The following is a 57,671-nucleotide window of genomic DNA, read 5'->3' as shown; positions in this document are numbered from 1 at the left end:
GTGGCTTGTCTATATTGGGCTCTGGGGTTCGTGCGGGGATCGGGCTACTCATCGGTATGGCCTCCTTTGTGCTTTGTTGTATCGGGGACAATCGGCACGGCCGATTGATTCCCGCCCGGCGGGCGGCACATCCATCTGAACTTTCCGCCGGCCACCGGGCTCGGACCTTATGTGGCCGGCTCAGGAAGAGCCCGCCTGCAGCACTGACAATCAAGCACAAGAGCGTCCATGGGGCGTAAGGGGAGATGCTCGATGACGGCTGAAATACCCGGATTACCATTGTCCCAGGCACTGTTGCTGCCCAGGATCGCCATTGAAGACACGATGCCGGTGATTGATGCCGGCGCATTCGCGGTCAAGGCCGTGCAAGGGCAATCCATCCACGTTACCAGCAAGGTGTTCGCCGACGGCCATGACCAGTTGGCCGTGTTGATTCGCTGGCGGTCGCTGAGTGAAGACAACTGGCATCGCGAGGTCATGGCAGACAAGGGCAACAACACCTGGGAAGGCACTTTCGACGTCACCCTGCAGGGCCCGCACCAATATTGCATCGAGGCGTGGATCGACCATTTCGCCAGTTTCTGCTACGAACTGGGCAAGAAACACACCGCCGGGGTTCCCGTCAGCCTGGAGCTGCAGGAAGGTCGCCAGCAGGTCTTGCAAGCCGCTGAACGCAGTGAAGGTGAGCTGCAGGAGCACTTGCAGCAATTGCATCAACAATTGTCCGGGCTGCTGGAAACCGAGCAGGTCGCGTTGTTTCTGCACGAACACAGTGCACAGCTGATGGCCGAGGCCGATTTACGCCCCTACCTGAGTATCAGCCCGGTGTATCCACTGGATGTGGAACGGCCACAGGCGCTGTTTGCCAGTTGGTACGAGCTGTTTCCGCGCTCGATCACCGACGATGCGGCGCGCCACGGCACCTTCAATGACGTGCATGGGCGCCTGGCGATGATCCATGACATGGGCTTTGACGTGCTGTACTTCCCGCCGATCCACCCCATCGGCCGTAGTCACCGCAAGGGCAAGAACAACTCACTGACCGCCGGCCCCGAGGATCCCGGCAGCCCGTATGCCATCGGCAGCGAGGAGGGCGGCCATGACGCCATCCATTCGCAGCTGGGCACCCGCGAGGATTTCCGCCGCCTGGTAGCCGCCGCCGCCGAGCACGGCCTGGAGATCGCCCTGGACTTTGCCATCCAATGTTCCCAGGACCACCCCTGGCTCAAGCAGCATCCCGGCTGGTTCAACTGGCGCCCGGACGGCACGATCAAATATGCGGAAAACCCGCCGAAGAAATACCAGGACATCGTCAACGTCGACTTCTATGCCACCGATGCGATCCCCAGCCTGTGGCTGGAGTTGCGCGATGTCGTGCTGGGCTGGGTCGAGGAGGGGGTCAAGACCTTCCGCGTCGACAACCCTCACACCAAGCCGCTGCCGTTCTGGCAATGGTTGATCAGCGATGTACGGGCCCAGCACCCCGAAGTGATCTTCCTCGCCGAGGCCTTCACCACCCCGGCGATGATGGCGCGGCTGGGCAAGGTCGGTTATTCCCAGAGCTACACCTATTTCACCTGGCGCAACACCAAGGCCGAATTGAGTGAGTACTTCACCCAGTTGAACCAGTCGCCCTGGCGTGAATGCTACCGGCCGAACTTTTTCGTCAACACCCCGGACATCAACCCGGGCTTTCTGCATGAGTCCGGGCGCCCCGGCTTTTTGATCCGTGCCGCGCTGGCCACCATGGGCTCGGGCCTATGGGGCATGTACTCGGGTTTTGAGCTGTGTGAAAGCGCGCCGGTGCCGGGCAAGGAAGAGTACCTGGACTCGGAAAAGTACGAGATCCGCCCCCGGGACTTCAGTGCCCCCGGCAACATCATTGCCGAGATTGCCCAACTCAACCGCATCCGCCGGCAAAACCCGGCACTGCAGACACACTTGGGCCTGACGCTCTACAACGCGTTCAACGACCACATCCTGTACTTCGGCAAGCGCAGCGAGGATGGCAGCAACTTCATCCTGGTCGCCGTCAACCTCGACCCGTTCAACGCCCAGGAGGCGCATTTCGAGCTGCCGTTGTGGGAGATGGGCCTGCCGGACGACGCCCAAGTGCAGGGCGAAGACCTGATGAACGGCCATCGCTGGACCTGGTACGGCAAGATCCAATGGATGCGCATCGAGCCCCATATGCCATTTGGCATCTGGCGCGTAACCCAGTCTTGAGTCGGATGCAGATCAACTGTGGGAGCGGGCAAGCCCGCACACATTGATCCAGTCCAGTCTGTAAGTTTTCTTGAATTTTCCAGGAGTTTCCAATGGCGAAGAAACCCAAGGCTGCCACCTTTATCAAAGACCCGCTCTGGTACAAGGACGCGGTGATTTACCAGGTTCACGTCAAATCCTATTTCGACTCCAATAACGACGGCATCGGGGATTTCCCCGGGCTGATCGCCAAACTCGACTACATCGCCGACCTGGGCGTGAACACCATCTGGCTGCTGCCGTTCTACCCTTCGCCACGCCGTGACGACGGCTATGACATTGCCGAATACCGTGGTGTGCACAGCGACTACGGGACCATGGCCGACGCCAAGCGTTTTATCGCCGAGGCGCACAAGCGCGGGCTGCGGGTGATTACGGAGCTGGTGATCAACCACACCTCGGACCAGCATCCGTGGTTCCAGCGCGCGCGCAAGGCCAAGCCTGGCTCCAGTGCCCGGGACTTCTACGTGTGGTCCGATGACGACCAGAAATACGACGGCACCCGCATCATTTTCCTCGACACCGAAAAGTCCAACTGGACCTGGGACCCGGTCGCCGGCCAGTACTTCTGGCACCGCTTCTATTCCCACCAGCCGGACCTCAACTTCGACAACCCGCAAGTCATGAAGGCCGTGCTGTCGGTGATGCGCTACTGGCTGGACATGGGCATCGACGGCCTTCGCCTGGACGCGATTCCTTACCTGATCGAGCGCGACGGCACCAACAACGAAAACCTTCCCGAAACCCACGATGTGCTCAAGCAGATCCGTGCCGAAATCGACGCCAACTACCCCGACCGCATGCTGCTGGCCGAAGCCAACCAATGGCCGGAAGATACCCAGCTGTACTTTGGCGACCAGAAGGGCGACGACGGCGACGAATGCCATATGGCCTTCCATTTCCCGCTGATGCCGCGTATGTACATGGCCCTGGCCCAGGAAGATCGCTTCCCGATCACCGATATTCTGCGCCAGACCCCGGAAATTCCCGCGAACTGCCAATGGGCGATTTTCCTGCGCAACCATGATGAGCTGACCCTGGAAATGGTCACCGACAAGGAGCGCGATTACCTGTGGAACTACTACGCCGCCGATCGCCGCGCGCGCATCAACCTGGGGATTCGCCGACGCCTGGCGCCCTTGATGGAGCGCGACCGCCGCCGCATCGAGCTGCTCAACAGCCTGTTGCTGTCCATGCCTGGCACACCGACCCTGTATTACGGTGATGAAATTGGCATGGGCGACAATATCTACCTGGGCGACCGCGACGGCGTACGCACGCCGATGCAATGGTCCATCGACCGTAACGGTGGTTTTTCCCGCGCCGACCCGGCCAGCCTGGTACTGCCGCCGATCATGGACCCGCTCTACGGCTACCAGTCGGTCAACGTCGAAACCCAGGCCCAGGACCCCCATTCCCTCCTGAACTGGACGCGGCGCATGCTGGCGATCCGCAAGCAGTCCAAGGCGTTCGGGCGCGGCACCCTGAAAATGCTCTCGCCGAGCAACCGCCGGATCCTCGCTTACACCCGCGAGTACACCGGCGTCGACGGCAAACAGGAAATCATCCTGTGTGTGGCCAACGTGTCGCGTACCGCCCAGGCGGCGGAGTTGGACCTGTCGGCCTTTGCCGGCATGGTTCCGGTGGAAATGCTCGGCGGCAATGCCTTCCCGCCCATCGGTCAGCTGAATTTCCTGCTGACCCTGGCACCCTACGGCTTCTATTGGTTTGTGTTGGCCGCGGAAAACCAGATGCCCAGCTGGCATGTGGAGCCGGCCCAGAGTCTGCCGGACTTCACCACCCTGGTCTTGAAAAAACGCCTCGAAGAATTGCTCGAAGCGCCGTGCCGCACCACTCTGGAGCAGACTTCACTGCCCAGCTGGCTGGCCAATCGGCGTTGGTTCGCCAATAAGGACTCAACCATCGACCGCGTGCATATCGCCTATGGCGTGCGCTTTGGCGATGCCCAGCATCCGGTGCTGCTCAGTGAGATTGAAGTGACCAGCGGCGGGCAGACCAGCCGTTATCAGTTGCCCTTCGGCCTGCTGGGCGAAGATCAGTTCAGCAGCGCCTTGCCGCAGCAACTGGCCCTGGCACGGGTACGCCGGGTGCGCCAGGTGGGCCTGATCACCGATGCGTTCAGCCTCGACAGCTTCATCCGCGCGGTGATCGAGGGCCTGCGCGCCGAGACCGTGCTTACCAGCAGCGATGGGGAGATCCGTTTCGAGCCGACCCCACAATTGCCCGACTTGCCCCTGGGCGACCAGTTGCAAGTGCGCTACCTGGCGGCCGAGCAGTCCAACAGTTCGGTGGTGGTCGGCGAAAGCCTGGTGCTGAAGTTGATCCGCAAGGTCAGCACCGGGATTCATCCGGAACTGGAAATGGGCGCCTACCTGACCGCCGCCGGCTACGCGCATATCTCGCCGTTGCTGGGTTCGGTGATCCGCCGCGATGCCGAAGGCCAGGACAACCTGCTGATGATTGCCCAGGGCTATCTCAGCAACCAGGGCGATGCCTGGGGCTGGACCCAGAACAACCTGGAACGGGCGATTCGCGATGAATTGGCCGAAGCGATTTCCGAACAGGAACAACACTACAACGCCCTCGGCGAACTGGCGGATTTCGCCGGGCTGCTCGGGCAACGGCTGGGGGAAATGCACAACGTGCTGGCCGCGCCAACCACCAACCCGGACTTCCAGCCCGAAGTCACTACCGTCAAGGACAGCCAGGGCTGGGCCAAGCAGGTGGGCGCGCAGATCGAGCGTGCATTGCAACTGCTCAAACAGCATCAAAACCAATTGAACCCCGCCGACCAGGGGTTGGTCACTCAACTGCTGGCACAGAAAAAGGCGATTGCCAGCCATGTGCAGGCCTTGGCAAAAGCCACGATGGGCGGCTTGCGCATCCGGGTCCATGGGGATTTGCACCTGGGCCAGGTCCTGGTGGTCAAGGGCGATGCCTATCTGATCGACTTCGAGGGCGAGCCCGCGCGGCCGTTGCACGAGCGCCGAGGCAAGCACAGCCCGTACAAGGACGTCAGCGGCGTACTGCGTTCGTTCGACTACGCCGCCGCCATGGCCCTGAATGTGCAAGGGCAAGGGCTGGATCACTCGGCCGATACCGATGCCTCGCGCCAACGCGTGGTAGATCGCTACCTGACTGAAGCGCGCCAGGCATTTATCCAGGCGTATCAACAGGCTACGTCTACACTGGCGCATGACTGGCAGGATGCCAAAGGAGCAGAAGCGGCTCTCGCATTGTTCAGCCTGGAGAAGGCGGCGTATGAAGTGGCCTACGAGGCAGAGAACCGCCCGACCTGGCTGGCAGTGCCATTGCGCGGATTGCACGGGTTGCTGGACGGGCGTTAAAGGCGTACGTCAAAACAAAGCAGATCGAATGTAGGAGTTGTCGAGCTGTCGCCAGGCTACGATGGCGGCGTTAGCTGACACTGCGCCAGCGCTGGCAAGCCAGCTCCCACATTTGATCCTTAGTGTCACAAGCGGTGGGAGAAATCATGAGCTTTACACATAAAGAACCGCTGCAATCGAAATTCGCGGTCATGCCGGCACCCAAGGATATTGAAGCCCTGGTGCGCGCCGAACATCCGGATCCGTTTGCGCTCCTCGGCCCCCACGACGATGAGCAGGGCGGCCAGGTTATCCGCGCATTCCTGCCTGAGGCCTTGAGTGTTGAGGTGCTGGCCCGTGACAGCGGCGACGGGCTTGGCAGCCTGGATGCCACCCCGGTTCCCGGCTTGTTTATCGGGCATTTCTCTACACGCCAAAGCTACCTGCTGAAGATCCAGTGGGCCGGCGGCGAGCAAATCACCGAAGACCCCTACAGCTTCGGCCAGTTGCTCGGGGAAATGGACCTGTACCTGTTTGCCGAAGGCAATCACCGCGAGTTGAGCAATTGCCTGGGCGCCCAAGTGACGAGCGTCGATGGTATCCAGGGCGTGCGCTTTGCCGTGTGGGCGCCGAATGCCCGGCGGGTCTCGGTGGTGGGCGACTTCAATATCTGGGACGGGCGCCGCCACCCGATGCGCCTGCGGCATCCCGCCGGGGTCTGGGAAATCTTTATCCCGCGCCTGCAACCGGGCGCGGCCTACAAATACGAAATTCTCGGCGCCACCGGGATCCTGCCGCTCAAGGCCGATCCCATGGCCCTGGCCACCCAGTTACCGCCCGACACGGCGTCGAAGGTCGCCGCGCCATTGCAAGTGGCGTGGTCGGACGAAGCCTGGATGCAGACCCGGGGCGAACGCCAGGCGCCGAGTGCGCCCCTGTCAATCTACGAACTGCACGTCGGTTCCTGGCAATGCGAGCTGGACGAGTTGGGCGAAGTGTCGCGCCAATACGGCTGGCGCGAGTTGGGGGAGCGGCTGATTCCCTATGTGCAGCAACTGGGTTTCACCCATATCGAACTTATGCCGATCATGGAGCATCCGTTCGGTGGTTCCTGGGGTTACCAGCCGTTGTCGCAATTTGCACCCAGCGCACGCTTTGGTTCGCCCGACGAGTTTGGCGCGTTCGTCAACGCCTGCCATCAGGCGGATATCGGCATCATTCTCGACTGGGTGCCGGCGCATTTTCCTACCGATACCCATGGCCTGGCCCAGTTCGACGGCACCGCGCTGTACGAATACGGCAACCCGCTGGAAGGCTTTCATCAGGACTGGGACACGCTGATCTACAACCTGGGGCGTACCGAGGTCCATGGTTTTATGCTGGCGTCGGCATTGCACTGGCTCAAGCACTTCCATATTGATGGCCTGCGGGTGGATGCGGTGGCGTCGATGCTGTATCGCGACTACTCACGCAAGGCCGGGGAGTGGGTGCCTAACCGCCACGGAGGGCGCGAGAACCTCGAAGCCATTGAGTTCCTGCGCCACCTCAACGATGTAGTGGCCCTGGAAGCTCCCGGCGCCCTGGTAATCGCCGAGGAATCCACCGCCTGGCCTGGCGTCAGCCAGCCGACCCAGCAGGGCGGCCTGGGGTTCAACTACAAGTGGAACATGGGCTGGATGCACGATTCGCTGCATTACATCCAGCAGGACCCGGTGTACCGCGCCCATCATCACAATGAGCTGAGTTTCGGCCTGGTGTATGCCTGGTCCGAGCGTTTTGTGCTGCCGATCTCCCATGATGAGGTGGTGCATGGCAAACACTCGCTGATCGACAAAATGCCCGGCGACAGGTGGCAAAAATTCGCCAACCTGCGGGCCTACCTGAGCTTTATGTGGATGCATCCGGGCAAGAAGCTGCTGTTTATGGGCTGCGAGTTTGGTCAATGGCGTGAGTGGAACCACGACCAGCAACTGGATTGGTACCTGCTGCAGTACCCGGAACACCGGGGTGTGCAGAAACTGGTGGGCGACCTCAATCGCCTGTACCGCGAAGAGCCGGCCCTGCACGAGCAAGACGACGCACCGCAAGGCTTCCAGTGGTTGATTGGCGACGATGCAATCAACAGCGTCTATGCCTGGCTGCGCTGGAGCAAGGACGGCAAGCCGGTGCTGGTGGTGGCCAACTTCACCCCTGTGCCCCGCGAGGCGTACAAGGTGGGGGTACCGTTTGCCGGCAGTTGGAAGGAGGTGATCAATAGCGATGCCGACACCTATTCCGGTTCCAACTACGGCAACGGCGGTGAAGTGTTCACCCTCGCCGAGCCGCACCATGGGCAGCCGGTGTCGCTGGCGTTGAATCTGCCGCCACTGGGGGTACTGATTCTGCGCCAGGAGTAAAGGCGCGCCGCATGGCCATCGTGGCTTGACCACGATGGCCTGACCAACGCTGTTACCAAACCGTCTGGAACATTTTCTTACGTGTGCGCCACACAAGGATGTCAGCGATCAGGCGCAGTTTCCCAGTCCCCCTTCGTTTCGTCGCTGTGCCTGTGTATCACTGCCAGAGACGAACCATCATGACGCCTGTCCACCTCAACACACGATTTGCGCCTGCTGCTCCCACCTTGTCACGCTCCGACACGCCACCACCCAGCGAAGGCAGTGCCGGCCTGACGCTGGTGCAACCGCCTGCGCTAGCGACTCCCTCACACCAGGTGCACGTGCGGGGAAAGCTCGGTGATCTGGACGAAATACTGCGGGTGCTGCACGCGCTGCAAACCCCGAATGCCGTCGTCAATAAAAGCTTGTTTCTCAACAAAGACTCGCCGCTGATACCCGCCAATGGCTCGACCCAACCGGGGACCAATCGGCTGGATAACATGCTCGCGTTTTACGGGATAGTGCCCTCCAACCCCAAGACACCGGAGCAGGTGCAAGCGGCGATTGACGCTGCGCAAGATGCGCGTAGCGAAATCAGCCTGGGCCTGGATGATCCGTCCAGTGACATGGATGGCTTGCTGGACAAGCGCAATGAGCCCGCTATCCAGGCCTGGGTTGCCGAGCAAGAGGCCAAGTACAGAAAACCATTGCTCAGCCAGCTGACCGAAGACCTCCCACCCCAGGCCCTGAAAAAAGCCCAGGGCACGCCGGCCGCCGTGCTGGAGCTGATACTCAAATCGCCCAAGGCCAATGAACGGGTTCAGCAGTTGTTAAAAACCCTGGGCGGGGCCGAATTCCCCCTCGATGGCGTCATAACGCCCGAAGTCAAGGTCAAGCTGTTGCTCAAGGCCCTGGCCTTGAGCCTGGACCCGCTGCAGACGCGCAAACCCGGGCAGGTTGCCGGCTTTAATCTGGCCTCGAGTGACCAGTGGGGCCAAAGCTACCCGTCGATAAAGTCCGCGTTCAGGAAACACCTGGTCGATTCAAGGCAGCTTTCCGGGGATCAGGCCCATCTGGCGGCCTATATTCTGCAACCCCTGTTCCCGCCCGACTTTGCCGTGCGTGATACGCCAGCGGATCTACCTTACCGAGGGTCGGCGGTGTGGGTGAACTTCCAGCAAGGCGTCAGTCTGGCTGAAACGATCGCGCCGGGCTCGTCGCGGCGCATGGGCTTTCAACAACTGGTCGATCTGCCTGGCAAGCTCAGCGAGCAAGCTACAACGGACGGTGAGTGGGCGCTCATAACCTCGACCCGTACCCCGGCGGTTCTGGCGTGGGCGGTGACGCAAGGGGTGCTCCCACAGAAGGAAAGCTATTCGCAGGAAGATATAAATAAGGCAGCCACTGCACTGGACGCCCATATCGATAGCGTGGTCGCGGCAACCCAACAGATGGCGGCCGATGTGCCGATGCGCAAAGACTATTTCGAACGGATGCAGAAGGGCACTTCCCGGACCGAGGTGCTGAGCCTGATCAGTCCTGTTTTTGCTCTGTACAGGCACATGAGTGGTGAGAAAATCACCCCCTCGGACGTCAACTATCAATACCCTGTTTATGATGAAGGCCAGTTCCAGGGGGCGTTTGACAAATACCTGGCCGATACCAAGGTCGCCTACGGAACGCTTGTCCGCAGCCAGTTGACCCAGTTGCCGCTAAAGGACCGCGAGGCGATTGAACGGGGTGACGTAACGCTGTATGCCCTGCGGACAAAACCCGGCAGCCCCAATGAAACCGCCGAGGAGAAAAAGGCCGCTGTCACACGCCCGGCGTTTATTCTCAAAGCCAAATACAAGGGCGAGACAAGCTACTACGAAGTGAATCCGGTCAAGGGTATCGCCCGGCGGCGCGACGACTTGAAGCCGATCCTGGAGTCCTACAACCCCACCGATAAACGCTATGGCAAGGATTTCATTTCAATTGACCATTCCGCTGAGGGTGAGCCTTCTGAAGAGCTGGTAGTCCGCCACACCCGCCCCGACAGCAGGGCCGAGTTCAAGCAACAGTGGACGGATTACAAGGCCGGCAAAGGCCCCAAACCCAAGAGCTTTTCCATCGTGGTACCGCAACAGCTCGCGCACTTTTCAGCGGCGAGCAATCCATCGACAGGTGCGGTGCCGCACACCCTGGCGTCCGAACGCTCAGTGGAGATCGCCAAGGCCATTACCACGGATCTGTTTTATGTCGATGAAACCACGCTCAAGCAGTGGGCGGAGTCGGACCCGGCCCGGGAAAGCGCGGCCCATAAAAACGACGACGCCTTTTGGGATCGGGTCAAAGGCGTCGGTCAGATGGTTGTTCCGTTCTGGAGTGGCATCGAAAACCTGGTCAAAGGCAATACCAAGGAGGGCATCAAGGATCTGGTGGTCGACGGCCTGCTGACCTTCGCCGGGCCGGCGGGCAAGTTTGCCGCGGGCTCGGTGCGCCTCCTGTCCACGGCCGGCAAGATTGGCGTAAGGGCACTGCTGCCAAAATTTCTGCCCCTGGTGAAGAAGTTCGCGGTTTCCGTGGCGCACAATCTCAACCCGCTTGACCCGGTGATGCCCGCGATCAATGGCTTGGGGGGCAGGCTCATGAAGTCTGGGCGCGCGGGCCTGAGCAATCTTCAGGCCGGTATTGCCAAGGTCAAGCAATCCGGCTTCCTTAAACTGCCCGGCAGAGGCCGCTACGACATTACCCCGAAGATCCCCCTGACCCCCAGGCCCGTCGCGCAGGGCCTGACCTTGCGGGTCCCCGAAGGCCTCTCCAGTGACCAGGTCCGAGTCCTGCATCGGCACACGTACAGCGACCTGGTTATCGGTGATGATGTCTATCGCTATAACCCGAAAAAGCCCGACAGCCTGATCAAACTGGGCGGCCCGGAGGATACCGAGCCGCTTGAAGGTTTGGTGATGAGCTGTGGCGGCGGGGGCCGGCGATCCAAGCGGGACCTGAATGACCTGTGCTACACCAAACAGATCGAGCCAGGAGGCACGCCGGTCTTTCAGGACGCACAAGCACTCGAGCATCGCCGACTGATCCCGCGGGCCGGCCCAGGAAAAGGGCCGCGCACGGTCATCCATGAGCACCGTCGTTACCGCGTCAATGAGGCGGGCAACCAGGAGCTGCTACCGATGGCGAGTGTAGGACCTGTGACCTACAAACCTCGCACGACCGGCAGCGTGGTCAACGAAGCGGATTTTGGCTATGACGATTTTGGTGTGCCCCGGGCGATCAACCAGGAAACGGTGGTGGTCAAGATGGATGCGATCAGCGACCTGAGTAATGACCAGCGTGTCATCAGGGGGGTCAAGGTCAACCATAATGGCCACCAGTACGTGGTGGTCGAGGCTGATACTGGCGTGCACTATTACGCTGAGCTGACAGGCAACGGGCAACTGGATTTTCACCGGATGACCCGCAGTGATGCGCTGGATGTCGAATTCATCAAGTTCTACGACCAATACAAGGATATCTACGGTTTCGCGGCGCAGGGGCTCCCGAACAATCAGTTGGTGGTACTGCCCAGCCTGGAGACGCTGATCAAGAAAATCGTCGCCGACGAGCCTATGTCACCTGCCGAAATCAACCACCTTGCCAGCGTACTGCAGGGTCTGTCCCCCGAGAAACAACGCGAAGTCCTGATGGCGGTGTACGCATCGGGAAACAACCCCGGACATGTGGTAGTGGCGGCCAAACCGATCCGCCTGGCGCCGATCAACAAGCCTGCTGACTTCGCCCAGTTGCCGGCTGAACAACAGAACCGCGTGTATGCAGAAGGTGCGAGAAAAGCGGTAGACGAGCAGTTTCAGGCCACGGGCATTCGCTCAGCCAATCAACAGGTGCCCGGGCTTGCCGGTGAGGCCACGCGCAACGCCACGGCCACAGAAGTGGTGGGTTGGCTGTACACCCGCACGGGGGCGCCCAATTATTCCGAAATGGTCCTGAAGACCGGCGCCGGCAATTGTGACCAGATGGCCAAGGTCGCCGTTGATACGATCAATGCCAGTGGCGGCAATGCCCGTATCGCGCAAGTCAAAGGACATACCTTCGCGGTCGTCGGCGGGCCCCCGGGCCAGCCCCGCAGTAAAGGGTTTGTGGGGCCGGAGTGGGATCAGGCATGGGTCGTCGACCCCTGGGCCGGTATCACCTGCCGGGCGGCAGACTACCCGGCCCAGTTCAAGGCGCGGATGCAGGAGTGGAGCCAGTCTGGCAGACGCATCCTGATCAGCGATGGAGGAACGCCGCCGCGCTCGGTGTGGAGCGACCCCATGGACCCACGCTGGATAAGCGCCACCGTCGATGGTGAAGCCCAGGTGTTCCAATAATCCGTTGCGCTAAAACTCCATCCTGAGGCCCAGGGTGCCCTTGCGCCCATCCAGTGCATTGCTGTCGAGGTTGCGCGCATAACCCACCTCGCCATACACGCTGACACTGCTGGAAACCTGCAGCGTGGCGCCGGCACTCAGGTCCAGGGTGGTGGATTTCTGCTCGGTATCAATGTCCGTGGCGTCATTGAATCGCACACGATGGGTCCCGGATGCACCGTGCCAGAGGTTGGTGCGGATATAGGGCTGGACTGGCATCGCGGCCAGGGTATAGCTGCCGCGCAATCGGGCCCCGAGCCGGGTGGTGATGGCGGTGTCCGCGGAAAACTCGACCTTGGACACCCCATCATTCTGGCTATCGAGCCTGGTTTTATTGGCGATCAGTTGCACCTGCGGCTCCAACACCCAGTGTTGCCCGACCTGCAGCGGTATGCCGGCTTCTACCGAGCCCAGCACATCGTGACCTTTGGTCTTGAGCTTGAGCCCCCGATCGGATTCGCTGCTGCCATTGAGGCGGGTGCCCATCAGCACCACATCGACGTACCAGCCATACGGGTCGAGCAACGTCCAATACAGGCCCAGGCTGTCGCCGCGTAATGTGGTGTTGCCAGCATCCAGGTGCTGCCATCCGCGGTTGAACCCATCGACATTACCCCTCAGGCGGCTATGCCCGACGAAGAAGCCCAGCCGCTGGGTCTGGCCATTGCCAGTGGTCCAGGCATGGACATCGCTGCCCACCTGGAAGCCGCTGACCGAACCGTCCAACCGTGGGTTGACCGTGCCGGCGTAGGTCTGGCGGCTACTGCTGCCGTAAACCCGGCCCCAGCCTGCCGGGAATGAGCCGGTGGCGGTCTGGCGACTCTGATCGCCCATGCGTTCGTGGTAGGTCCCGAGCATGGCCCGGACGGTCTGCTGCGCCGCCGGAAACAGCGTCGAATACACCGGTACCTCGGGGCGGTAGATCGGGATCGGCGGTTCACCGGGCACCGGCGTTGGCAAGTCAACCGGCGTGCCTTCGCCAGGCACCGGCAACGGCACCGGGGGCTGCTCCGGCTCGGGCAGGGGAGGCGCGACAATGGCTGAGCGCAGGTACCACTGTTGTTCGGAGCCGGCACTGACACCGCCCTTGAACAGGAAGTACTCAAAGGCCCCGGCGGACACCGAACCGCCTGCCAGGCTGAAGGCCCGGTCGCTGCCCGTCGCACCGTTGCGCGCTTCGACCACCTGGATGCCGTTGCTCAAGGTCTCGGCGCCGGCCCCGCCCAGATTGCTGACGTTGAGGGTCGTGGTGCCCAGTAGAGAGCCCTGGTTCACCACCAGTTTGTCACTGGCGGCACCATCGCCGGCCAACACACTTTGCAGCGCCATCTGCCCGTTGTTGCCGGTGTAGGTGCCATTTACCGTCAGGCTGTCGGTGGCGCCGGTACTGCCGGTTGTCATGTCGATCAGGCCGCTGTTGTTGAGGCTTGCCAACTGGCCGGCCGTGAATGGGCTGATGGCCCCCTGGCTGACCAGCAGCACACTGCTGCCGTCGATATTCAAGCTGCCGGTACCGCTGCCGCTATCCCCCAGTTTGAAATCCTGCGCCAAGGTAAAGCGCGAGCCGTTGTCCAGGTTGACCGTTTCCCAGTTGACGTAGCGTTCTGCGGTGGCTGCCTGGGTGTTATCGAAGACCAGGGTGTCGGTGCCCACGCCGCCATCGACCAGGGGCGTGGAAGAGAGCAGGGCCTGTGTCAGGTTTTGCAGCAATGCCCTGTCGTTATCCGCGCCCATATTGACCGCTGAATTGATCGTGCCTGCCCCGATCCAGTTGAACTGATCGTTGCCGAAGCTCATCAGCACCTGCCCATTGACCACGCCGCCGGTCAGGGTGAACAGGTCGTCGCCACCGCTGACACTGACGTTGCCGCCGATATACCCCCCGGAAACAGCGATGGTGTCCAAGCCAAAGCCAGTCACCAGGTTGCCGTTGATCCGCCCGCCGAGCAGGGTGTAGAAGTTGTTGTCGAGCTTCATATCCACCCGGCCGATGGTGCCGGCGGATTGGGTGGCCACGTCGCCATCCTCGAATGCCCCGACGATCTCGCCACCGCTCATATAGAACGTATCGCGGCCATCGCCCTGGGCCACGCTGGCCACGCGCCCGCCGCTTTGCGCATAGTTGTCGATGCCGTTGCCCTGATTGATCGCGCCCACGGTGCCGCCGCTGATCTGCACCGTGTCGGCACCATCGCCCTGGGTCACTGCACCCACCACCGCATTGAGGTCCGCGCGGAAAATATTCGCGCCATTGCCCATGTTCAAGGCGCCCATGCTGCCTGACTGGGTTTCCACCTGATCATGGCCGTCGCCAAACGTGACAGTGCCGGTGATCGCGCCATTACCACCGCTGGGAAGACTGAGGGTGTTATTGCCATTGAGGTCGGTAAAACCGGGTGCTGTGCCACTGTCGCAGAGGGTGGTGTCGTCACCCGCAGTGATCACCGGGGTACAGGCCGCATAGGTAGCTGGCGGGAAGGTCCCCATCAGGGCCGCGCTGGTTAGCCAGGCGCCCAGGTACCGCCGCACATATCGCCGTGTGCTCATGATCTATCCTCGCTCGATGGAAGATGACGTCCCGCCGCCCCCAAGGGCAGGCACGGTCCGGACCATGACAACGCAAAAAAGCACGATAACGATAAGGGACAACCGGTTTCCTGTTTCGTAAAACATCGCCAATGCAAGGGGTTGGCATGGCTATCTCGACTGCACCTGAACCTGTGCAGTGCTGGTTCCACGTTAGCAACCGCCGGGAAGGGCCGCCACTGTCAGAATTAACAGGTATAGACCTGTGTCACAGGAACACGATCTCATAGGGCTCACGCATACGCTCCAGCAACACCGGTGGCAGCATGGGCGCCAGGCCGATCAGCGGGTCGCCGAGCAACTGACTGGCGTAGGCGTGGGCGGCATGGCGTTTGCGCGCCACGCTCCAGGTGTCGAGGCGCACCTTGCGCGCGCACTGCCAGGGCATGCGCCCGGCTTCGCGGGCGGGCCAGTGCCAGGCCCAGATCGGCAACTCCAGCAGGCGCGCGCCCGTCAGCGCACAGGCGATGGCGGTGGCACGACCAACCGCATCGTGGTCGTCATTGCCATCATTGCGCCAAGTGGTAAACACCACATCGCCGGGTTGCAGGTAACGCGCAATAAACTGGCTCAAGGGCTGTTCGTGGGCGGCCAGGGCGTTGTCGCAAAAGCCACCACGGATCCATTTCAGGCTGTGCAAGGGCAAGCCCAGGCGGCGCAGGGCCTCGACACTTTCCTGGGGCCGGAACACGCTCAGGCGTTGCGCCGACCATTGGTTGGAGCCCGGATGGCTGGCACTGCCGTCGGTGATCGAGATCAACTTCAGAGGGTAGTCCAGGGCACTGAACAGCTGCAGCAAACCGCCGCAGGCCAGCACTTCGTCCCCAGGATGCGGAGCAACTACCACCACGCGTGAGCCTGGGGGCACCAGCAGAGAAGGGCTGATGGTCGGGATTTGCGCCAGCTGAGGCGCACTGTTCCAGATTTGCGCCGGCACGCGGCGCCCGTCGTGCAGGGGGGCGGGTTTGATCAATGTCACGTCCTTGTCCGTTTGATGCAGGTCGTATCCCGTTGACGGGTAGACTCTCCTTTTTGTCGCGCAGGCGCCAGGCCCGTACGGCACGCTGGCGTTCCGAATCCTGGATTGCCATACCTGAGTATTGTTCATTGGCGGGGATTCGTCGCGCTCCGGCCGGGTAAAATCGTATTTATTTCAGGAAGGCTGCATCAGCCCCTTCAAATAGTCGCCAAATCCGCCTTGCGCACGGCACTCCAGGCGCGCACTGGTAATGACCTGGGGCGCGTGGCTCCAGGCAATGGTTGCGCCGCAACGCTCCAACTGGCGTACCAGTTGCACATCTTCATGACAGGGCAGGGGCTCGAACCCGCCAGCCCGCACATAGGCGCCAGCGCTGACCCCCAGATTGGCCCCATGGATGTGCCGATGCCCGTCACAGGCCTGGTAGGCCTGGTGATAGCGGATCTGCGCCGCCTGGTCGAAACCATCGCTCCAGGCGTCCACCGTGACGGTGCCGCACACCGCATCCACGCCCAGCGCCAGTTGCGCCACCAGCCAATCGGTGGCAACACGACTGTCGGCATCGGTACAGGAGATCCAGCGGGCGCCATTGTTAAGCAGGTGCCGAGCGCCCATGCCCCGCACCTGGCCGACATTGCGCGCCTCGACGCTCAGGCTGTGTACGCCGAACGTCTCGGCAATGGCCGCACTGCGGTCGGTACAACTGTCGAGCACCACCAGTATCTGCACTTCTTCACCGAGCAACCCGGGATGGCTGGCGGCGATCAACGCGGCCTTCAGACATTCAGGCAGCAGCGCCTCTTCGTTATGCACCGGGATCAGAATGCCGATCATCGCAAGCCCTCGAGATGGGCGACCGAGGCGCTTTCGCGAGACCACAGGTCGAGTAGGAAATCACTGTCAGCCACCTGCGCCAGGCGGGACATACCCAGGCGTTGGTGCAACACCTGGTGGACCTGTTCCGCAGTTTGCGGGCAACCGTCGATAGCCGGGCGCCAGTGACAGGCCAGGACCTGGCCATCGTCGGTCAGCGCGGCCAGGATCTGCTCGACGAGCAGGCACAGGTCGTCATGGTCGAGGTAATAGCACCACTCGCTCAGCACGATCAGTTCGAACCTGCCGCCCGGCCATTGGGCAGGCAAGCGACGTTGCTCGACCTGGGCATGGGCGAACCCTTGCAGGCGCGCTTGCGCCAGGCTCACTGCGGCAGCGGCGGTGTCGCAGCACAGCAGACGCGCGCAACGTGGCGCCAGTTCGGCGCTCAACTCGCCATTGGCGCAGCCGGGTTCGAAAATCGAGGCATAGCGGGGCTTGGTCAGCAGTCCCAGGGTCAAGGCGCGCTTGCGCTGCTCGTACCAGCGCTGGCGGAAGGCCCAGGGATCGTCATTATCCACAAACAATTGGTCGAAGTAAGCCGTGGCCACACTCATACAAACACCACTTCAAAAGGTTGTAACAGCCGCTCCAGCACGTGGGGCGGCAAGACGGGCGGCAAGTCGATCTGGGGGTCGCCTTCCAGCTGGCTGGTGAAGGCGTGCAGGGCATGACGCTTGCGCGCGACGACGGCGGGCGCCAGGGCAATCTTGCGTGCGCGCTGCCACGGCACCCGTGGGTCTTCGGGGTTGCCCAATGCCACGTCCACACCGGCAGTTCAATCAAGCGCGCACCGACCGCCAAGGCCGCCTGGGCACTGGCGCGGCCTACCGCTTCGTGGTCGCAATGCCCGTCTTCGCGCCAGGTGGTGAACACCACATCGTCCGGTTGCAGGTGCCGCTGGATAAATTCAGTCAGCGCCGATTCCCGGGCCTGCACCTGACTGTCGCTAAAACCGCCGCGCAGCCAGGTCAGGCGTTGCTGATGCCAACCCAGGCGCTGCAAGGCCTCGGCCGACTCCTGCGGGCGCACCTCGCGCAAACGCTGCTGCGGCCAACGGGGCGAGCCGGGGTGGCTGGCACAGCCATCCGTCACCGAGATCAGCAGCAGTTCGCGGCCCAGCGCGGCCAAGCCTTGCAACAGGCCGCCGCAGCCGAGCACTTCATCATCCGGATGGGGCGCGATTATCACGGCGCGGCAACCATCAGGCACCAATTGCGCCACATTGACCTCGGGCAGGCCGGCGACCCGGGCTGAACCTTGCCAGGCCCGCAGCGGGGTGCCTTGGCCGACAATGGGGTTGGCTTTCATAATTGCCACGTCCCTCCGGACTGGATCGCCACCTGCTTGCCAAGGGCCGCCAGGTCACGCTCGGCATGGCTTTGGCGCAAGTACACCGGCAAGTCGGCCATCAGCCGGGCGAAGTGTTCATCCTTGCAGTAAGGCCCGGCGCCCAAAGCCCGGCCTGTGTGATGGATGACTTGGTTGGCCGCCGCCTCAATCACCGCCCGCGCGCGGCGTGCCAGCAGTTGGGCATTGGCCTGGGGCTGATCGTCGATTTGCCGCGCAGCCGTGCGCAGCACCGTAGCGGCCGCGTACAAGGCCATGTCCACCGCGCCCAGATGCGCCAGCGCATGGGGCTCTTCGCGTTGGTCGCAGTGTTCACGCAGGGCCTCGGCCAAGCGCTGCGCCGCGCCGTACCAACAGGCGGCAATACCAACCCCGCCGTGCCAGAAGCCGGGGCGTTGCAGGTAATCCCCTGGGGCGCCTACGGCCAGCGCCACGGCGTTCTCGAACGTCACATCGACACTCGCGCAAGCGCCCATGCCCACGGCGTTCCAGCCTTCGGCGGTCACAGTTACCCCGGCTGGTCCATTGACACCGCGACCAACTGCTGGCGCTCCTGCGCATCCCAGGCGGTCAATAACCCGTGGCTGACCACCCCGGCCCCGGAACACCAGGCCTTGCGGCCATGCAGCAGGTACTGCGAGCCCTCACGCCTGACCTGCACCCGTGCCGTCGGCGGTTCGGCGGCCCACATGCCCCAGGTGCTGCCCGCCGGCGGCGCCGCGCTGTTGAGGTCGGCCATGATTGCCAGCGCGTCGGTGTGCCCTTCGAACAGCTTGCACAGGCTCAGGTTGTGCCCGGCCACCTGGGCCAGCAGGCTGAAGCGCAGCAGGGTCTGCCCGCCACCCGGCAATGGCAATTGATCCAGGCCAGCCGCCACCATGGCGCTCAGGGTCTGACCAAGGCCCTCGGTATCGGCCAGACCCTTACGATTGCGTTGCAGGAACCCGTGTAAATCCATTTCACACCTCTTCCTCGTGTTGCAGCTCGAACAGCAGCAGCGAGCGCCCGGTCACGGCATATTCATGGTCAAAATCGAAACGTTCCTGGCCGCGCACGGCCGGCTGGTTGGTATCGACCATGCAGGTCCAGAAACCGCCATCCGGCACCTGGGGCAAGCGGAAGTTCACCAGGTCATGGTGCGCATTGACCACCAACAGCAGCGTAGCATCGGCCCCCGGCCGGCGGATCCCGGTTTCCTGGGCGCGCCCATCCATCAACATGCCCAGGCAACGGCCCTGGCTGTCTTCCCATTGCTCGATGGTCATTTCATTGCCATCGGGGGCCAGCCAGGTCACGTCCTTGACCCCGATGTCCTCGTTATAGTCGCCCACCAGGAAGCGCCCGCGACGCAGGATGGGGTAGGCCAAGCGCAACTTGATCAGGCGTTTGACGAACTTGAGCAGGGACTTGCCATCCTCATCCAGCTCCCAGTTGACCCAGCCGATTTCGCTGTCCTGGCAGTAGGCGTTGTTATTGCCGTGCTGGGTGCGGGCGAACTCATCCCCGGCCACCAGCATCGGCGTGCCCTGGGCCAGCAGCAGGGTGGCGAAGAAGTTGCGCATCTGGCGCAGGCGCAGCGCGTTGATCTCCGGGTCTTCGGTCGGTCCTTCGACGCCGTGGTTCCACGACAGGTTGTTATTGCTGCCGTCCTGGTTGTTCTCGTCGTTGGCTTCGTTGTGCTTGTCGTTGTAGGACACCAGGTCATGCAGGGTGAAGCCGTCGTGGGCGGTGATGAAGTTCACCGAGCTGTAGGGGCGGCGCCCGCGCTGGTTGAACATTTCGCCGGAGGCGGTCATGCGCCCGGCAAAGTCCGCCAACTGGCCGTCATCGCCTTTCCAGAACGCGCGCACGGTGTCGCGGAAACGGTCATTCCACTCCACCCAGCCCGGCGGGAAGTTGCCCACCTGATAACCGCCGGGGCCCACATCCCAAGGCTCGGCGATCATTTTTACCTGGCGCAGCACCGGGTCCTGGCGGCAGGCCACAAGGAAGCTGTGACGCTCGTCGAAACCGTCGTGATAACGCCCGAGGATGGTCGCCAGGTCAAAGCGGAAGCCATCCACATGCATCTCGGTGGCCCAGTAACGCAGGGAGTCGGTGACCATTTGCAGTACGCAAGGGTGACTCAGGTCCAGGGTGTTGCCGGTGCCCGAGTCATTGATATAGAAGCGCTTGTCGTCAGGCATCAGGCGGTAGTAGGAGGCGTTGTCGATGCCGCGCATCGACAGGGTCGGGCCTTGCTCGTTGCCTTCGGCGGTGTGGTTGTAGACCACATCGAGGATCACTTCCAGCTTGGCCTCGTGCAGGTGCGCGACCATTTCCTTGAACTCGGCGATCTTGCCGCTGGCCAGGTAGCGCGGGTCGGGGGCAAAGAAGGCGATGCTGTTGTAACCCCAGTAGTTGGTCATGCCTTTTTGCAGCAAATGCTGGTCATTGACGAAGGCATGCACCGGCAGCAACTCCACCGAGGACACCCCCAGTTGGCGGATGTGCTTGAGCACATCGTCCACCATCAACCCGGCGCAGGTGCCGCGCACCGCTTCAGGGACCGAAGGATGGCGCATGCTGATGCCGCGCAGATGGGTTTCGTAGATGATCGTGCGGTCCCACGGGGTGCGCACCGGCTGGTCGTTGCCCCAGGTATGGGCTGGGTCGATGACTTTGCATTTGGGCACGAAGGGTGCGCTGTCGCGCTCATCGAAACTCAGGTCGGCATCCGGGTGACCGATGGTGTAGCCAAACAACGCTTCGGACCATTTGAGCTCGCCCACCAATTGCTTGGCATAGGGGTCGATCAGCAATTTATGGTGGTTGAAGCGATGGCCGTTGGCGGGATCGTAGGCCCCGTATACCCGGTAGCCATAGATCAGCCCGGGGTGGGCATCGGGCAAGTAGCCGTGGAAGGTCTCGTCGGTGTATTCCGGCAGCTCGATACGTTCCAGCTCGACTTCGCCGGTATCGTCGAACAGGCACAACTCAACCTTGGTGGCGTTGGCCGAGAACAGCGCGAAATTGACCCCCAGACCATCCCAGGTCGCGCCGAGGGGGAAGGGCAAGCCTTCACGAATGCGCGATGGCTCGGTAGCGGGTGTCTTGCTCATGGTGTTGCTCCTGCAGGGTTTTTCAGGCCGAACGGGGCCGTGCTGACATCAGGTCAGATCAATCGTTGAGTGTGCTGCAGGAGCCGGTGGCCGGCTCCTGTGGGAAGGTGGATCAGCCGGCAGGCTTACGCGCCGCCCGTGGCTTTTTGGCGACCGCCGGTTTTTCCGCGGCCGGCTTTGCCTTGGCCTTGGTGCCGGTCTTGGGTTTACTCGGAGTCAGGGCCTCGGCTTCGGCCAGCTTGCGGGCCATTTCCCAATGACGGGCTTCCTGGCCCTCAGGTTTACCTTCGGACTCCCATATCTGATACGCGAATTCACGAACGCGTTTGTCTTCGGTGCTCATCGCAATGCTCCTCACAGAAAATTTCAGCTTTCTTGATCGTCAGAATGGATAAAGACATTTACCGGGAGTACCCCCAGGGCAGCGCTGATCAGTAGCTCCTTGTTGGGTGTGACTGCGCCTGTTTGCAAAAGTCCCTTCCAATTTTGCAGCGTGGCGTCGAACGGTAATGTGATCCGGGTATCGCCCCAAACCTGCGCATCCACCCGGGGCTGGGCGCTGTTTTCAAGCAGAGCGTGGGTCCAGCGTGGCACCACCACCAACAGCCACTGGCCTTGATATTCGCGGCTGAAGGCGACAATCCGTTGGGCATGCCGGCCCAGCACTTGCAGCGGTACATAGCGTCCCCTGGCAAACAACAACGGGTAGGCCTTGCGCAGGTTCAACACCTGGGCAATCAGCGCCTGCTTCAAGTGCCCGTCACGCCAGCGCTCAAGCAAGGCGCCGGGTGCTGCCGCCAATGCCTGTTGCCGGGCATTGAAATCCACCGGCCGCCGGTTGTCCGGATCCACCAGGCTCAAGTCCCAGAATTCGTCGCCCTGGTACAGGTCCGGCACGCCTGGCACGGTGTTGCGCAGCAAGGATTGCGCCAGCCCGTTCAACGCGCCGGCGGGGGCGATGGCCTCGGCCGCCGCGTGGATCGCGGTGCGCAAGGTCAGCCCAGCGGGCTCGAGCAACAAGCGCCTGAGGAAGGCTTCGACACCTTGCTCATAAATATCGTTGGGGGCGCTCCAGCTGCTGTGCAGCTTGGCTTCGCGCAGGGCTTTTTGCTGCCACTGCCAGAGGCGCTGCTGATAGTCGTCGGTGTTCTCAATGCCCAGGTCCAGGGGCCAACTGCCCAGCAGCACCTGATACAGGATCAGCTCATCACCGGCCGAGGGGATGGCCGGATCATCGCGCAAGGGCGCCGCCAGCCTGCGCCACTGTTGCACCTGCTCGGCATACCAGGGCGCGCACTCGCTGAGTACCGCCAGGCGCGCTCGGCTGTCTTCGCCGCGTTTGTGGTCATGGGTGGCGGTGGCCAGCAGGTTATCGGGGAAGGTCTGCAGGCGCTGCTGGTTGGCGGCATGGAACTCGGCCAGGGGCGCGCTGAACTGTTCGGTACTGAAACCCACGTCATTGCGCGAGAGCAGCACTGCCGAGCGATAGAAAGCGGTGTCTTCCACGGCCTTGGCGGCTGCCGGCGAGGTCAGTTGCTGGAAACGCACGCAGGCATGCTTGAGGATCTTGCGCGGCTGCCCCACCGGGCGTTCGCGCCAGAGTTGGCCGCCGAGCCACTGTTGCAGGTAGTCGAGCACTGGCCAGTCGGCTTCGCTCAAAGTCCCACGGGCACCGGCCAGCGCCTGCTGGAACAGCGCCTCGTCAGCGGCGCTGCGGCCACAGGCGCTGATGTAGGTGCGGTACACCGGGAAGTGCACGATCAGCTCCTGCAAGGCGCGGCGGATCGCGCCCAGGGTCAGGTCACGGCTCATCACATCTGCGCGGGCCACTTGCAGCAGGGCCTGGGCCACGCTCTCAAAATCCCCGGCCAGGGAGCCGTTGAGGATTTGTTGCCGGGCCAGCCAGGCTTCCTCGATAAACGCCGACGGCCGCTCGCTGGCCTCGCTCCACAGCTGGGCCAACGCCTCGAACCCCTGGGGGTCGTGCTGTACCAGCGACACCTGGTTCATGAACTCATAGCCGGTGGTGCCATCTACCCGCCAGTCTTCGCGCAGGGTTTCCCCGGTGCCGAGGATTTTCTCGACAAAGATCGGCAAGTGCCGGCTCGGCGACAATCCATCCACCCGGCGCCGCAACTTGCGGCAGTAGCCACGGGGATCGGCCAGGCCGTCGATATGGTCGATGCGCAGGCCATCCACCAGGCCCTCGCTGATCAGCTGGAAAATCTTGCGGTGGGTGGCCTCGAACACCGTGGCCCGCTCCACCCGCAGGCCGCCCAACTCGTTGACGTCGAAAAAGCGCCGCCAGTTGATGTCATCCGCCGCCGTGCGCCAACTGGCGAGGCGGTAGGCTTGCTGCTCCAGCAGTTGGTGCAACCGGGAAAATCCCTCGGGCTGGCGCGCATCAAACAGCGCCAGGATGTGCTCGATGGCTGTCAGGTTCAGGGGCTCGCGCGCCTGTACGGCCAGTTCCTGTTTCAGGCTGGCGGCCAGGGGCCAGGCATCGGCCTGATAGGCCAGGGCGCTGAAGCGGTCGGCCAGCTCTTTGAGGGGCGGATGCAGGCGCAGGATATCGCCGTAGTCCCTGGGGCAGATCGGGAAGCGGTGCTCGTAGTGCTCGACAAAGAAGCTACCCTGGGCCGGGTCAAACCGCAGGGGCAGGTTGCCGCTTTGCAAGGCCTCGCCGTAATCGCTGCCGAGGAAGGGCATCAGCAGTTGGCCCTTGAGCAGCGGGTCGGGGGAGTGCCACTGGATATCGAAGAATTCGCAGTAAGGGCTCAGGCGCCCCCATTCCAGCAGATCCAGCCACCAGGGGTTGTCGCTGCCACCGACGGCCATGTGGTTGGACACGATATCCAGAATCAGCCCCATCTCATGGGCGCGCAGGGCCGCCACCAGGCGACGCAAGGCGGGTTCGCCGCCCAGTTCCGGGTTGACGGTGGTCGGGTCGACCACGTCGTAGCCATGCATTGAACCGGCGCGGGCCTTGAGCAGGGGCGATGCATACAGGTGGCTGATGCCCAGGCGGGCAAAATACGGCACCAGCGGCACCGCATCATCGAGGGTAAAGCCTTTGTGAAATTGCAGACGCTGGGTGGCTCGTAGCAAGACGCTGTTCATCGGTCACGCTCTAGGGCTTGATTACGGGCGACCGCCAGTAACTCCAGGCGGCGCGCAGCGTTGTCATCGTCGAGCAGGTGCGCGGCGTCCCCCGGCAGGCGCCGTCGCCAGTTGGGATGGGTGTCGGTAGTGCCGGGCAGGTTGGCTTGCTCTTCGACGCCCAGGGCATCTTCCAGGGGCAGCAACACCAGCGGCGCACGGGTGTGGCCGAGGTAGCGCACGCTGGCATCGAGCATGTGGTCGGTTTCGTTGCGCAGCTCATCGAGAAAGTTCTGCGGGTCTTGAACCAGGGCCCGGCGCAGTGCTTCACGCTCGCGCTGGCGGTGCTCACTCCATTGCTCCACCGTCGGCGCGTCGATCAGTCCCAGTTGCACATTCCAGTCGATATCGCGGCTGTGCCACCAGCCATTGAGCGTCGGCAGGTCATGGGTACTGGTGGTGGCCAGGGCGTTATCCGGCCAGTCGAGGATCGGCGTGAAGCGCCCGCCGTGGTCCTGTTCGAACAGCAATACGCGCATGCCCAGCATGGCCCGGGCGCTGAGTTTTTCCCGCAGGCCCTCGGGCACCGTGCCCAGGTCTTCGCCGAGCACAATCGCTTGGTGCCGGCTGGATTCCAGGGCCAGCAGGCGCAGCAGGTCGTCCACCGGGTAATACAGATAAGCGCCTTGTTTGGGTGAAGCGTCCCTGGGGATCACCCACAGCCGTTGCAAGCCCATCACATGGTCGATACGCAAGCCGCCAGCATGGGCGAAGTTGGCCCGCAGCATTTCGATAAACGCGCGAAAACCGTTGCGTTTCAGGCCTTCGGGAGAGAACGCGGAGATGCCCCAGCCCTGGCCGGCACGGTTGAGGATGTCCGGTGGCGCACCCACCGTCAGGTCGGCCAGCAGTTCATCCTGACGGCTCCAGGCCTGGCTGCCGGCGCCATCGGCACCCACGGCCAGGTCGGCAATCAGGCCGATGCCCATGCCACTGCCGCGGGCGGCTTGTTGCGCACGTTCAAGGCAGCGGGCGATCAGCCATTGGTTAAAAGCATAGAAGCCAATGGCTTCGCCTTGCTCGGCGGCAAATTGTGCCAGCGCGGCGCTGCCTGGATCGCGCCACTCCTCGGGCCACTGGCGCCAGTCGAGGCTTTCGCCGTTGGCGGCGCGCTCGGCCTGGATGGCTTCGAAGCGGCAGTGGTTTTCCAGGGCCTCACCGCCGGCCTGGCGAAAGCTCAGGAAGTCCGCCTGCTGCGGGTGCTCGCCCTGGCAGAAGTCCTCATACAGGGCGCGCAGCAGGCGTTGCTTGACCTTGGCGGCGGCAGGCCAGTCGATCAGGCTTTGTTGTTCCAGTTCCTGCAGCTGATCGGCCAACCCGGTGGACTCGATGGCGCTGCGCACTGCGCGCTCGCCGAGGATGCACCCCGGCGAGGCGTACAAGCTATTGAGGAACAGTCGGCTGGACGGCGAGTAGGGGCTGTAGCGCGTGGTATCGGCGCTGAACATTGCGTGCAGCGGGCTGATAGCCAGGGCATCGACGCCCCGTTCAGCGGCGGCGCGGGCCAGTTGTTCCAGGGCCTGGGTGTCGCCAAAACCGCCGTCGCCGCTACGGCGCAAGGCATACAACTGGGCGCTCAGGCCCCACGCACGGGCAGGCTGGCTGTCCACCGCCTCGGCCACGCTGAAACAGCGCAGGGGCGCGACAGCCAGGGTGAAGGACTGGCCGCCGATCTGTACCCGCTGGTAGCCCACGGGCAAGGTGCCGGGCAGGTTGGCCTCGGCGTCCAGCTGAAGGCTTTGGGTACTGCCATCCTCCAGGTAAACCTGGCACGGCGTGCCGGGAGCAAAGTATGCGGCCAGGTCGAGGCTGCTGCCGACATCCACGGTTAACAGTGGCGCCAGGTGCCGGTCTCGTTGCACACGTTCCAGGTCTTGCAGGCTGGCAGCGATGGCTTCATCGGTGTCGGCGGGGTGGCCAAGGCCGTTGAGCACGGCGCGCAAGGCGTCGGCGCTGACATGTTGCGGACGGCCATTGGCGTCGATCCAATCCACCGCCAGGCCCGCGCGGCTGGCGAGTATTTCCAATTGCGCTTCGCTCAAGGGTGCTCTCCAACAGGTGATGAGGTGTCGCCCGGCGTCAGGCTGACGCGGGCGCAGAAGGGCGTGAGTGACCCAGGGTCGCTGCTGGTGCTGAACAGCTCAGTGATGCCGGCCGGATGGTGCAGGGTGGCCGCACTCAGGTTGAGGTCTATCTGCAGGATGCTGCCATTGCCCATCCGCCAGCGGGCCGATACCGCGCCCTGGCCCAGGACCTGCGCGCCGAGGGCCATGCTGCCGGGCAGGTGGGGCACGATATGTTGCCGGCGCAGGCCCAGCAGCTGGCGATACAGCGCCGCAGGCGCCTGGCTAAACTGCGGGATGCAGCGCTCGAAGGTCTGCAGCGCGTTGGGGTCGGGAATCTGCGCGCGGCGCTCGGGGTCGCTGAAGGCGGCGAAGTCAGCAAACTCATTGCGTCGGCCTTCGCGCACGGCCTCGGCCAGTTCGCCGTGATGGTCGGTAAAGAACAGGAAGGGCTGCTCGGCGGCGATCTCATCGCCCATGAACAGCAGCGGGATCATCGGCGACATCAGCAACAAGGTGGTCGCCGCCTGCAACGCCTGGGGCGAACACAGTTGATGCAAGCGCTCGCCAAGGGCGCGGTTGCCGATCTGGTCGTGGTTCTGCAAAAACAGCACAAAGGCACTGGGCGGCAAGTGCTCGCTGGATTCGCCACGCCGGGTACCGTGGCGCGTGGTTTCACCCTGATAGATAAAGCCTTCGCCCAGGCAGCGCCCCAGTTTGGCGGTGGGTTCGTCGGCAAAGTCGGCGTAATAGGCGTCGGTCTCGCCGGTCAACAGCACGTGCAGGGCGTTATGCCCGTCGTCGTTCCATTGCGCATCGAAACCCTGCTGCAACAGGCTGGCCTGGTTGAATTCGTTTTCCAGCACCAGCCACACATGGCGGTCCGGGTCCACCTGCTCACGCACCCGTTGGGCCAGCTCCTTGAGGAACGACGGGTCGTCGATGGCATGCACGGCATCCAGGCGCAGGCCGTCGAAGCGGTATTCGAGGAGCCACATCAGCGCATTGTCGATAAAGAAGTCGCGCACCTCGCGGCGGCGAAAGTCGATCCCGGCGCCCCAGGGGGTGTGGGTGTCTTCGCGGAAAAAGCCTTTGGCGTACTGGCCCAGGTAGTTACCGTCGGGGCCGAAGTGGTTGTAGACCACATCCAGAATCACCGCCAGGCCATGCTCATGGGCCCTGTCGATCAGCTGTTTCAACTGCTCCGGTGTGCCCAGGGAGGCTTGCGGCGCGTAGGGCAGCACCCCGTCGTAGCCCCAGTTACGCTCGCCAGGACACTGCGCCAGGGGCATCAGCTCAATGGCGGTGATGCCCAACTCGGCCAAGCGTGGCAGGTGTTGCTCTACAGCGCTGTAGCCTCCCAGGACCCCCACATGCAGCTCGTAGATCACCGCTTCATGCCAGGGTCGGCCCTGCCAGGCGCTGTGGCGCCAGGGGTAGGCCAAGGGATCGACCACCACGCTGTCGCCATGTACATCCGCGTGCTGGAGGCGCGATGCCGGGTCCGGCACATCGCGCTCGCCATCAATATTAAAGTGGTAGCGGGTACCGGCCCCACAGCGCACGTCAGCCACAAACCAGCCGGCTGCCTGGGGCAGCATGGGCACCGACTGCCCCCCTTGCAGCTCGACGCTGACATAAAACGCATCAGGCGCCCACAGGGCGAAGCGGGTGTGTTGCGCATCCTGCATGATCGCGCCGTGGGGCCATGTTTCCAGAGTCCGTGACGGCATCTATCCTAACCTCTTTATACTTTTCCTGATTTTCCCAGCGCTTTCGCTACCAGTTGTTCGTAAAGTTCGGCATAGGGCTCCACCGCCTGGCACCAGTTGAATGGCGCGGACATGGCCCGGCAGCGCATGGCGTTGAGCAGGCCGGGGAAGGCAAACACCTTGAAGGCACGGGCGAGGGCGGCTTCGTAGCTTTCGACGGTAGATTCGTCGAACAAAAAGCCGGTCACGCCATCTTCGATGGTGTCAGCCAGACCGCCAGTATTGCGCGCCACCGGCAGCGAACCGAAGCGCTGGGCGTACATCTGGCTCAGGCCGCAGGGCTCGTAGCGCGAGGGCATCAATAAAAAGTCGCTGCCGGCAAACATGCGGCGGGCGTCGGTTTCGTTAAAGCCGATCCGCACGCCGATGCGGCCGGGGAAACGCAGGGCCAGGGCGCGCATGGCTTGTTCTTCTTCCGGCTCGCCACGGCCGATAATGGCAATTTGCCCGCCGTTTTCGACGATAAAGCCGGCGACGGCTTCGGTCAGGTCCAGACCTTTTTGGTAGACCAGGCGAGACACCACGGCAAACAGCGGGCCGCTGGACGCGTCCAGGCCGAACAGCTTGCGTACGTGGCTTGCGTTGACCGCCTTGCCTTGCCAGTCGCCGATATTGAATGGGTGGTCCAGGTGTGGGTCGGTGGACGACTCCCAGCTTTCATCAATGCCGTTGGGGATGCCACTGAGCAGGCCTTGCTGGGTCTTGCTGGCAAGGAAGCCATCCAGGCCGCAGCCGAACTCGGGGGTGGTGATCTCCCGGGCGTAGGTGGCGCTGACCGTGGTGATATGGCTGGAATAGGCCATGCCGGCCTTGAGGAACGACATCTTGCCGTAGAACTCCATGCCTTCCTGTTGCAAGGCATGTTCGGGAATCCCCAGTTCCGGGCACGAGGCCAGGCTGACCACGCCCTGATAGGCCAGGTTATGGATGGTAAACAGCGTGGGGGTGCGCGAACCCCGCCAGTGCATGTAGGCCGGCGCCAGGCCGGCTGGCCAGTCGTGGGCATGCACCAGGTCCGGGCACCAGTGGATTTGCGCGAGGTTGGCGGCGATATCGGCGGCGGCCAGGCCCAGGCGGGCGAAGCGGATATGGTTGTCGGGCCAGTCGCGGCCGTTGTTGGCGCCATAGGGCGTGCCTTCACGCTCGTACAGTTCGGGGCAGATCAGCACATAGATGACCAGGCCGTCCTTGAGGTCCATGCGCCCGATCTTGCACGGTGGCAGCGCGGCATGCCCGCCCAGTTCGCCGATGATATGGATCGGGTTGTCGCTGTCCAGCACCTGGCGGTAGCCCGGAATCAGCACCCGTACATCGTGCAGGTGGGCCATGGCTCGGGGCAGGGCAGCGGACACATCCCCCAGGCCGCCGGTTTTCACCAGATCAGCCAGCTCCGAGGTCACAAACAGTACTTTCTTACGATTGGGATTTTGCGACGACACCGACCGCACTGGGCCGGGAAGGTCAACCAAGGTGGTTGGTCCATCGACCGGCTGACTAAAACGCTGTCCCTGAGTTCCCGAAGCGGCACTTATCATTGTTCTCTCCCATGTGTTGGTCAACTGAGCGCCTGAGGCCCCAGCGAAAATCAACCGCGTCCTGCGGTCACGCGCACTAGCACTGCACAGACTGGCAAGGCTTATGCCAATTGCACCGAACTGATAAATAGATTGGATGGGCGGACGTCCGGCTGGCGCCGGTGGCGTGCGTCCTACCTTAAACCTGACCTACGGCAGAGTTGGAAAGTTTCGATTTATTGCGGGGGCTTTTGTTCTGATCGTGACCCATCGGTCATCAGTCTAGGACACAGCCCAGAGCCTGCAAGGGCTGTGGGATAAATTTGTAGGACAATATCTTTTTTGCGGCGGTGTGGTGGGTGGGGACCGTATCGATGGCTGGGTGTGTAGAGGCACGAGAGGGGGACTGCTGCGCAGTCCAACGCGGGCAAGCCCGCTCGCCACAGGGGATGGGTGCCTCTTGGCAGGGCGCCGAGGCAGTGCTGCTCGATAGTGGTGCGTGTTCGTACTTAAAGTGATTTATTAAGAGTTAATATGGTTATATATCAATGAATTAGAAGTTACTTCTAATGTTTGATCTCAATTCAGGCCGCGCCGTATCTCCCCCGCAGCCCATGCCTGGATGTCTTCAATCATCTGCCCATAGAACTGCCGGTAGTTCTGCTCGCTGACGTAGCCCACATGGGGTGTGGCCAATACATTGGGCAGATGGCGGAACTCATGGTCCGCCGGCAATGGCTCCTGCCCGAACACATCCAGCGCTGCGCCGGCCAATCGGCCATGGCGCAGTGCATCGACCAGCGCCGCTTCATCAACGATCGGTCCGCGTGCCGTGTTGACCAGGCGTGCACTGGGCTTCATCCAGGCCAGGGCCTGGGCATCCACCAGTCCACGGCTGCGCTCGCTGAGCACCAGGTGAATCGACAGCACATCGGCCTGCTCGAACAATTGGCGCTTGCTGACCCAGGTTACCCCCACGGCGGCGGCGCGTTCCGGGGTAAGGTTCTCGCTCCAGGCAATCACGCGCATGCCAAACACCTGGCCAAACTGCGCCACGCGCTGGCCAATACTGCCCAGGCCGAGGATGCCTAGGGTCTTGCCATGCAGATCGCCGCCCAGCCCTTGTTGCCACTGGCCGGCGCGCAGGGCGTTGGCTTCAGCCAGCAGATTGCGCGTGGACGCCATGATCAACGCCCAGGTCAACTCCGGCGCCGCGTGCTTGTAGCTGTCGGTGCCGCACACCTGGATGCCCAGGGCCTTGGCCGCGGCCAGGTCGATGGCCGCATTGCGCATGCCGCCGGTGACCAGCAGTTTAAGTGCCGGCAACCCTTGCAACAGCGCCTGATCGAAAAGCGTGCGCTCACGCATCACGCAAATCACCTCAAACCCCTGCAAGCGGGCGATCAGGGTGGCGGTATCGGCCGGATAGTCATGCAGGAAATGCACCTGGCCAACCGCCTCCAGCACGGACCAATCCACCACGTCCTGTGCGACGTCTTGCCAATCATCTATGACTGCGATCTGTACGGACATACACACCTGCCTTGCGTTAACTGGGGATGACCGTTACACCCAATGCACAGCCATTGCCACCACCGCGTAACGGGCCGCCTTGGCCAGGCTGACGATCAATATAAAACGCCAGAGCGGCTCCCGCATCACGCCGGCCACCAGGGTCAGGGGGTCGCCGATGATCGGCAGCCAACTGAGCAGCAGTGACCAATGGCCCCAACGACGATAATGGCCGCGGGACTTTTCCAACTGTGCAGCGCTCACAGGAAACCAGCGACGGTCCTTGAACAGCTCGACCGAACGGCCCAGCAACCAATTGATCAATGAGCCCAATACGTTGCCCAGGGTCGCGATGCCTAGCAGTAGCCACAGCGAGTAGCTGCCATTGAGCAGCAGCGCCACCAGCACCGCTTCCGATTGCAGCGGTAACAGCGTAGCCGCCCCGAAAGCGCTGAGAAACAGCCCGGCATAGCCTGCAAACATAGATCAGTGGGCCGGGTATTCGGCTACCACCACATCTTTGCCGGCGCGGGTCAGGCCAATGACTTGATAGGCGTCGCTCATGCCCTGGGTTTCCATCCCTGGCGAGCCCATGGGCATGCCAGGTGCGGCGATGCCCAATAGATCGTCGCGTTTGCGCAGGGCCAACACTTGATCGGCCGGCACATGGCCTTCGACGAACTTGCCGTCGATCACCGCGGTATGGCATGACGCCAGGCGCGGAGCCACGCCCAGGCGCTGCTTGACCGAGCTCATGTCGGCTTCCACATGATCGTTGACCTTGAACCCGTTGGCTTCGAGGTGGCTGATCCATTTTTTGCAGCAGCCGCAGTTGGCATCGCGATGCACGTCAATCGGGATCAGTTCGGCGGCCTGGGCCAGGCTGGTCATGAACAGGGCGGACAGTAAAGTCAGGCGCAGGGTGGTTTTCATAGACAGGTCCCATCGGTTACGGAGTGCGCAAAGAGCGCGCATTGTCCGCGCTTTTGCGAAGCAGGTGAGGTGGTTATGTTTCGAAATTATACGCGCACGCGACAGTCTCGGAGCTTAGCGTCCGCTGCTGTCAGCAAACTGAGAGAAAGATGACAAGTTTGTCAGCTCAGAACGACTCCAGGCGTTGCTTGAGTTGGTCCATGGCCTGGTTCGACAGCGCCACCATGCGCGCTTGCAAGGTATCGAGCTGCAGCTCGGTCTCATAGCTGAGCACCCGGGTAAACAGGGTGCCGCTGCCACGCGCCTGGAGAAAGTAGTGAATGCTGCCATCCACGGCGAGGGAGGTGAACACGGTCTTGAACTCCCGGGGCGGCACGGCGATCTGCACCCGGTAGCTCATGGGCACTCGTACCCCCAGCAGGTCGATCATTTCGGTGAAGCGCTGGCCAACGGGCAGTGAGCCGCTGGTACCGGTGTCTGCGCTCAACGAGGTGGGGTGCCATTCGTGCCAGCGGTCGGGCTGGGTCACGTAGTCATAGACGGTTTCGATGGGGGCTTGGATATAGCGTTCCTGGCTGATTCGCTCGACGCGGAGCGGGTGCTCAACTGCATTCATGTCACACCTCCTGTGCGGCTAGGAACTGTCAGAATAGTCGCACTCCCGTACAACGCACGGGAGTCTCCAGGCTTTTTTCGACGTAACGCCGGCAAGCGCTATAGCTGATAGTTTTTCAACTCCCGCGCAATCACCATGCGCTGGATCTCACTGGTACCCTCATAAATCTGCGTAATCCGCGCATCCCGGTAGTAGCGTTCCACCGGGTAGTCTTCCAGGTAGCCATAGCCGCCATGGATCTGCATCGCCGAAGAGCAGACTTTCTCGGCCATTTCCGAAGCAAACAGCTTGGCCTGGGAGGCTTCGGACAGGCACGGCTTGCCCGCACTGCGCAACCGTGCGGCATGCAGGATCAGCAAGCGTGCGGCATTGAGGCGGGTCTGCATGTCGGCCAGCAGGTTGGCCACGCTCTGGTGCTCAATAATGGCCTTGTCGAACTGCACCCGGTCACGGGCGTAGGCCAACGCCGCTTCAAAGGCCGCGCGGGCAATGCCCAGGGCCTGGGCGGCGATACCGATGCGCCCACCCTCCAGGTTGGACAGGGCAATGGCCAGGCCCTTGCCGCGTTCGCCCAGCAGGTTGGCTTCGGGCACGCTGCACTGGCTGAGGGTCACGGCGCAGGTGTCCGAGGCGCGGATGCCCATCTTGTGTTCGGTACGGTCCACGGTGAAACCTGGGGTGTCGGTGGGCACCAGGAACGCCGAAATGCCCTTTTTGCCCAACTCCGGGTCGGTCACTGCAAACACAATCGCTAATTTGGCCCGTTTGCCATTGCTGACAAACTGCTTGGCGCCGTTGATCACCCACTGGCCATCACGCAATTCGGCGCGGGTGCGCAGGTTGTGGGCTTCGGAGCCGGCCTGGGGCTCGGTCAGGCAAAAGCAGCCGATGGCCTGGCCGCTGGCCAGTTCGGCCAGCCAGGTTTCTTTCTGTGCCTGTGTGCCGTAGTTGAGGATCGGCCCGCAACCCACTGAATTATGGATACTCATCAGCGCGCCTACCGCGCCGTCACCCGCAGAAATCTCCTCGACGGCCAGGGCGTAGGCCACGTAATCCACATAGGTGCCCCCCCATTCTTCCGGCACTACCATGCCCAGCAGGCCCAGTTCCCCCATCTTGGCGACCAGGCCGTCGTCGATCCAGCCGGCCTTTTCCCAGGCCTGGGCATGGGGCGCGATTTCGCCACGGGCAAAGTCGCGCGCCATGTCGCGAATCATGACTTGTTCTTCTGTAAATTCAATATCTTGCATGAGTTAGTTCCCGTTCTTCGCGAAGTCTTGGAAGAAGCTGTCGACGTGGTGCTGGTCCAATGCCGAGAGCGTTGGCGGGTTCCAGCGCGGGGCTTTGTCCTTGTCGATCAACAACGCGCGCACGCCTTCGATCAGGTCGCCCCGGGCGAACCACTGGCGGTCCAGGTGCAGCTCCAGGGCGAAGCAGTCTTCCAGTGCCAGGTGGCGACCGCGTCGCAGCATCTGCAGGGTGACGGCCATGGCCAAGGGGGAGCGGGTCTGCATCAACTGCGCGGTGCTCAGCGCCCATTCATGGCTATCGGCGACGGTCACTTGTTGCAGTTGTTCGACAATGCTCGGCACATCCGGCTGGGCAAAGAAGTGGTCGATGGCCGGGCGCAGGGCGGCCAGTGGCGCATCCGGCAATTGTTGCACCGCAAGCTTGGCCAGCAAGCCTTGCAGGTCCTTGAGTGGCGAATCGTGCCATTGCAGGCGGTCGAGTTTCTGATCCAGTTCCGCCAGCCTGGCGCTGTCGAGGTACCAGTCGGCGAGCCCGCAGTACAGGGCGTCGGCGGCGCGGATCTGCACCCCGGTCACCCCCAGGTAAATCCCCAGCTCGCCAGGAATGCGCGGCAGGAAGTAGCTGCCGCCCACATCCGGGAAGTAACCGATGGCCACTTCCGGCATGGCCAGGCGGCTGCGTTCGGTGACAACCCGCAGGTCGGCCCCCTGGACCAGGCCCATGCCGCCGCCCAGGACAAAGCCGTCCATCAGGGCGAGGACCGGCTTGCGGTAATGATGAATGGCCAGGTCGAGGGCGTATTCTTCGACGAAGAAGTCTTCATGCAGGGTGTCGCCACCCTTGAAGCTGTCGTACAGCGAGCGGATATCGCCACCGGCGCAGAAGGCTTTCTCGCCGGCGCCGCGCAACACCACGGCATGCACCTGGGCATCCTCGGCCCAGGCGCGCAAATGCGCCGAAAGGCTGCGGACCATGTCCAGGGTGATGGCATTGAGGCCGGCGGGGCGGTTGAGGGTCAGGTGGCCGATATGGTTGCGTACTTCGGCCAGGACGCTGTCCTGGGAGGACTGGGTGCTGCATGTCGCCTGGGACTGAGCCTGAGCAGTCATCTGTAACTCCCTGCTTTTATTGTTCTTTATCAAAATGTTCGCGGGCGAACCATCTCCGGATCGTACCAGTGCAAATTTGCCCAGTACAAGCCTGAATCCTGCAGGTCATCTTTGCATTTATGCAGGGGGGTATTCGATAAAAAACCAGGGTGGGCGCGCCTACACCCGGCTGGCCAGCACTTGGCCAATGCTGCGGCGGCGCGCATGGTCTTCGGCGATGTGGATCAGCTCTTCCAGTTCGCTGGGGGTGACGTCGAAAAACTGCTCCATTTGCGCCAACGCCTGCTCCAGGTCCACGGCGGTGATTTTGGCGTCCACCTCCCGAGCGTGCGGTTGCACCATCACCGGCACCTCGGCGGGGCCCTTGGGGTAACGGGTGCGGGTCAGGTTGTTATAGGCCAGGGCCGAGAGCAGCAGGGTGCCAGCCCCCAGCATGACCGGCCCGACCTCCTGCCAACCCAGGGCGATGCTGGCCGGGTCGGCAAGGACCAGGGTCATGGCCAGGCCACCCGAGGGCGGGTGCAGGCAACGCAGCCAGCACATCAGCATCAACGCCATGCCCGCCGCAAGGCAGGCACTGCCCAGGGTCCGGCCCAAGACCCGGGCTACCAGCAAGGCCACCACACTGGCGCATAGATAGCTGCCAATAATCGACCATGGCTGGGCGAGGGCCCCCGATGACACCGCAAACAACAGCACGGCAGAGGCCCCCAGCGGACCCAGCAGGTGCATGGCCACTTCCAGGCCATACACCTGGGCGCAGAGCCATACGCTAAACAGGGTGCCCAGGGCCATGCCGATGGCGGCGCGGCTCCATTCGGCGGGACGGGTATTGATAGCAGCGGGTAACCAACGAGCGAGCATTGCGGGGCAGTCCAATCTTCAAAGGCGAGCAGGAAATAATGCGGGATCAGGCAAAAAGAAGGGCTTTGCGGTTTCCCGCAAAGCCCTGCGAAAGTTCCAACATTTGGGGGAGGAACCGGCGAAGTGTGCCGATCAATCAAACCCCTCGCCAATGCATATTAATGCAGGTTAAGTGCAGTATTTTTGCATCAACATCGCTCCTACCCCAGGCTGACCTTGCCCAGCACCCGCTCGTGGTTCTCGGCATTGATCAACGACTTCTGCACACTTTCCCGCAGCCGTGGGTCATTGGCCAGCGGCCCCTTGAGCGCGACCAGGGCGTCGCGCAACTCCATCAGCCGATCAAGGGTGGGCATGGGGATATAGCCGACATGTACCTGCTCAATAGGCAATTGCTCTTTAGCCATGGCGGCGATCCTCTGAGGCGTCTTTTGAACGTTTGGCGGTAACTATGCAGCACAGATGTAAAACCAGTTTAGCGCCGGGGTTATGGGGCTGATAGGGGAGCTGGTACCGGCATTTACGGATACAAACGTAGGAGCTTTCTTGATAGTGCGTGTGGCGCTTATGACCACCCCACAGGGCTTTAAATGCCTGCTATGGCCCAGCCCGCTCCAGACGCAGCAGCACATAGGTGTTTTTATCGAATGGCCCCGTCAGTACCGGCGTCAATCCGCGCCAGCGTGGCTCATCGAGGCGCTGGAAATCAGCCTGGTCCATCACCAGCCACGCCGGCGTCGGCAACGAGGCCAGGTCTGCAGGTGCCTGGGTAAACAGCGGCACCCGGTCACATTCCACATTGACCATGAACTTGATGGCCTTGGCGTCTTTACCCAAGCCATGCAATACCAGCGGCGCCGGGTGCTGCTGGATCAGCGCATGGGCCTCGCGGGCAAAGGTGCGGGTGTCGTAGAGACGGCGCTCCACCGGTTCGACCACCAGGATGTACAGGCCCCAAACCGCCAGCACCGCGCAAAACGCCGGCCCCACCGGGCGCCAGCGCCACTTGAGGAGCATCCCCACACTCAGGAGCTGCAAGCCGATCAACAGGCCCAACACGCCCTGGAAATGCTCCAGCTGCGCAGCAAAGCGCTGGCGCGCCACCAGCAGCGCGCCGATCAACAGCCCCGGGGTCAGCGCCCACAGCCCCAGCATCAAGCCCCGCAGCCCCTTGAACAGCCGCCCGTCCACCCTGTGGAACGGGTACGCGGCGATAATCGCCACCATCGGCATCATCGGTAACACATAGCGGGCTTTTTTCGCCTCGGGGATCGACAGGCCAAGCAGCACGATCAAACCCGCAGCCGTGCACCCCAGCAACAACTGCCATGCGCTATCAGCGGTGCGCCGGGCACTGAACAGCACCGCCAGTAGCGCCAGCAGGGCCAACGGGTAGGCCGGGGCGTAGTTGCCCAGGGAGCTGCTGAAGTAATACCAGACGCTGCCGGAGCCTTCGCGGCCGTCCAGGCGCCCGAGGAACTGCATGCGGATCACGTCCTGCATAAAGCTTTCGCCACCACTGACCTTGGCCAGCAACAGCAGCAAGCCGACACACGCCAGCAGCAGCGCCAAGGCCAGCACGCCGAAGCTGAACAACCGGCGCCACTGACGATTGAGCAGGTAATAGCTGCACAACACCCCGGTGGGGATCACGAGGCCGATGGGCCCGCGAATCGCAAAGCCGAGCAATAACAGGAGCAATAGCCAGGGCAGGCGCCGAGGGCTGGCGAAGTGATCGTGGGCGTAGCCCAGGTAAAACAGCGCCAGGGTCACCGCCGCGAGCATCTGATCCAGGGAGACCGCGCGGGTTTCGCTGATAAATGTGCTGCTGAGCAACAACAACGCGATGCTCAGCAGCGCCCAGCGCTGGGAGTAGGGCGCGGTCAGGCGGTAGACCAGGGCGACGATGACCGCCGAGGCAACGGCGGTCGGCAGCCAGGCACTGAAGCTGGTGACCCGCCCCAGGGGCAGCGACAACAGCCAGGTCAGCAGGGTTGAGGTCGACAGGTAATCGGCATACGGCTGGCCATAGGTGGAGGGGAAAAACCCCGGGCCGTGGCGCAACATCTCCTGGGCGAACAGCACAAAGCGCGAGTCAAAACCGATAATTGCCTGGTCCCAGTTGCCGGCGACAAACAGCAGCAGCGCCAGGAGCCCGACGCCCCAGGATTGGCGGTGCAGGGCCGGGCTGGCTAGCGTGTCCACGCCTCAGGCCTCCAGCAGCCGGGGTACCCACTGTTGCTGGGGGATCGGCAAGTCGCAGGACTGCCCACGCCCCATCGGGAAGTAGTGGAAGCCCTTGCGCGCCAGGCGCTCGGCGTCATACAGGTTGCGCCCGTCAAAGATCACCGGCGCCTTGAGGCGGGCGTGCAGCAGGTCGAAATCCGGGGCTTTGAACTGCTGCCACTCAGTGCAGATGATCAAGGCATCGGCGCCGCCCAGGGTCGATTCCGGGGTGCCCATCAGCATCAGGCGCGGATTATCGCCGTACAGCTTCTGGGTTTCCTGCATGGCCTCGGGGTCGAAGGCCCGCACGTTGGCCCCGGCGGCCCACAGCGATTCCATCAGCACCCGGCTGGGGGCATCGCGCATGTCGTCGGTGTTGGGCTTGAACGCCAGGCCCCACAAGGCGAAGGTTTTGCCGCGCAGTTCGCCCTTGTAGAACGCCCGGATCCGCTCGAACAGTTTGCTTTTCTGCCGCTGGTTGATGGCTTCCACCGCTTCGAGCAGGTCACTGGAGCAATTGGCTTGGCGAGCGCTGTGGATCAGCGCGCGCATGTCCTTGGGGAAGCACGAGCCGCCGTAGCCGCAGCCCGGGTAGATAAAGTGGTAGCCGATCCGCGAGTCGGCGCCGATGCCCAGGCGCACCGATTCGATATCGGCCCCCAGGTGCTCGGCCAGCTCGGCGATCTGGTTGATAAAGCTGATCTTGGTCGCCAGCATGCAGTTGGCGGCGTACTTGGTCAGCTCGGCGCTGCGCACATCCATAAAGATAATGCGGTCGTGGTTGCGGTTGAACGGCGCGTACAGGTCACGCATCACCTCACGCACTTCTTCGCGTTCACAACCGATGATGATCCGGTCGGGGCGTCGGCAGTCGGCCACCGCAGAGCCTTCCTTGAGGAATTCCGGGTTGGAGACAATATCGAACACCAGGCTGCGACCGGCCAGGGCCTTGTCGATATGGGCGCGCAGGGTGTCGCCGGTGCCCACCGGGACCGTGGATTTTTCCACCAGGATTACCGGCTCGACGCGATGGCGGGCCACCGCATCGCCCACCGACAGCACATACTTCAAGTCCGCCGAGCCGTCTTCGTCCGAAGGCGTGCCAACGGCGATAAACAACACTTCGCCATGCTCGACCGCGAGTTTTTCCTGGCTGGTGAAGGTCAACCGGCCGTTTTCCAGGTTTTCCCGGACCAGGCTGGCAAGCCCCGGCTCGAAAATGCTCACATGGCCCTGTTGCAGCAGGCGCACCTTGTTTTCGTCAACGTCCATGCAGATCACATCGTGACCGACCTCGGCCAATACGGTGGCCTGTACCAGGCCAACGTAACCACTACCAAATACGCTGATTTTCATGGGGTATTCCTGGGGCTTGTGTTGCCGATACGACGGGAGTTGATGGTCAGCACACCCAGGATGACCAGAGCCACCCCCAAGGTCCGTGACAGGGAAAAGGGTTCGTTGAAGCCCGGCAGGCTGACCGCCAGCAGGTACACCAGGACGTAGCTGATACTCAGCAACGAATAGGCGCGACCCAGGGGCAGGTGCTGCAGCGCGCCGAGCCAGCACAGCATTGACAGGGCGTAGGCCACGATGGCCAGGGCGACCACGCCCAAGGCCACGGGATCAACCATGGGCGCGGCGAGCCACTCCGCCGGCAATGGCAGGCGCGTCATGCTCCAGCGCATGCCCAACTGGGCCGCGCTGACCAGTGCTACGCTGGATAACGCCAGGGTGAAACCGCGCAACCGGCTCATACCTGACCTCCCAGCAGCAGCACGCCGGCCATCACCAGGGCCACGCCCACCCAGTGGCGGCGATCCACCGGCTCATGGAACACAAAGCGCGCCACCAGGGTGATCAATACAAAATTCAGGCTGAGCATCGGGTAGGCAATCCCCACTTCCAGGCGTTGCAGCACCAGTAGCCACACCAGCAGGCCCAGGCCCAGGCACAGCAGGGCCGACCAGAGCCAGGGCGAGCGCAGTTTCAACGCCCAGCCCGCAGGCTGGCCGCGCCAGCCTTCCACGGCATACTTTTGCGCGATCTGGCCCATGCAGGTCAGCAGGCACGCGGCCAGAAGCAGCAGCAGGGTGATCAAGGCGCCACCTGCGGGAACAGCAGAATCACCATATTGCCTTGCTCGTAGCGCTTGCCGTCTGCGGGCAGCAATGCCAGTTCGCGTTGCTCAGATGCGCCCTTCACGCGCATTACCACGCCCACCGAACCCTGTTTGCGCGCGTCGCCCAGCCACTGCTGGACGCTTGCGAGTTTGACCCGTCGGGCGGCGCTGTCGGCATAGGCCAGGCCGTATTTGACTTCTCCGGTGGTGTTGTACAGCGCCACGTCCGGACGCTTGAGCCGCCACGCCAGGGCCGAGGCTGCGCCCAGGTCGTTGCTCAGCAGGCGCTGGGTAGTCGCCAGTTCTACGGCGTGATCGATAATGAACTGGTCCGGTGTCTTGTTATTCACCACCGAGTGCGGCAATGCCGCCGGCACCAGGGCCACCAGTAACCAACTGCCCAGTGCCGGCGCCGCCCACAAACGCAACGGGCGTAACGCCTGCAGCAGGTTGGCGATGATCCAGCCCAGCAGCACGCTGAATACCAGCACCAGGCTCAGCAGTTCCTGCTGCGGGGCATAAATCGGCTTCTTCAACTGGAAGTACACGATTGCCAGCAGGCCCAGCACCCCGATGATCAGGTTGAGCCAGCCATTGACTTGCAGCACCCGGCCACGGGCCTGGGCCAGCTTGTCGGTCAGGGTATGGCCCATCAGCAATGCCAAAGGCAGCAGGCACGGCAGGATATAGGCCGGCAGCTTGCCCTTGCTCAGGCTGAAAAACGCCAGGGGCATCAGCAGCCAAAACAACAGGAAGCCGATCTTGTGCGTGCGTTTTTCCTGCCACGCCTGTTTCAGGGTGGAGGGCAGCAGGGCCAGCCACGGCAAGCTGAACGCGGCCAGCAACGGCAGGTAGTACCACCAGGCTTGTTCGTGCTGGGCATCTTCACCGGCAAACCGCTGGATGTGCTCGTGCCAGAAGAAGAAGTTCCAGTAGTCGGGCTCCTGGGCATGCACCATCAGCGCCCAGGGCAGGCTGACCGCAATCGCCACCGCCACGGCAACCAGACCATAGGCCAACAGTTCACGCAAACGCTTTTGCCAGACCATATAGGGCAGGGCGATCAATACCGGCAGCAGCCACGCCAGAAAACCCTTGGTCATGAAGCCCATGGCGCAGGCAAACCCCAGCAAGGCCCAGGCGCCCAGGCGGGCGCGTCGGGTCTGGCTGTCGATACATAGCCACAAGGCCACGCCGCTGAGGTTGACCCAGAAACTGAACTGCGGGTCGAGGTTGGCGTAGCCACCGGACATCGCCACGCTGATAAAACTCATGTACAGCACGCTGCAGACCAGGCTCTTGCGCGGATCGTTCCACAGGCGCCGGGCCATGAAGTACACCAGCAATATGCTCAAGCCCGTGGCCAGCGCAGAGGCTACGCGCACGCCGAACAGGTTCTGCCCGAACAGCGCCTGGCCGAGGGCGATCATCCAGTAGCCGGCCGCCGGTTTTTCGAAATAGCGGATGCCCATAAAGTGCGGCGACGCCCATTTGCCGGTCAGCAGCATTTCCTGGCTGATCTGCGCATAACGGGTTTCGTCCGGGATCCACAGGCCATGGGTGACCATCGGCAACAGATAGCACAGGCCGAAGACCAACAGGAGCAGGGGCAGGGCCCAACGTCGGATCATGCCTGTTGCACTCCCAGCCAGCCTTCGCGGCCGCCGAGTACGCCGCGTGTCAGATGCGCCAGGGGCAGGCTGGCCGGATCGGCCGGCAGCAGGTTGCCCAAGGGTTGGAACTGGATGCCGCGCTGTCCTGCCTGGGCGAGCAGCTGGCGAAATTCATTGGCCATCAGAATCCCTTCTACTTCTGCGTGGATCGTATAGACGTTGAGTGTCGATTCGGTGAACCGATCAAGAATAAAGCGATTGAAGTCCTTGGACGCGACCTGTGGCCCGACCACCTCATCGAAAGTCGGCAAGTCCACCGGGACCTGCGGCGTGCCGGCGCTGCCATCGGCGAGGATCGGGCGGAACAGGCTGGTGCCGCGACAGTCGCTGTTGTAGCGCAAGCCAAAGCCTTGCTTGGCCTGCACCACACGCTCATCGGCCCGCCAGCCGGCGGCGGCAGAACACTGCACCGGGGCGCCGAGGATATCGCCCAGGGTGTCGAGCCCACGGCGTACCTGCTCCACCAACTGCGCATCGCTCCAGCGCCCGGCATTGGCTTGCCAGCCATGGTGATCCCAGGCGTGCAGGCCCACTTCGTGCCCGGCGGCCTTGGCCTGGCGCATCAGGTGCCCCAGGTCGCGGCCAATCGGCTTGCCCGGCCAGGCAGTGCCGGCCAGCAGAATGTCCCAGCCATACAGCCCGGCAGCGTTGGAGCGCAGCATCTTCCACAGGAACTGCGGGCGGATCAGGCGCCACAAGTGGCGGCCCATGTTGTCCGGGCCGACACTGAAGAAGAACGTCGCCTTGATGCCGGCCTCATCCAGCAACTCCAGCAACCGTGGCACGCCATCACGGGTGCCGCGGTAGGTGTCGACGTCGATGCGCAGACCTGCCTTCATTATTTGCCTGCTTCGCTGGACTGGGCGATTTCCAGCATTGCTTCACGCAGGAAGAAGTCCAGGGTGTTGCCGATGGTTTCGCTCATCGCCACGCTCGGCTCCCAGTTCAACAGGCGCTTGGCGTTGGCAATGCTCGGCTTGCGGTGCGCCACATCCTGATAACCGGCGCCGTAGAACGCCTTGCTTTCCACTTCGCGAAAGCCCGCGAATGGCGGGAAGTTACCGCGCAACGGGTGGGCCTCGAACTGACGCAGCAGTTCTTCGCCCAACTGGCGGATGCTGGCTTCGTTGTCCGGGTTGCCGATATTGATGATCTGGCCGTTGCACGCGTCGTTATCGTTGTCGATGATCCGCGCCAGGGCCTCGATGCCGTCGGCAATGTCGGTGAAGCAGCGCTTCTGCTCGCCGCCGTCAAACAGGCGGATCGGCGTGCCTTCCACCAGGTTGAGGATCAACTGGGTAATGGCCCGGGAGCTGCCGATGCGTGCCGAGTCCAGGCGATCCAGGCGCGGGCCCATCCAGTTGAATGGGCGGAACAGGGTGAAATTCAGACCCTTGGCGCCATAGGCCCAGATCACCCGGTCCAGCAACTGCTTGGAGACCGAGTAGATCCAGCGCTGTTTATTGATCGGGCCGACCACCAGGTTGGAGGTGTCTTCGTCGAAGTTCTGGTCCTGGCACATGCCATAGACTTCAGAGGTCGACGGGAAAATCACGCGTTTGTTGTACTTGACGCAGTAGCGCACCAGCTTGAGGTTTTCTTCGAAGTCCAGCTCGAACACGCGCAGCGGGTTGCGGGTGTATTCGATGGGCGTGGCGATGGCCACCAGCGGCAGGACCACGTCGCATTTCTTGATGTGGTACTCGATCCACTCGGAGTGAATGCTGATATCGCCTTCCACATAATGGAAGTTGGGGTGGCTGCGCAGGCGCTCGATGGCGTCGGAGCCGATATCCAGGCCGTAGACTTCGTAGCGATCGTCGCGCAACAGGCGCTCGGACAGGTGGTTGCCGATAAAGCCGTTGACCCCCAGGATCAGCACGCGGGTACGCCGTGGTTTACCGCCCGATTCGGCGCCGCGCAGGATCGAGCCATCCACCAGGCCCAGCTCATCGGCCAGGGCCGGGCCGGTCAGGTACAGGCCATGGTCATTGCGCTGGCCGAAGTTGATGACCAGAGAGTCTTCACCGCAGGCAATGCGCAGCGGGTTGACGCTGATCACACGGCCGGGCGCCTGGCCTTCGTTGCCCTTGAGTACTTCGGCTTGCCACACGATCAGCTTGTGTTCGCCCACGGCACAGAAGGCGCCAGGGTACGGCTGGGTCACGGCCCGCACCAGGTTGAACAGCTGTTCTGCAGGTTTGCTCCAGACGAGCTTGCCGTCCGCCGGGGTACGGCGGCCAAAGCAGGTGGCCTGGCTTTCGTCCTGGGCGGTTTCGCTCAACGTGCCCTTGGCCAGTTGCGGCAGCGCGTCACGCAGCAACTGGGTGGCCGCCTCGCGCAGCTTGGCGTGGAGTGTCAGGCCGGTGTCGCTGCGTTCGATCATGACTTTTTGCTGGGCGAGAATCGCGCCAGCATCCGCACGCTTGACCATGCGGTGCAGGGTCACGCCGGTTTCGGTTTCGCCGTTGACCAGCACCCAGTTGGCCGGCGCACGGCCACGGTATTTGGGCAGCAGCGAACCATGCAGGTTGAACGCGCCCTGGCGCGCGGTGGCCAACAGCGCTTCGCCCAGCAGGTTGCGGTAGTAGAACGAGAAGATGAAGTCCGGGTTCAGCTTGGCCACACGCTCGACCCACAGCGGGTGGTTGGCGTCTTCCGGCGCGTGCACCGGGATGCCGTGGCGGGCGCACAGCTGGGCGACCGAGCCGTAGAAGGTGTTTTCCTTGGGGTCATCGGCATGGGTGAACACGGCAGCAATCTGGTAGCCCGTAGCGAGCAGGGCTTCGATGCCTGCACAGCCAATGTCGTGGTAAGCAAAAACAACAGCTTTAGAACTCATGACGAAACCTGACTGGAAGAGGAAGTGGACGATTGGGAAGAGGGCAGGCCATCGACGATGACCGCTGGCGCTGGGGCTGTCGGCTCGTTGCGCAGCACCTTTTCAATAAAAAAGCGGGGGCGGGCACGCACATCGCTGTACATCCGCCCGAGGTATTCGCCCAACAGGCCCATGCCGATGAACTGCCCGCCAGTAAACACAAACAGCACGGCGAACAGCACGAACAGGCCATCGCCGGCCCAATCGGCACCAAAGGCCAGGCGCAGCACGATCAAGGCAAACGCAAACAGCATGCCCAGGGCCGCCAGGCTGAAGCCGACGATGGACAACAGGCGCAGGGGCGTGGTGGTCATGCAGGTCAAGAGGTCGAACATCAGGCTGATCAGGCGCATGGCGCTGTATTTGGATTCGCCGTGTTCGCGCTCGGCGTGGTGCACCAGGATCTCCGTGGTATGGCGCGCAAAGCCGTTGGCCAGGATCGGGATAAAGGTGCTGCGCTCACGGCAGGCGAGCATGGCATCGACGATGGTGCGCCGGTAAGCGCGCAGCATGCAGCCATAGTCGGTCATGGCCACGCCGGTGGAGCGCTGCACGGCCAGGTTGATCAGGCGTGAAGGCCAGCGGCGAAAGGCCGAGTCCTGGCGGTTGTTGCGCACGGTGGCGACCACGTCGTAGCCCAGGGCGGCTTGCTCGACCAGGCGTGGAATCTCTTCGGGCGGGTTTTGCAGGTCGGCATCGAGGGTAATCACCACCTCGCCCCGGCATTGTTCGAAACCGGCCATGATTGCCGCGTGCTGGCCGTAGTTACGGTTGAGGATCACGGCCACCACATGGCTGCCGGGCTCGGTTGCCGCGTCTTCGAGCAGTTGGGCGGAACTGTCGCGGCTGCCGTCGTCTACCAGGATGATTTCATACTCATAGGCCAACTGCTCGCACGCCGCACGGGTACGGCACAGCAGTTCGGGCAGGCTCTGTTCTTCGTTGTAGACCGGGATAACGATCGACACGCAATGAATAGGGTAGGGTTTCAAAGATTCATGACCTCGGATTAGAGCAACTTTGAGCGTAGAGATGACAACAAACATGGGATTAAAGTGCAGGCGACTCAATAAAAAATGGCCGATAGCATACCCATCCTGAGTAAAGCCCATTACGGCCAAAGATAAAGCATTATCAAGGGGTTAGTCAGCAAAGCAGGGCATTCCCTCAAGTATTGCGGCCAAGATTAAGCGCAAATTTGTCCAGCGAATATGAAAGGCCGATGAAAAACTCGTTTATTTGGTGGGCAGACAGCTAGTGTTCAGCTAGACAATAAGGAACGCAGACAAACGATAACTGTTTGCGCTGTAGTCATTATCTGTAAGTGCTTTAGTGCGTATTCACGCTGAATCACCCGGTTTGTTAATCCGTGGCGCCTGAAGAATCTTCTCTGCAACCCTCTGCAAGTCCCGGTAAAGTAAGCGATCTCTTGCCTGGGTAGTCGGATGAACAGCGTGCAGATACGGCCAGTCTTGATGATGTTGTGGATGACGCTAGGCGCGGCCCATGCCGCCCGGGCGGACGAGGGGCTGAGCCTGACGCCGGTCGTTCAGGTTCCTGCCGGGGTCGAAGTCAGGGGCCGGCAGGTCGCCGCGTATAGCTGGGATGACCGGCAGGGCCACAACCTGTTGGTGTTGGCCGAGCAGGAAGCCGGCGAGCGCGATGACGACGGCACACAATCGGCGGCGATCTATGCTGCGCAGTACCTGCTGGAGGGTGACCGGCCCAAGCGTCTGTGGATGCTGCATGACGATGTGCAGCGTTGCGAATTCGACGCCGGCCTGCATTTCGATAGCGCCGCGACTCACGTCACCGACCTGCTGGGGGATGGCCCCAGCCAAGTGACCGTGGGCTATTCGCGCACCTGCACCAGTGATGTCAGCCCCCGTGAATTCAAGCTGATCATGCATATCGGCAAATCACACAAATACGGACTGCGCGGGGTTGACCGCTATGGCGCCAGTTGGTGGGACGAGGAAGCCGGCGCCCTGCGCGGCATGCCGCTGCCCACCGATTGCAGTGTTGCCGGGCAGCAGGCGTTGCTCAGTCAATACCAGGAGCAGGGCACCGACCTGCCATTGCCAGGCTGCTACAACGACGAGCAGGACTTCGCCAAGGCGCCCACCAAGCTGTTGGCTTTCATGCGTCAGCAATGGTTTGCGTTGATGCAAAAACAGAACGCCGACTGGAGCCAGCAGCAAAGCCCGGCACCCGCCGAGGATGAGCCCTAGTTTGGTATGCAGCGCCGACCTGGGTTAGACTCGGCGCTCGCTAAACCACTAAATACTGATATTAAACATAGGCTTAGTCTCTATATTTAATCTCAAGGCTGATCTATTTTGACCGAGATTTCCCGCAACCCCCTGACCCTGTATCTCGCGCGCCTGGCGCCTTCCAGCCAACTGACCATGCGCTACGTGCTGCAAGATGCCGCCGACCGCCTGGGGTTCGAAGAGATCAACCTCGAAGATATCGACTGGCATCTGTTGCAACCGGAACACGTAATGGCCCTGGTCGCCGTGTTGCGCGAAGACGGGTATGCACCCAACACCTCATCGCTGTACGTCAACGCCGTGCGCGGGGTAATGAACGAAGCCTGGCGCATCAGCCTGATCAGCCAGGAACACCTGCTGAAGATGCGCTCGGTCAAAGCCACCGCCGGCACGCGCTTGAGCCAGGGGCGTAACCTGCGTCGCACCTTGATCCGCGAACTGATGGATGTCTGCGCCGCCGATCCACGGCCACAGGGCCTGCGGGACGCGGCGGTGATCGGGATCCTCTACGGTTCGGGGATGCGCAAGTCAGAGTCGGTCAACCTCGACCTGGCCCAGGTGAACTTTGCCGAACGCAGCCTGCGGGTGACGGGCAAGGGCAACAAGGAACTGCTCAAGTACGCACCGGCCTGGGCATTTGCCAAATTGCAGGCATGGCTGGAGTTTCGCCGCGAGCAGTTAAAGGAAGGGGAGCAGGACGACAGCTTCCTGTTCAACCGCATCCGCCGCGGCAGCCATATCACCCGCGAACGCATCACCAAACATGCGATTTACTACATCGCCCGCCAGCGTGGTGAACAGGTGGGTGTGAAGATCATGCCCCATGATTTCCGCCGCTCGTTTATTACCCGGGTGATTGAAGAACATGACTTGTCCATTGCGCAGAAACTGGCGCACCACACCAATATCCAGACCACCGCCAGCTACGACGTGCGCGATGACAACGAGCGGCGGCGGGCGATTGATCGGTTTGATCTTTGATCAACGGTCACCAGCGGGTTCGCTGCTACACACCAACGCCTGGCGCTCGTAGTTCAGCGCCTTGTCTTGCGCGGGCAGTGCATACGCCGCAGTGCATTGCTGGCCCCCCCACTTGATAGTCAGGCTGCCCTGGTCCTCTTCAACCAGCACCAAGGCGTTACCGCTGGGGTCGGCGATGGCCAACTGCTTGCCGCTGGCGTCTTCCAGTGAGGCGCCAAACGTCAGGCGCTGGTGCTGTGCATCAAACAGCTCAAACAGCACGCGACGCCCGGTTTTGCCGCTGTAGCGGGCCAATACCACCGCACCACGGCGCGGCACCACTTGCTGTGTGGCCTGGGTGATTTCTACATCACCGCCCAGGTCACGGGTGTCGAGGCTGATCCAGTTCACTCGATAAGGTTGCGCCGAGGGGATGACGGCATAGCCGTTGCGTCCGGTTTCGACGCCGCTGTAGCTGCTGATTTTTGCCCCACTGATGCCCGGTACCTGTACCAGGGCGAAGGTCTCGCTGACGGTCTGCCCCAAGTTGATGCCACCCGCATGCGCCACTACCGAGCCGGAAACGTTGAGGTTTTGTGAGTCATAACCACGCCCCTGGCTGTACCCCAGGCTGATATCGGCCATGGAGGTGCGGCTGTTGATGTTGGCCGATCCCGATTGGCCGCCGGTGCTGCTATGGCCGGCCTGGACTGAATAGAACACATCGCTGGTATCTGCCACATAACCGTTGATACCGGCCTGGGTGCTGGTGTCGCCTTGCTGCGTACTGGTGGTGACAAAAGCGCGGGGTGCCCGAGGCTGGCTGCCCAAGGGAAACGAAACAGACAGGTTGAACTGGGTGTCGGAGTCGGGTGCGCCCCAACTGGCGATCTGCTTGGTGCGTGTCACGCCCAGGTTGTAGCTCAGGTCCCCCCAGTTGTTGTTATAGCCGGCCGAAAAGCTCTGGGAGCCGCCACGGTTCCAATAGCGCTGATCGCTGGCGTTCACATACAGGCTGCCGAACTCACGGTTGCGCCCGAGACTTTGGTTGATCGTCAGGTCGGTACGGGTTTTCGAGTTACCGGTACGTTTGACTGTCTCTTCGCTGGTGTCCTCGACGTGGTCGGTCAGGGTGCGGTAACCCTCGGTCGAATACCGATACGCCGCCAGCGTAAAGTTGGTGTCGGTGCCAGCAAAGGTCTTGGCATACAACGCACGCACACTGTTGCCCTGGGTGGTTTGCCCCTGGGCGGCGCTCGACGAGTGCGTGACGTCCATGGACACGGCACCCAGCGATGTGTTGCGGCCCACCCCCAGGGAGAACGCCTTGTAGTCTTCACTGACTTGCAGGCCGACAATCCCGCTGAGGTTGCTGGTGAGGCCGTAGGCGAGGGTGCTGCTGACAAATTGCGGGCTCGCCAAACCGTCAGCATTGCTGCTGAATTTACCGGCCGAAACGCTGTATTTGACCTGCCCTTCACGCACCATGATCGGCAGGCTGGAGAACGCCTGCGTGGTCACACGCCGACGGCCATCGGCCTCGATGATGGTGATTTCCAGGTCGCCGTTCGAACCGCTGGGGTAGATATCGTTGATCTCGAAAGGCCCGGGTGCGACGTTGGCGGTGTACAGGATGTAGTCGTTCTGGCGGATTTCCACCGTGGCGTTGGTCTGCGCCACGCCACGAATCACTGGCGCATAACCACGCTCGCTGTCGGCGCGCATGCCTTCGTCGGACGCCAGCTTCAGGCCCCGGTAGCGCACGCTGTCGAACAGGTCGGTATCGGAAAAAATCTCGCCGGCACTGAACTGCCCCTTAAGCGCGGTCACGTCATGCTGCACGTAGCTGCGGTTGCTGGTGAAGGTGCTCGGCCGACCGGTGCCGCTACTCAGGTTCGACTCATTGCGCAGCCGCCAGGCGCCCAGGTTAATGCCGTTGCGCAGCCCCAGGTTGTTGTTGATGCGCGTTTCATAGTCGCCGGCAGTGCGGCTGCTGTTGAGTTGATAGTTGATAAACGCCGCCGGCACACCATCCTCCCACAGCTGGGGATCGACATAGCCACGCATGCCACGTTGCATCGCGACCTGCGGAATGCTCGCCGCCAGGCGCAGGCGACTGGCGTCATAGCGCAAGGTCGCCTGGTCGATCAGTGTCGGCAGGTCGTAGCAGTCCTGGGGCTGGTTGGGGTCGAGCTTGCCCTGGGCCTGCAACAGGCTCATGTCGATGCCCAGTTGCTTGAGCAGGTCCAGGGTCAGGCACGGATCGACCCGGCCGGTCTGTGGGTTGCGCTTGAAGTCGATGTCGCGCCGGCCCACCAGGACCTCGTTGCTGTACAGGTCGACCCGGTAGTTGCCGGGCAGCACGCTGTTGGCCGAGAGCAATTGCTGCAGGTCTACCGACGATTGCGCACCCTGCAAGAAGGTGGTGTTGAAGACGTTCACGGCGGGCTCATCGGCAATCGCCAAAGACGGCGAACCGGCAAGCATGGCCAGTGATAGCGTGCTCAACTTGAGTGATGTGCAAGTTGTCGACACGCGTGAAGTGCGCTCGCTTGATATGTAATGATTGGGCCTGCTGCCTAAAAGAAAAAACATGCAAAGAACCTATATCATTCCTGTTTATCGAACAGGCGAGGCACGCGAGTACGCACTCGAATCGAACCTGAGGGTTTAAGGGAGCTACTTATGGCTTGGCGCGAGTACCCGTAGCCTTGGCCGCCAAGTGCGGTACAAGTTGGGCACTGTATTTATCTTGTGCGCCATAGTCGTTAATACTGGAAAAAGACAGTTGTACTGAATCCTGGCGACTCAGTTGTTTAATGCTGAACTGTTTCTCGGCACCTGGCGCAATCATTGTCGAGTCGGCAGCCAGTTCCGTTTGTTGCCCGGCCTGTAGTTTTATATCGGCCATGGACACGTGATACAGCGTCGGGTTTTTTACCGTCAGTACTGACCCGGCATCGCGCTTGACCAGTTGCCACTCCAATTGCGCGGGTGCTGACAGGGCATCGCCAGGCAACCCGGAGGGGCGGAAGAAAATCTTGATGCGCTGGCGTACGGCCAGTTGCAACGTGTTGTCGGAGGCGGCGGCTTGTGGGATCTCCTGCACATTGAGCCAGACCACGGACTCACGATCCGTTGGCATTCCGGCACCCTGGTAGAGAACTCGCAGTAACTGCTGCTCCTTGGCAAAAATGCGTGCCAGTGGCGGGGTTACGGCGAACGGCGCGGCACTGTCTTGTGCATCGCTGGTATCGACCCAAGACTGAATCAAGACGTCCTGATTACCGTTGCGCACGGTGATATTGGCCTCCTTGTGATCGCCATCGAAGACGATACGGGTGGCACTCAGTGAAATGCTGGCGGCAGCCTGGGTCGCCATAAGCAGGGTCAGCAGCCCCAGGCCTGTGGCAATGGAACGAGGTAACATGATGTCTACCGTTTAGTGGTCGGATAAGTGGCGAGGTCCGAAGACCTCGCACGTGACAGGCGCTGCGTGTCGTTTATTCGTATTGCAGGATGAACGGCAGGGTAGCGTCACCGCGACCCGCGGTGGAGGCGCCGGCTGCACCGGTGGTGACGTAGGCTGCGGCAAAGCTCAAGGTTGCATCGCCGCCGTCGCTGCCTTGGCCGTGCATGGCGCTTTCGATACGGGCGGTGGCCGGGGAGCTGAGGTCGATCAGCGCGCCAGTGCTGTCGAGCAGTGCGATACCGACGTTGCTTGCGCTGCCGTTACCAGGGGTCAGGGCGAGGACTTTTTTACCGGTAACCAGGCCTGAACCGCCACTTTTGGCGTCAAAGATCATTGCCACTTTAGTGCCCAGGTTGCAGTTCACGCTGAGGTTGAAGTCCTTGGCGGTCACACGGCCCGACGCTGGGTTTTCAGCGGTGCCCATGTCTTTGATGGAGACGGTGCCCATGTCGACGGAGATCACGCGATCGGCGTTGGCACCATCAACCGAGCAAGCGTCGTTGTTGATCAAACCGGTGAAGGTGATTTTGCCGCCGCCGCCCGGGGTACCCGTACCCGGGGTAGTTTCGGCAAACGCACTGCTGCTGGCGGCGATAACTGACACAGCGATAAGGGCCAGGGAAAACTTCTTCATGATGATGTCCGTTAGTGTTGGTTGTGGTGATGGGTTGAAACTGCCAACGAACAATAGTTAATCTGGGCTTTATAGAGAATAAGACGATTCTTATAAAGCACTTAAAGTGAGGGGTAATCGGTTTTATAGCGGGCGAGGTAAAAGGAGCTTAGTTAAAAATATTGTATTCCAGGCAGTAGGCCAACAAGTCCTGATCGCTGCTTACTTCAAGTTTTCGCATGGCGGAAATCTTCTGCGCGCTGATAGTTTTTGAACTTCTATTTTGGCTGCGCGCGATATCACTGACACTTTTTCCTGAAATAAATAGGCGCAGTATTTCAAATTCCTTGGGCGACAGCGTAGAGAAGCGTTCATCAATAGCGGTCAACGACTCGATAACCGAGGTCTTGGCCGGCTCCAGGCTCCGGTAATGCGCCTGCTGGGCAATGGACTTGAGGGCGACCTGGATTTCCGTATGCAACTGGCTTTTCTGGATCACGCCCACCACGCCCAATTCCTGCAGGCGGGTAAGAATCAGGTGATTGGAGATCATGGTCAGAATCAGGATTTGCACGTCGGGGAAATGCCGCTTCAGGTACTCCACCAGCTTCAAGCCATCGCCGTAGGGCGAATCACCGGGCATGTTGTAATCGGTGATCACAATGTCGATGGGCTGCTGCTCAAGCAATTTGATGAGGCCCGCCGAACAGATCGCTTCGCCGATGACTTGAAAACGCTCGTCTCTCTCGACGAGTTCACGTACCCCCAGAAGCACGATGGGGTGATCGTCTGCAATTACCACAGTGAATGTCTTCATAGGGGGGAGCCGTAATCCTGGTTCAGTAAGTGAGGTGATCCCATGCGCGTGTACACAAGGGCGTGCGGTGCGCTCATAGCTGCGCCCCGAGCAAGGCCGACAGCCTGCCGATAACCTGCTTTATCCGCAGTTCCAGCCCGGCATTGAGCCGACCGACTGCCAACTGGCTTTCCAGCTCGATGCACGCCTGGGCCAGGTCGAGTGCCTGCACGGCACCCAATGCGCCGGCAACCGAGTGCAGGGTTTCAGCCAGGCACCGGCAATCACGCTGCTCAAGAGCGGCACTGATGCGCTGCAAGTCTTGCTGCACGCTGCTGATAAACAACGGGCGCATTTTGTCCGACAGCTGCACCGTGTCAATCACCAGCAGCTCAGCGCGCAATGTCGGTTTGCACAGTTTGATCAATTGCGCACGCAGGGTTTGCAGGCTCAAGGGTTTTACCAACCAGGCATTCATCCCGACCGCCAGACAACGAATGCCTTCCTCGCGCATGGCATTGGCGGTGACACCGATGATAGGCAATTGAGGATCATGCTCCCTGAGGATGCGGGCCAGTTCATAGCCGTTCATCAACGGCATATTGATATCCGTCAGCACCAGGTCAAAGGCCTGGGGTTGCCACAGGTGCATCGCTTGCTCGCCATTGTCTGCCAGCGTCACCGTGCAGCCGAGGGCCTCGAGTTGCTCTTTGATGATTTCCTGGTTCACCGGATTGTCTTCGGCGACCAGAATGCGCAGCTCCAACTGCCCCGCGCTCTGTTGCTCGACACGCAGCGCTGACGCCTGTTTACCTTGCTGTGCCAGCGCAACCACTGACGCAATGGCGCGCACATCATGCATATCCACTTCCCAGCCCTGCGCGGTGCACAGAGGCGGGCTATGCGCGCCCGGCACACACAGCACCCGCGGTCCAGCCCAAGGCTGCAGGGGACCGGCAGGCAGCATATCCACCAGCACCGCCTGCGCACTCTGTTGCTCCAGGGGCAGCGCCGCCAACGTGGCCTGGATACCCAAGCGGTTGAGCCAGTCGCACAGGGACTCCGCCAACTCGCGCACGGGTGCCTGCACATACACAGGAGAAGTACTCGGTTCAATGGGCGTGAGGCCCGGCAGCTCGCTGGTGCCGAGCGGCAAGCGCATCTTCAGGGTAAAACTGCTGCCCAGGCCGGGTTCGCTGACGACCTTGATCTGGCCGTCCATCATCTCGGCCAGCCAGCGACAAATCGGCAGCCCCAACCCTGCGCCGCCTTGGCCGGCGGTGTCCGGGGCCTGGTAGAACAAATCGAACAGCTTGGCTTGCTGCGCCTGGCTGATGCCCACGCCAGAATCGGTCACCTGCCATTCGAGGTCGACGCGATCGTCGCCGCGGCGCACGGCCCTGGCCCGAATCACCACGCGCCCGATGTCGGTGAACTTGACGGCATTGCTCACCAGATTGTTGAGGATCTGCCGGATACGCATGGGGTCGCCGACTACGCAGTCCGGCAGTTGCGCGTCAATGCAGCCATACAGTTGCAGGCCCTTGCGCTGAGCGAAGGCGGTGTAGGTGTGCAGCGTGTCTTCCAACATGTCCAGGGGGCAGAACTCGATGGATTCGATTGCCATCTGCCCGGATTCTATTTTCGACACATCCAGCACGTCGCTGATCAGTTGGAACAACGTCGCAGATGAGCGCTGGATCGTGTGCAGGTAGGTTTTCTGGCGTGGGTCCAGGGGCGTCAGCCCGAGCAATTCCAGGGTGCCCAGCACGCCATACAAGGGCGTGCGAATTTCATGGCTCATGGTCGCCAGGAACAGCGTCTTGGCTTCGTTGGCCGCGTCGGCGGCCCGCCTGGCATCTTCCAGGGCCAAGGCATCCTCGACATGGCGGGTGACGTCGCTGAACGCATACAGGCGCACATCCTGGCCCTGGTAACGGGTCGAGACAAAGCCAACCTGCAAATGCCGGCCCTCGATCTCCAGGTAGGTTTCGCCGCTCTCGGCACTTTCTTGGATGCGGCCGAGGGCAGCCACCAGCCTGGCCGTGCCCGGCCATTGCTGAGCACGCTGGTTCTCGATCAACACCTGACCATCTGCGCGGCCCACCACACACAGCCCAGTGGGCGCGGTGTCGATGATCACACGGCTAAAGGCCACGCTCTCTGCGATGCGTTCATGGGCCTGGCGCGCCGGGCGAATGACTTGCTTGCGATACCAGCGGGTGCCGGCCCAGGAGATCGCCAGCACCGCACAGATAAACAGCGCCAGGCTGGTCAGCGGCCAAAAGGCATAGCGAAAAAAATGCTTGCAGCTGATCCCATAGATCGCGGTCCACTGCTGCTCGGTGTCGTGGGTAATTTTGAACTCCAGGCCGGTGGCCCGAAAGTTGAGTCCCTCACTCAGCGAAGAGGCCAGGACAGACGGCCCCGCCAGCGTCTGGCCGCTGGGTGAGAGCAGGGTGAAGCGGTCGTAGACGGACGACTCGATCGTGCGCTCCACATCGTTGACTTGCGCCATATCCAGCAGGGTGGCCACCAGCACCTGTTTATTGCCTTCATGCCTGCGCATCACCTGGGGGTTCAGGGTAATGCCGATGTAGGCCAGCAGACGCGGAGGCGCAGGGTCTTCGCCGGACGTGACGTAGGCTTCCCAGTAAAGCTGATTGTCCGCCAGAGGCTGAGGCAGTTGCCCCAGCCTTTGTTGCACGGCGTCGGCCCGCTCGGCGGAGGGGCCGTTGTAGGCGGTCTTCCCGCCGCGCTGGTAGCCGACCGCCGGCACCGTTATGTAGTAGTTGACGAGCCTATTGAAGACAAACGCATGGGGTGAAGGGTAGGGCGACGATGACCAGAATGCGCTGTAGTAACTGGCCAGGTGGGTCCCCAGGGCAAATATCTTCTGCTGCTCGCCAGCGCTGACCCGTTGCTCATCGAATCGGCTGCTGAAGGGCACCGAAAAGGCGAACTCGCGGCCTTCAAAACGCGTGTTGTACGCATCCAGCCTTTGCCCCTTGAGGCTGGCCTGGGTGTTTTTGTCACTGATCAGATCGCGCTGGATAGCGGGCTGCGCCAGGGTTCTCAAGAACGTTTCCTGTTCCTGGATATTTTCCATCAGCCGGGCAAAATGAAAACGCACGGCGGCGTACTGCTCGTCGATCACTCGCTGCAGTGCCCAGTAACTGGTGCCCGCCAACAGCAATGCGAGACCGAGCACCACCATCAGCCCTTTATTCAGGCGCAGTGAGCTGCGGGTGAATGCTTCAAGGATGGCGTCGTTGTGCTTCATTAAGGGGTTTCGCAGGCGGATGAGAAATCGGCACTGAATGGAGCTTACTCCTGATAGAGGTTAGACAAATTCGGGCCGCAGGCTAATGAGATGTCGCGGGGCCATCATTGTTCAACAGTTGCTGAAATTGTTCCGAGGAGACTGCCTGAGAGATCAGGAAACCCTGAACTTGAGTGCAATCAATTTTGCGCAGAAGGGCCAGTTGCTGGGGCGTTTCGACGCCTTCGGCAACCACGGTCAGCCCCAGTTTACGGCCCAGTGCGATGATACTGGCCAGGGCCGACGTCATGCCTTCGTTATCGTGGCAGCCTTGTACCAGCGCCTGGTCGATCTTGAGCTCGGTAAAAGGGGTCGAGACCAGGTTCAGGTATGAGCTGTAGCCTTTGCCGAAATCGTCCTGGGACAGGCCAAACCCCTTGATACGCAGGCGGCAGGCTCCGGCATAGAAGTTACTGATGTCCTGGGGCACCGAGCACTCCATCAGTTCGAAGCAGATCATCCCCGGAATACCCTGGTTATCCAGGACAAAATCCAGCAGGCGGTCTGCCAAGTCATGGCTATTGAGCAGGTGGGTCGGCAGGTTGATCGACACTGGAACATCGTATCCGCGCTGACGCCATCGCTCCTGCGCATGAATGGCCTGCTTGAGCACCAGCCACAGCAAGCGCTCCTCCAGTTCGAAGGTCTTGATTGCCGGCAAAAACGCCGCGGGCAACATTAGCCCTTGTTCGGGGTGCATCCAGCGCACCAGCGCTTCAGCGGCGACGATACGGCCGTTGGCCAAGGATTTCTTGGGTTGGAACCACGCCTGGATTTGCCCGTTACCCATGGCCTGGAGCAGCGTATGCCGACCAATTTCCGCTGCGGCGGGGAGCGACGGGTCAGGGCTGCGATCCTTGTGATTGAGTTGGCCGACCAGGCTGCGCAGCGCGTCGGCGGCGACGGGTTTTGAAATCAGACCGATGACTTTCACATCAAGGTTTTTCGCCACCAGGCTGGCCGCCATCAACATGCGCCGCGACGCGGCACTCATAATGGCCAGGGCGGGCTTGCAGCGCAGGGTTGCCAGGCTCTGGATAAACTGCACGCCATCCATGCCGGGCATCAGCAGATCAGTCAGCACCAGGTCGAAATCCCGCTGGCGCAAACGCTCCAGTGCCTCGTTCCCATCCTGGGCGGCTTCAAGCATGAAGTCTCCCAATTCATTGAGCAGGTTCTGCAGGTACAAGTGCTGCAGAGGATGGTCCTCGACGATCAAAATACTATAGCGCTTCATGGGGGATCCGTGCGTAAGGCT

At 61.9% G+C, this 57,671-nt stretch carries 41 protein-coding genes and 2 pseudogenes (2 of these 43 running past the window's edge); 7 read left to right on the top strand and 36 right to left on the bottom strand.

All coding sequences use genetic code 11. From position 1 onward, the window contains the following. A protein-coding gene (locus K1X80_RS14615) for a hypothetical protein (protein ID WP_169989693.1) crosses the window boundary here: on the bottom strand, positions 1-52 show its beginning. Its footprint begins 107 nt before the window's first position; the window shows 52 of its 159 coding nt (coding positions 1-52); it begins with the start codon at positions 50-52; its stop codon lies off the left edge, out of view. 200 nt (positions 53-252) lie between these two features. On the opposite strand from K1X80_RS14615, the gene K1X80_RS14610 reads away from it, so the two are divergent. From K1X80_RS14610 to K1X80_RS14595, 4 genes are all read left to right on the top strand, one after another. Continuing rightward, positions 253-2,226 carry an alpha-1,4-glucan--maltose-1-phosphate maltosyltransferase gene (locus tag K1X80_RS14610; protein ID WP_057959470.1) on the top strand — a complete coding sequence of 658 codons (1,974 nt, stop codon included), beginning with the start codon at positions 253-255 and terminating at the stop codon, positions 2,224-2,226. Between the two features lie 92 nt (positions 2,227-2,318). After that, positions 2,319-5,633, top strand: coding sequence for a maltose alpha-D-glucosyltransferase (gene treS / locus K1X80_RS14605; protein WP_057959471.1), 3,315 nt, complete (start codon positions 2,319-2,321; stop codon positions 5,631-5,633). Between the two features lie 146 nt (positions 5,634-5,779). Beyond that, complete coding sequence (gene glgB, locus K1X80_RS14600; protein WP_198799285.1) at positions 5,780-8,008, top strand: 1,4-alpha-glucan branching protein GlgB; 2,229 nt, start codon at positions 5,780-5,782, stop codon at positions 8,006-8,008. Between the two features lie 617 nt (positions 8,009-8,625). Then, a complete protein-coding gene (locus tag K1X80_RS14595) occupies positions 8,626-12,354 on the top strand; it encodes a hypothetical protein (protein WP_220172244.1) in 3,729 nt (1,242 codons plus the stop codon). 9 nt (positions 12,355-12,363) lie between these two features. Here the strand turns inward: K1X80_RS14595 and K1X80_RS14590 are convergent, their stop codons facing one another. From K1X80_RS14590 to arnC, 28 genes and pseudogenes are all read right to left on the bottom strand, one after another. Next, positions 12,364-14,940 (bottom strand): autotransporter outer membrane beta-barrel domain-containing protein, encoded by a 2,577-nt coding sequence (locus tag K1X80_RS14590; protein ID WP_220172243.1) that lies wholly within the window; start codon positions 14,938-14,940, stop codon positions 12,364-12,366. Positions 14,941-15,187: 247 nt separating this feature from the next. Next, positions 15,188-15,949, bottom strand: a complete 762-nt coding sequence (locus K1X80_RS14585) for a PIG-L deacetylase family protein (protein WP_057959509.1) — start codon at positions 15,947-15,949, stop codon at positions 15,188-15,190. Positions 15,950-16,132: 183 nt separating this feature from the next. Beyond that, entirely contained in the window at positions 16,133-16,792 is a 660-nt protein-coding gene (locus K1X80_RS14580) for a glycosyltransferase family 2 protein (RefSeq protein ID WP_220172242.1), read from the bottom strand. Continuing rightward, positions 16,789-17,388, bottom strand: a complete 600-nt coding sequence (locus K1X80_RS14575) for an SAM-dependent methyltransferase (protein ID WP_057959475.1) — start codon at positions 17,386-17,388, stop codon at positions 16,789-16,791. Before K1X80_RS14575 ends, K1X80_RS14580 begins: the two co-directional genes overlap by 4 nt. Then, positions 17,385-18,142, bottom strand: a pseudogene (locus K1X80_RS14570) (PIG-L deacetylase family protein). The gene K1X80_RS14575 and the pseudogene K1X80_RS14570 overlap by 4 nt, the downstream one beginning before the upstream one ends. Beyond that, positions 18,139-19,139, bottom strand: a pseudogene (locus K1X80_RS14565) (acyl-CoA dehydrogenase). Before K1X80_RS14565 ends, K1X80_RS14570 begins: the two co-directional pseudogenes overlap by 4 nt. A 1-nt stretch (position 19,140) precedes the next feature. Next, complete coding sequence (gene glgX, locus K1X80_RS14560) at positions 19,141-21,282, bottom strand: glycogen debranching protein GlgX (protein WP_057436597.1); 2,142 nt, start codon at positions 21,280-21,282, stop codon at positions 19,141-19,143. A gap of 112 nt (positions 21,283-21,394) precedes the next feature. Beyond that, positions 21,395-21,625, bottom strand: coding sequence for a DUF2934 domain-containing protein (locus K1X80_RS14555; protein ID WP_057444084.1), 231 nt, complete (start codon positions 21,623-21,625; stop codon positions 21,395-21,397). 23 nt (positions 21,626-21,648) lie between these two features. After that, positions 21,649-24,402 carry a malto-oligosyltrehalose synthase gene (locus K1X80_RS14550; protein ID WP_120733156.1) on the bottom strand — a complete coding sequence of 918 codons (2,754 nt, stop codon included), beginning with the start codon at positions 24,400-24,402 and terminating at the stop codon, positions 21,649-21,651. Next, entirely contained in the window at positions 24,399-26,483 is a 2,085-nt protein-coding gene (malQ, locus tag K1X80_RS14545) for a 4-alpha-glucanotransferase (protein ID WP_220172241.1), read from the bottom strand. The genes K1X80_RS14550 and malQ overlap by 4 nt, the downstream gene beginning before the upstream one ends. After that, positions 26,480-28,237 carry a malto-oligosyltrehalose trehalohydrolase gene (treZ, locus tag K1X80_RS14540; RefSeq protein WP_220172240.1) on the bottom strand — a complete coding sequence of 586 codons (1,758 nt, stop codon included), beginning with the start codon at positions 28,235-28,237 and terminating at the stop codon, positions 26,480-26,482. Before treZ ends, malQ begins: the two co-directional genes overlap by 4 nt. Before the next feature lie 14 nt (positions 28,238-28,251). Next, positions 28,252-29,811, bottom strand: a complete 1,560-nt coding sequence (glgA, locus tag K1X80_RS14535; RefSeq protein ID WP_057436591.1) for a glycogen synthase GlgA — start codon at positions 29,809-29,811, stop codon at positions 28,252-28,254. 558 nt (positions 29,812-30,369) lie between these two features. Continuing rightward, a complete protein-coding gene (locus tag K1X80_RS14530) occupies positions 30,370-31,323 on the bottom strand; it encodes a D-2-hydroxyacid dehydrogenase family protein (RefSeq protein ID WP_220172239.1) in 954 nt (317 codons plus the stop codon). A 33-nt stretch (positions 31,324-31,356) separates the two neighbouring features. After that, the gene (locus K1X80_RS14525) at positions 31,357-31,785 is read right to left on the bottom strand and encodes a YqaA family protein (protein ID WP_220172238.1); all 429 of its coding nucleotides are present in this window, start codon (positions 31,783-31,785) and stop codon (positions 31,357-31,359) included. Between the two features lie 3 nt (positions 31,786-31,788). Then, positions 31,789-32,235, bottom strand: coding sequence for a DUF411 domain-containing protein (locus K1X80_RS14520; RefSeq protein ID WP_057959482.1), 447 nt, complete (start codon positions 32,233-32,235; stop codon positions 31,789-31,791). Between the two features lie 166 nt (positions 32,236-32,401). After that, positions 32,402-32,851, bottom strand: a complete 450-nt coding sequence (locus K1X80_RS14515; protein WP_120733150.1) for an SRPBCC family protein — start codon at positions 32,849-32,851, stop codon at positions 32,402-32,404. A gap of 98 nt (positions 32,852-32,949) precedes the next feature. Then, on the bottom strand, positions 32,950-34,101 hold the full coding sequence (locus K1X80_RS14510) for an acyl-CoA dehydrogenase family protein (protein WP_120733147.1): 1,152 nt from the start codon (positions 34,099-34,101) through the stop codon (positions 32,950-32,952). 3 nt (positions 34,102-34,104) lie between these two features. Next, on the bottom strand, positions 34,105-35,211 hold the full coding sequence (locus K1X80_RS14505; RefSeq protein WP_220172237.1) for an enoyl-CoA hydratase/isomerase family protein: 1,107 nt from the start codon (positions 35,209-35,211) through the stop codon (positions 34,105-34,107). Between the two features lie 159 nt (positions 35,212-35,370). Beyond that, entirely contained in the window at positions 35,371-36,075 is a 705-nt protein-coding gene (locus K1X80_RS14500) for an HPP family protein (protein ID WP_120733143.1), read from the bottom strand. Between the two features lie 200 nt (positions 36,076-36,275). Then, positions 36,276-36,482: a type VI secretion system contractile sheath small subunit gene (locus K1X80_RS14495; RefSeq protein ID WP_225923788.1), complete on the bottom strand. Its 207-nt coding sequence runs from the start codon at positions 36,480-36,482 to the stop codon at positions 36,276-36,278. A gap of 190 nt (positions 36,483-36,672) precedes the next feature. Then, entirely contained in the window at positions 36,673-38,280 is a 1,608-nt protein-coding gene (locus tag K1X80_RS14490) for a glycosyltransferase family 39 protein (RefSeq protein WP_128593070.1), read from the bottom strand. A 3-nt stretch (positions 38,281-38,283) separates the two neighbouring features. After that, positions 38,284-39,657: a UDP-glucose/GDP-mannose dehydrogenase family protein gene (locus K1X80_RS14485; protein WP_120733139.1), complete on the bottom strand. Its 1,374-nt coding sequence runs from the start codon at positions 39,655-39,657 to the stop codon at positions 38,284-38,286. Continuing rightward, on the bottom strand, positions 39,654-40,058 hold the full coding sequence (arnF, locus tag K1X80_RS14480; protein ID WP_220172236.1) for a 4-amino-4-deoxy-L-arabinose-phosphoundecaprenol flippase subunit ArnF: 405 nt from the start codon (positions 40,056-40,058) through the stop codon (positions 39,654-39,656). Before arnF ends, K1X80_RS14485 begins: the two co-directional genes overlap by 4 nt. Further along, a complete protein-coding gene (arnE, locus tag K1X80_RS14475; protein WP_057959490.1) occupies positions 40,055-40,402 on the bottom strand; it encodes a 4-amino-4-deoxy-L-arabinose-phosphoundecaprenol flippase subunit ArnE in 348 nt (115 codons plus the stop codon). Before arnE ends, arnF begins: the two co-directional genes overlap by 4 nt. Beyond that, a complete protein-coding gene (gene arnT, locus K1X80_RS14470; protein WP_186625381.1) occupies positions 40,399-42,054 on the bottom strand; it encodes a lipid IV(A) 4-amino-4-deoxy-L-arabinosyltransferase in 1,656 nt (551 codons plus the stop codon). The genes arnE and arnT overlap by 4 nt, the downstream gene beginning before the upstream one ends. After that, positions 42,051-42,938 carry a 4-deoxy-4-formamido-L-arabinose-phosphoundecaprenol deformylase gene (arnD, locus tag K1X80_RS14465; RefSeq protein ID WP_169989721.1) on the bottom strand — a complete coding sequence of 296 codons (888 nt, stop codon included), beginning with the start codon at positions 42,936-42,938 and terminating at the stop codon, positions 42,051-42,053. Before arnD ends, arnT begins: the two co-directional genes overlap by 4 nt. Next, on the bottom strand, positions 42,935-44,938 hold the full coding sequence (arnA, locus tag K1X80_RS14460; protein ID WP_220172235.1) for a bifunctional UDP-4-amino-4-deoxy-L-arabinose formyltransferase/UDP-glucuronic acid oxidase ArnA: 2,004 nt from the start codon (positions 44,936-44,938) through the stop codon (positions 42,935-42,937). The genes arnD and arnA overlap by 4 nt, the downstream gene beginning before the upstream one ends. Beyond that, a complete protein-coding gene (gene arnC, locus K1X80_RS14455) occupies positions 44,935-45,969 on the bottom strand; it encodes an undecaprenyl-phosphate 4-deoxy-4-formamido-L-arabinose transferase (RefSeq protein WP_220172234.1) in 1,035 nt (344 codons plus the stop codon). The genes arnA and arnC overlap by 4 nt, the downstream gene beginning before the upstream one ends. A 453-nt stretch (positions 45,970-46,422) precedes the next feature. Between arnC and K1X80_RS14450 the strand changes: the two genes are divergently transcribed. Both K1X80_RS14450 and xerC read left to right on the top strand, forming a co-directional pair. Continuing rightward, entirely contained in the window at positions 46,423-47,208 is a 786-nt protein-coding gene (locus tag K1X80_RS14450) for a M949_RS01915 family surface polysaccharide biosynthesis protein (protein ID WP_220172233.1), read from the top strand. A 108-nt stretch (positions 47,209-47,316) separates the two neighbouring features. Beyond that, a complete protein-coding gene (gene xerC / locus K1X80_RS14445) occupies positions 47,317-48,231 on the top strand; it encodes a tyrosine recombinase XerC (protein ID WP_057436550.1) in 915 nt (304 codons plus the stop codon). Here xerC and K1X80_RS14440 read toward each other — a convergent pair whose 3' ends face one another. Next, a complete protein-coding gene (locus K1X80_RS14440; protein WP_234451380.1) occupies positions 48,232-50,697 on the bottom strand; it encodes a fimbria/pilus outer membrane usher protein in 2,466 nt (821 codons plus the stop codon). It abuts the gene before it with no gap. Between K1X80_RS14440 and K1X80_RS28205 the strand changes: the two genes are divergently transcribed. Beyond that, positions 50,639-50,773: a hypothetical protein gene (locus tag K1X80_RS28205; protein WP_258558676.1), complete on the top strand. Its 135-nt coding sequence runs from the start codon at positions 50,639-50,641 to the stop codon at positions 50,771-50,773. The two genes, K1X80_RS14440 and K1X80_RS28205, sit on opposite strands and share 59 nt — an antisense overlap. 120 nt (positions 50,774-50,893) lie before the next feature. Here K1X80_RS28205 and K1X80_RS14435 read toward each other — a convergent pair whose 3' ends face one another. The 6 genes from K1X80_RS14435 to K1X80_RS14410 form a co-directional block, all read right to left on the bottom strand. Next, positions 50,894-51,640: a molecular chaperone gene (locus K1X80_RS14435; protein WP_115128233.1), complete on the bottom strand. Its 747-nt coding sequence runs from the start codon at positions 51,638-51,640 to the stop codon at positions 50,894-50,896. Between the two features lie 73 nt (positions 51,641-51,713). Further along, the gene (locus K1X80_RS14430; RefSeq protein WP_057436544.1) at positions 51,714-52,316 is read right to left on the bottom strand and encodes a fimbrial protein; all 603 of its coding nucleotides are present in this window, start codon (positions 52,314-52,316) and stop codon (positions 51,714-51,716) included. 148 nt (positions 52,317-52,464) lie between these two features. After that, positions 52,465-53,112 carry a response regulator gene (locus K1X80_RS14425; RefSeq protein WP_057436542.1) on the bottom strand — a complete coding sequence of 216 codons (648 nt, stop codon included), beginning with the start codon at positions 53,110-53,112 and terminating at the stop codon, positions 52,465-52,467. Positions 53,113-53,185: 73 nt separating this feature from the next. Then, positions 53,186-56,374 (bottom strand): hybrid sensor histidine kinase/response regulator, encoded by a 3,189-nt coding sequence (locus K1X80_RS14420; RefSeq protein WP_220172231.1) that lies wholly within the window; start codon positions 56,372-56,374, stop codon positions 53,186-53,188. A gap of 82 nt (positions 56,375-56,456) precedes the next feature. Then, a complete protein-coding gene (locus K1X80_RS14415) occupies positions 56,457-57,650 on the bottom strand; it encodes an EAL domain-containing protein (protein ID WP_057959499.1) in 1,194 nt (397 codons plus the stop codon). Next, on the bottom strand, positions 57,637-57,671 hold the end of the coding sequence (locus tag K1X80_RS14410) for an ATP-binding protein (protein WP_220172230.1). It continues 2,776 nt past the right edge of the window; the window shows 35 of its 2,811 coding nt (coding positions 2,777-2,811); its start codon lies beyond the right edge, outside the window; it ends in the stop codon at positions 57,637-57,639. The genes K1X80_RS14415 and K1X80_RS14410 overlap by 14 nt, the downstream gene beginning before the upstream one ends.

The organism is Pseudomonas sp. So3.2b (genome assembly GCF_019464415.1).
In the GTDB taxonomy this organism is placed as follows: Bacteria; Pseudomonadota; Gammaproteobacteria; order Pseudomonadales; family Pseudomonadaceae; genus Aquipseudomonas; species Aquipseudomonas shahriarae.
Note: the sequence above shows the minus strand (reverse complement) of the source record. Positions and strands in the feature narration are given on the sequence as shown.

Excerpts from the sequence above, each read along its gene's own strand:
- K1X80_RS14415 (WP_057959499.1), bottom strand. The coding sequence starts at position 57,650 with ATGAAGCGCTATAGTATTTTGATCGTCGAGGACCATCCTCTGCAGCAC.
- K1X80_RS14505 (WP_220172237.1), bottom strand. The coding sequence starts at position 35,211 with ATGACTGCTCAGGCTCAGTCCCAGGCGACATGCAGCACCCAGTCCTCC.
- K1X80_RS14520 (WP_057959482.1), bottom strand. The coding sequence starts at position 32,235 with ATGAAAACCACCCTGCGCCTGACTTTACTGTCCGCCCTGTTCATGACC.
- K1X80_RS14610 (WP_057959470.1), top strand. The coding sequence starts at position 253 with ATGACGGCTGAAATACCCGGATTACCATTGTCCCAGGCACTGTTGCTG.
- arnF (WP_220172236.1), bottom strand. The coding sequence starts at position 40,058 with ATGAGCCGGTTGCGCGGTTTCACCCTGGCGTTATCCAGCGTAGCACTG.
- K1X80_RS14590 (WP_220172243.1), bottom strand. The coding sequence starts at position 14,940 with ATGAGCACACGGCGATATGTGCGGCGGTACCTGGGCGCCTGGCTAACC.
- glgA (WP_057436591.1), bottom strand. The coding sequence starts at position 29,811 with ATGATAAGTGCCGCTTCGGGAACTCAGGGACAGCGTTTTAGTCAGCCG.
- K1X80_RS14485 (WP_120733139.1), bottom strand. The coding sequence starts at position 39,657 with ATGAAAATCAGCGTATTTGGTAGTGGTTACGTTGGCCTGGTACAGGCC.
- K1X80_RS14430 (WP_057436544.1), bottom strand. The coding sequence starts at position 52,316 with ATGAAGAAGTTTTCCCTGGCCCTTATCGCTGTGTCAGTTATCGCCGCC.
- K1X80_RS14500 (WP_120733143.1), bottom strand. The coding sequence starts at position 36,075 with ATGCTCGCTCGTTGGTTACCCGCTGCTATCAATACCCGTCCCGCCGAA.
- K1X80_RS14510 (WP_120733147.1), bottom strand. The coding sequence starts at position 34,101 with ATGCAAGATATTGAATTTACAGAAGAACAAGTCATGATTCGCGACATG.
- K1X80_RS14515 (WP_120733150.1), bottom strand. The coding sequence starts at position 32,851 with ATGAATGCAGTTGAGCACCCGCTCCGCGTCGAGCGAATCAGCCAGGAA.
- K1X80_RS14435 (WP_115128233.1), bottom strand. The coding sequence starts at position 51,640 with ATGTTACCTCGTTCCATTGCCACAGGCCTGGGGCTGCTGACCCTGCTT.
- arnT (WP_186625381.1), bottom strand. The coding sequence starts at position 42,054 with ATGATCCGACGTTGGGCCCTGCCCCTGCTCCTGTTGGTCTTCGGCCTG.
- K1X80_RS14420 (WP_220172231.1), bottom strand. The coding sequence starts at position 56,374 with ATGAAGCACAACGACGCCATCCTTGAAGCATTCACCCGCAGCTCACTG.
- treS (WP_057959471.1), top strand. The coding sequence starts at position 2,319 with ATGGCGAAGAAACCCAAGGCTGCCACCTTTATCAAAGACCCGCTCTGG.
- K1X80_RS14575 (WP_057959475.1), bottom strand. The coding sequence starts at position 17,388 with ATGAGTGTGGCCACGGCTTACTTCGACCAATTGTTTGTGGATAATGAC.
- K1X80_RS14450 (WP_220172233.1), top strand. The coding sequence starts at position 46,423 with ATGAACAGCGTGCAGATACGGCCAGTCTTGATGATGTTGTGGATGACG.
- K1X80_RS14550 (WP_120733156.1), bottom strand. The coding sequence starts at position 24,402 with ATGAACAGCGTCTTGCTACGAGCCACCCAGCGTCTGCAATTTCACAAA.
- treZ (WP_220172240.1), bottom strand. The coding sequence starts at position 28,237 with ATGCCGTCACGGACTCTGGAAACATGGCCCCACGGCGCGATCATGCAG.
- K1X80_RS14530 (WP_220172239.1), bottom strand. The coding sequence starts at position 31,323 with ATGTCCGTACAGATCGCAGTCATAGATGATTGGCAAGACGTCGCACAG.
- K1X80_RS14580 (WP_220172242.1), bottom strand. The coding sequence starts at position 16,792 with ATGATCGGCATTCTGATCCCGGTGCATAACGAAGAGGCGCTGCTGCCT.
- glgB (WP_198799285.1), top strand. The coding sequence starts at position 5,780 with ATGAGCTTTACACATAAAGAACCGCTGCAATCGAAATTCGCGGTCATG.
- K1X80_RS14425 (WP_057436542.1), bottom strand. The coding sequence starts at position 53,112 with ATGAAGACATTCACTGTGGTAATTGCAGACGATCACCCCATCGTGCTT.
- K1X80_RS14440 (WP_234451380.1), bottom strand. The coding sequence starts at position 50,697 with ATGCTTGCCGGTTCGCCGTCTTTGGCGATTGCCGATGAGCCCGCCGTG.
- K1X80_RS14525 (WP_220172238.1), bottom strand. The coding sequence starts at position 31,785 with ATGTTTGCAGGCTATGCCGGGCTGTTTCTCAGCGCTTTCGGGGCGGCT.
- K1X80_RS14495 (WP_225923788.1), bottom strand. The coding sequence starts at position 36,482 with ATGGCTAAAGAGCAATTGCCTATTGAGCAGGTACATGTCGGCTATATC.
- glgX (WP_057436597.1), bottom strand. The coding sequence starts at position 21,282 with ATGAGCAAGACACCCGCTACCGAGCCATCGCGCATTCGTGAAGGCTTG.
- K1X80_RS14555 (WP_057444084.1), bottom strand. The coding sequence starts at position 21,625 with ATGAGCACCGAAGACAAACGCGTTCGTGAATTCGCGTATCAGATATGG.
- arnA (WP_220172235.1), bottom strand. The coding sequence starts at position 44,938 with ATGAGTTCTAAAGCTGTTGTTTTTGCTTACCACGACATTGGCTGTGCA.